Genomic DNA, 55,411 nt, shown 5'->3' with positions numbered 1-55,411 from the left:
CAGCTGAGCGCAGTCACCCGCATGCTGGAGGAAGGGCGCGACTGCAAGGACGTTGTCACCCAGCTGGCCGCCGTTTCCAAAGCCCTGGACCGGGCCGGTTTCCTGATCATCGCCACCGGCCTGCAGCAGTGCCTCACCCAGGAAGACAACGTCATGGACAAGAAGGAACTGGAGCAGCTCTTCCTGTCCCTGGCATAAGCGGGCGAGGGGAATCCGGGCACAGAAACGACACCCCCAAGACACAAAAGAGGATGCCGGCACGAGGCCGGCATCCTCTGGTTCCTACAGGGACCAGTTATGTTCGGGACCAGTTATTAGGGGGCCAATCACGGCCGCGTGGCACGTATCGCGTCACTCATCGTTGCCCCCGGATGCTTCGAGCGGTATTCCTTCACACGCCGCGGGTCCGCGTTTCCGGCTCCGTGCGTAAAGCCGCCGGGCCGGCCAACTGTGGGCGGTGCAACTGCCCACAGGACCAGAGCAACGGCTGTCAGGCCAAGACCCGGCAGCAGATGGTCAGTCAGCAGCCAGACGGCCATGCCCGCAACCGCACAGGCGACAATCAAAAGCGGCAGGACATACTTCATGAAGATCTCCTCCCGGGGAAAACAAGCTGATTTCCAATCCCCCATGGTTGCGGGCGTCAGCGGCAGTGTCAAACAGCACACCCCTGAGTGAGATCGGACGGCCCCCGCGGGCTAGCGCTCCCGTCCCCCTGCGGTTCGCATGGGCTGGAACACCTGGACCACGGACGGCCGCGGGGCGCGGACGTGCCCGGCCGGCGGCGTGCCGCCGTCGGGCACGTAGTCCGGAAAGAAGGAAGTGTGCGCGCCGTAGCCGCCGTCCTCCCCCGGATGCTGCACGGCCACGAACACCATGGACTCCCCGTCATGGATGACCGGCCCGCAGGTTTCTGCGTCCCGGGGCACCGACAGGAACTGCTCCACCCTGCCCCGTTCCCGTCCGGTCAGCGCTACCTTGAACAGTCCGTCGTTGTAGCCAATGCCGGACGGGGCTCCGTCCGTGGAGATCCAAAGGTTGCCCGCTGAGTCGAAGGCGAGGTTGTCCGGGCAGGAAATGGGGCTGACCTTATCCTGCGGGTAGCCGCTGAAGTAGGTGGCATCATCCTGGGCCGGATCACCGCAAAGCATCAGGATATTCCAGCGGAAGGCGGTGGCGGTGGCATCGTCACGGCCTTCAATGATTTCGATGATGTGGCCGTCGCGGTTTTCGCGCCGCGGGTTCGCCTCGTCGGCGGGTGTCTTGCCGTCGACGCCGCGGTTGGAGTTGTTGGTGCAGGCCACATAGACGCGCCCGGTGGCGGGATTGGGTTCCACATCCTCGCAGCGGTCCATCTTGGTGGCACCGGCCTTGTCCGCCGCGATCCGGGTGTAAACCAGCACCTCCTCCACACTCATGCCGGGCACTGCGGATTTGCCGCGCACCACCAGGGGCAGCCAGGTTCCCCGCCCATCGAATCCGCCGTCGTTCGGCACGGTTCCGGAACCGTCGATCTCTGATGCCGGAGAGTTCCCGGCGAACCGCGCCACGTACAGGTCGCCCTCGCTGAGCAGGGTCATGTTGTGGCGCTTGTCGTTTTTCCGGTATTTGTTCTTCGAGACGAACTTATAGAGGTAGTCGAAGCGCTCGTCGTCGCCGGAGTACGCCACGGCCTTGCCGTTGCGGGCGATGATGACGTTGGCGCCCTCATGCTTGAACCGGCCCAGGCTGGTGTGTTTGCGCGGCACCGACGCCGGGTCCTCGGGATCGACCTCCACGATGTACCCGAACCGGTTCGGTTCATTCCGGGTTTCCGGGCTGCGGGCGTCAAAGCGCGGGTCTTCCCGCTCCCAGCCCATGGCCGTGGCGCCGCTGCCCAGCCCGTACCGCTTATCCTCGGCACTGGTGCCGTCGGTGCGGAAGAAACCGTTGAAATTCTCCTCTCCCGACAGCACGGTTCCCCACGGGGTGCTGCCGCCGGCGCAGTTGCCCAGGGTGCCGGACACGTACCGGCCCTGCGGGTCTGCGGCAGTCTTCAGCAGGTCGGAACCAGCCGCGGGACCGGTGAGCTCAAAAACCGTGTCCAGAGTGATGCGCCGGTTCAACCTGGCGCCGCGGATGTAGGACCACGGCCGGCCACGGGAGCCGCGCTTGAGTTCAACCACCGACATTCCCACTGCGTTGCGGAAGATGGCGCGGCGTTCGGCTTCCTCAGCGGCAGAAGCCGGTGCGGCCGGGAACATGATCTCCGGGTTGACGTACTCGTGGTTGCAGACAAGCAGGCCCTTTTTTCCATTGGGCTGGCGGAGAATTTCCAGATAGTCGTTGTTGTAGCCGAACTGGCGGGCCTGGGCTGAGGCGTTCTGGGCGCCGAAGTTGAACTCAGGGGAATCCGCGAACAGCGGGTCCCCCCACCGCAGCAGCGGTTCCCAGTCATAGCCGGCGGGAACATCGAAGCTGTCAACCGCGGCATCCACGGGGGCGATGGCCGTAAAAGCCAGGCGCCCTGGTTTGGGTCCTCGGCCACCAGGTGCAGCTGCCGCCGTTGAAGCCGGTCCGCTCACCGCCAGCACCGCCGCTCCCAATACCCCGGCCGCTCCGGCGCCGAGCGCAGTCCGCCGGGAGAACTCCGCGGACACAATGTCCCGGAAGTAACTGTTGGCGGAGGTGTTGCACACCGCTTTGCTGCAGGCGTTGTCGCACTTCAGCGCACAGGTGACGGCGCTGCGCTTGCCTCTGGTGTGCCCCAGCATGGGCAGCAGCCGTTTCTTCACAGCTGGTCCGGCAGCGGCAGAGTCGGGGTTCAGCAGATCGGTCAAGGTTAGGCCTTTCATCCGGCAAACGTGTCGCAGCCCACGCTGGCAGGGACAGGCGACGGGCTGGAGACCGGAGGCTTAACTCCGGGTGAACAGATCGTGTTGTGGACTCATCCCGCACCGCGGGTGCTGGCGGATACCCTTGAGCTGCGCCGGGGCGAAGCTGTCCTGCGCGGTGGAACGAACTGCCAGGCCATTGCCGATGCACCCCGGGCGGCACGCCGTTCCGTGCAGAAGTACTCCAAACGCGTTGACCCTCGATCCTCAAGCCCAGGAGCCATGGATGAACAAGTTCACCCGCTACGCGACAACCAGTCACGCACTCTCGCTGACGGCGATCGAGGAAGCCTCGCGGCGGGGTTTTCGGGAAGCCGACCTTGAGGACATGTTCCTGGCACTGGTCCTCAATGACCAGCCCGCTGGCCACGTCCTCCGCAACACCGGCATCAGCATTCATTCAGCCCGGGCGGCCGTCGAGGCATACCGGAAGGATCACATGGCATCCCTGGGCATCACCGCCGACTCCCCGCCGCCGGGAGACATCGTCTTCCACGAAACCGGCGGGTATGCCTGGTCCAAGCGGGCTTCCAGTCTCCTCGGCCGGGCAGGCCGGAATGGAAGTACGGGAGACGCAGCCGCAGTACTGCGCGAACTCCTGAACGAGCCCACCGGGCTAATCATCGACTTACTGCAGCGGCTAGGGACGTCACCGGCGAAAGTTCTGGCAGAGCTCGAACGCACCGAATCGTCCCTTGCGTCGCCGAATAAACCGGCAGCAGGCAGACGGGGTGAGGTCACCGGTTCGGTCGAGGCCTTTGTCCCGGCCCCGTCGAGGATGTGTGGGCGCTGCTGTCAGATCCGGCCCGGATCCCGGATTGGGAACCCGGGATCGGCTCAATTGAGGGCCCCGGCGGTCCCGTCCTGCCTGGTCGAACGTGGAGCGGACATGCCACCCTGATCCGCCCGGACGGCAAACCCCTGAAGGTCAACAGGAAATTCCGGCGCAGGGAGATGGAACTTCTGCAAGCGCTGCCCCCGGCCCGCGTCGCGTGGCGCTTCAGCTTTCCGGATACGCACGCCGGCAGACCCACCGTCGCCGGTTTCGAACTGGCCCCGGCTACCGGCGGAACCCGGCTCAGCATCACCTTGACCTGGTTCCGGCATCAGGGCTGGCGGGCGCTGCCCGGCATGCTTTTGACCCCTCTGCAGCGTTTCCTCGTCTGGATCAAGCTCTCCCGGATCAGCAGCTCCATCAGCCGTGCCTTCCGGCAGCCGTAATCTGCCGGCGGGAGCTATGGGTTGGGCAGAGTCATCGCTTTGCGGGGGAGCTGCGGTAGAGACGGCGCAGGTACCGCGTGTGGATCAGGTCCCGCTTCACCCATTCCCAGTAAGAGAGTCCGGGCTCCAGGCCGAGGTTCTGCCACAGCCTGCCCCCGTAAAGGGCCGATCCCCCGAATACGGCGGCTAAAAAGAGAAGGGCTTCGACCAGGGAAAGATCCCAGATAACCCAAAGTCCCACGTAGCTCCAGCATGTCAGGACAGCGGCGGCCAGCCAGGGAATCCACTTCATCTCGGGGATCCGCGCCGGGCTGCTCGCAACGCCCAGGCTCAGCCCGATAAGAACGATGACACTTAGCTGCAACACCTGCATGGCTTTACTCCCCGTGATCGGCCGCGGACCCGCTCTCGTAGGTGCGAGGCTACCAAACCCATGACTGGAGGAGCCGGAATCCTCCGTTTTGGAACGGAAACCGCAGGCGGCTCCGGCTGCTAGCCGTCCGCGGTCCCCGGAGCCGTCGAAACACCCGGAAGCCGGGCGTAGACCCGTTCCAGCCGGTCCAGCCACCACTGCCGGCGCTCGGGCGCCGCAGCGTGGCGCTCCAGCAGTTCCTCGGAAACCGGCACGCTCCGCACCGCCAGCGCACCGCCGTCGGGCACCATTGATTCCTTGGTGACGTCCCCGGCCATCAGCGAGAGCGTGCCGAGTCCGCAGGCGTACGGCAGCTCGGGCAGGGAAGCGGCCAGTGCCACGCCGGCCCGGATTCCCACCGAGGTGTCCAGGGCGGAGCTGACGACGGCGGGAAGCCCGGCCGCGGCCACAATCTCCAGGGCGCGGCGCACCCCGCCCAGCGGAGCCACCTTCACCACGATCAGGTCCGCGGCGTCTTCCCGGGCGACCCGCAGCGGATCGGTTTCCTTCCGGACGCTTTCATCGGCGGCAATCAGCACGGGGATGCCGCGCCGTGCCAGTTCCTGCCGCACCGCGCGCAGCCCGGCGATGTCCGGGACCGGCTGCTCGGCGTATTCCAGCCCTGCTTCCGCCAGCGATTCCAGGGCTGCGACGGCGGTGGGTACGTCCCAGCCGCCGTTGGCGTCCACCCGAATCCCGGCGTCCGGCAGCAGCCGACGGACCTCGGCCACCCGGGCCAGGTCCTGAGCCACCGTCTGGCCGCGTTCGGCCACTTTGACCTTGACCGCCGGCACGGCACCGAACCGGGACAGCACCGTTTCCACCTGTTCGACGCCGACGGCGGGAACAGTCCCGTTCACCGGAACGGAGTCCCGCACGGACTCCGGGTAGCCCTCCCCCGCCGCCTCCAGGGCGGCCGCGAGCCACGGAGCCGCCTCGGCGTCGTCGTACTCCGGAAACGGCGAGAATTCGCCCCACCCGGCCGGGCCGGGAAGGAGCAGGGCCTCACGGCGCAGGATCCCGCGGAAACGGACGCGCATGGGAAGCGAGACAACGCGGGCGCCGGCGAGCAGGAGGGACAGGTCCGGCCGGGACCCGGAAACAGAGGAAAAGTCAGGGGTAGCCACCCAGCCAGCCTAGCCCGGGATTGGTTCGGCACGGCATGGCACCGATCAGAGCCGCCATTCAGACAAGTGCCAAGATCCAGTGGCAGACTAGGAAACAATGAATACCCGCGACCTCCTGAACCGCCGCACTCCGATTCGGCGCCCGCCCGCCTCCAACGCAGCCCTGTTCCTGTTCGGGGCACTGCTGTGTGCGGCCGCGGTGGCACTGACGTACTGGGGTTTTGTCCGCACCACCACCGGCCAGCTGGCGGATGAATCCGCCTGGCGCGAGGCCGAGGTGGCAATGCCCGGCACAAAGCTGCAGGTGCTGGAGTTCCTTGACAGCCTGCCGCTGCTGTCCGTCTTCATCGCAGGGGCCGTGGTGCTGGTGATGACCATACGACGACGGCGGCTGGCGCCGGCGGTGATCGCACTGGCGACTTTCGCTGCGGCGAACATCAGCAGCCAGCTGCTCAAACGGCTCTTCTTTGACCGCCCCGACCGCGGCGTCATCACGCTGGACTTCAACTCGCTGCCGTCTGGACACACAACCCTGGCCGCTTCCGCAGCCGCCGTCGTCTTCCTTCTGGCCTCACCCCGCTGGCGCCCGGCGGTTGCCTTGGCGGGCGGGAGCTATGCGGTGCTTGCCGGAGCGTCCACCTTCGTCAACCTGTGGCACCGGCCGGCCGACGTCGTGGCTGCCTTCCTGGTGGTGGGCACGTGGACATTGATCGGCGGGCTGGTCATGCTGCGCACCACGCCCGAGTGGAATTACTGGCCCCCCGGGGGCCAGGGCCGCAGCTCAGTGCCGGTGTTTGCCGCGTTGTGCTGGATCCCCGGACTGCTGTCGCTGCTGATCAGCGTAGGCACCTACCTCTACGCCGCCAGCGGCAGCACGGTGCTGGGCAGCAGCGAGTCACTGCTGTTGTACTTCTGGTCCGGCCTGGGCCTGATCGTAGGCCTGGGCTACATCATGAGCGCACTGGCGTGCTGGGTCTTCTCTATGCAGGCGGGAGATCCGGCCCGCTGACCGGCCCGGCTGCCCCGGCGTCCGGCCGCCCGTAGCCGGGACGGCCTTTGGGCACCCATTTCCACAGCGCCGCCGCTCCCAGCAGGCCCAGGACGGCGGTGGCCCCGATCCCTGCCGACAGCGACACCAGCGCCGTCACGGCGGAGAGCAGCGCCGGCCCGGCCATGGTGCCGCTGTCCGCCAGCAGCCGCCAGATACCGAGGAACTGCGGACGGCCCGGCGAGGGCGAGAAGTCCGCTCCGAGGGTCATCACGATGCCGGAGCCGATTCCGTTGCCGAAGCCCAGGATCAGGGACACCAGCAGCAGGCCGGTCCGGTCGCTGGTCAGCGGCATCAGTGCCAGCCCCGCAGCCATGGTCAGCATGCACGGCACCGCTACCCAGCGCCGCCCCCACAGGTCCATGACTTTGCCCGCGGGATAAAAAATCAGCATGTCGATGGCGCCGGACAGACCGTAAATGAGGGCGGTTTGGGTAGGGTCCAGCCCAATGTGCTGGGCCCAGAGCGGAATGACCGCCTGCCGGGAGGCCCGCACCGCTGCGATCAGCAGGACGCCGAGGCCCAGGGTGCGGAACACCCTGCCGTGGCTGCCAAGAACGGAGCGCACGGTAGGAGCAGGAGCCAACGGGTCTGCCGTATTGCGGTGTCCTCTCCCGCCCGATGGTCCCCCTGAACCTGACGGCCCCTGGCCCACGGGAACGGGCGCGCGCAGTTCAGGGACCCGCAGGCTGATGATTCCCGCAAGCAGCGCGGCGGCGGCTCCCACCCAGTAGGCTCCGGAGGTTCCCGCGAAATGGATGACCCCGGCGGCGGCGAAGGGGCCGGCGAAAACACCGATCCGGTTCACGCCGCCCAGGGTGGACAGTGCCCGGGCACGGTAGCCCAGCGGCACGGCTTCGGTCAGGTAGCTCTGCCGGGCCAGGCCAAAGACCGAACCCGCCATCCCCACCATGAACACGGCCAGGGCAAAAATCCACAGCACCGGTGCCAGAGCCGCCGTAGCCATCGCCGCTGAACACCACAGGGCAGCGATCACCAGCGCCCATTTTTCACCGAACCGGGTAGTGAGCACGGTGGCCGGCACGTTGGTGAGCAGAGAGCCGATGCCCGTCAGGGTGATCATCAGAGCCGCCAGAGCTACCGTGGCGCCAAGATCCCGGGCTGTCAGCGCGATGACCGGCAGGATGGCTCCGGTCGCCAGACCATACAGGAGCGTGGGCCCGAACGCCGGAACGGCTATGGATTTGAGACTGAAGGATTCTGCGGGCACCGGTTCAGGGTACGCCTTTATTGCTCAGGTCAATTCAAGATTACTTCTGTTCCGGATTACTTCAGCCACTTCCAGCGGGCCAGGGTCCGCAGCCGCATCAGCAGGGCCCGGGACTGCTCCGGCCCGTACGGCAGGATGGGGATGGCCTTGGTCATGTCAGTGGAGGCCTGGTCCATGGCGCTGCGGGTAACGGCGACGGCGGTGCGCATCTTATTCATCTGCGTAGTCACAAAGTCCACGGTCACCGGTTTGCCGTGTCCCGGCACGAAAACCGAATAGAGGTCCTCCAGTGCCGTCATCTTGCCGAGCGTGCGGATCCATTCCTTGGGAAAGGAATCTTCGAAGGACGGATCGGCGCCCTCCTCCACCAGGTCTGCGGTGAACAGGACGTCACCGGCGCCCACGAGCAGGTCATGGTCGGTGTGGCCGCGTCCCAGGTGGAAGAGCGTTACCGAAATACCGCCCAGGTCCAGGTCCACCGGGGAGCCCTCCACCAGCCTGGTGGGTGCAAGGATCTCCGTGTCCGCACCCTCCCCCGCAGCCATCTCCGGTTCCACGCCGGCGACGGCGGCACGCTGGGAACCGCCGTGCTCACGGATAACCTCGGCGCAGCGGCTGGTGGCCCAGATGTCCCGGACACCGTTCGCCGCCAGCACGGCGTTGCCGAAGAAGTGATCAAAGTGCGCATGGGTATTCACGGCGATCAGCGGCAAATCGGTCCGTTCCCGCACGGCCGACAGGATGGCGCTGGCCTGCCGGGGACCGGCACCGGTGTCGATGATCAGCGCCTGTTCATCCCCGATGACCAGGCCGGTGTTCATGCCGAAGCCGGGATTGCGCAGCACCAGCACCCGCGGCGCCACCTCCAGCCACTGCTCGGTTTCCTGGCCGGTTGCGTGCGACATGGGTCCGTCCTTTGTGGGTCCGTAAACTGCCCGGAGCCTCGGGTGCACCGGTGATAAGTCTCTTATTCCAATTGCTGGTTCCAAGGTATCGCGGCCGCGGCGGCCGGACCACGACTGTCCGCAAATGTTGCGGCGCGGGTCCGGCCGGGTTCGAGGTCTCCCCCGCGCGTCAGAGGTCCGCGAGGACGCTGCCCGGGTTTTCGATGGCATCAGCCACGTAGCGCAGGAACCCGCCGGCAGTGCCGCCGTCGCAGATCCGGTGGTCGAAGACCAGCGTCAGCTCGGTCAGCTTCCGTACCGCCAGGGCACCGTCCACAACCCACGGCTTATCGATAATCCGGCCGATTCCCAGGATGGCAGACTCCGGATAGTTGATGATGGCAGCGCTGCCGTCCACACCGAACACCCCGTAGTTGTTCAGGGTGAAGGTCCCCGAGGTCAGCTCCGAGGGGGTGGCTTTGCCGTCCCGGGCGGACGCCGTGAGCCGGCGGATCTCGGCGTCCAGGGCCCTGGCGTTCATGGTGTCTGCACGCCGGATTGACGGAACAACCAGACCGCGGTCCGTCTGTGCTGCGAAGCCAAGGTTGATGCCCTCGTACGCCGTGATGCTTGCGCCGCCGTTCCCGGTGCTGTCGGAGGCTGGATCGAAGCGGGCGTTGAGTTCAGGGAACTTCGCCAGCCCGGCCAGCACAAAGCGCGCGAGGAAAGCCATCAGGCCCGGGGTGTTGTCCGGGTGCCGGCGTTTGAGGTCCGCGCGCAGTTCCAGCAGAGCGGTGGCGTCAACATCGACCCATACCGTGGCTTCCGGGATGCTGGCCCGGCTGGCGGTAAGGTTCGCGGCGACCGTTTTGCGCAGGCCCAAGACCCGTGTCCGTGACGCGACGGCCAGGCCGGTGCGCGGATCACTGGCGGCCGGTGTTGCCGGGGTTGCAGGGGCGGCCGGGGATCCGGGATCTGCGGCAGGTTCCATCGTTTCGGCTGCCCGGAGTCCGGACAGAGCTGCATCAACGTCGCCGCGCAGGATGAGTCCGTTGGCTCCGGAGCCCGTCACATCAGCCAGGCGGACACCGTTGTCGCGGGCGAGCTTGCGAACCAGCGGAGAAATGCACCGCAGCGCCTCCGCCGGCCGGGCCGAAACCTCTGCCGGAACGGGAGCCGGAGCCGGAGCTTCAGTTACCGCCGCAACCGCTGCCGGGACTGACACCGTTTGAGCCGCTGCGGTCCGCGGGCGCCTGGTGCGGCGCGCCGCGGTGTGCCCGCCGGGAGTGCCGTAGCCGATGAGCACGTTGCCCGAACCGGCCTTTTCTTCCTGCCGGTACGCCTCTCCGTCGGGGTCGCTGTGCCCCGGTGCCGGAGAGGACCCGGGGGTGCTCACCGCGGAACCCGGCTGGACGCCGGGCGATGCCACTGAGATCAGTGGACGGCCGACGTCGAGGGTCTCCCCGGCTTCCCCGTGCAGCTGTGCCACGGTGCCCGCAAACGGGGAGGGAACCTCAACCAGCGATTTGGCGGTTTCCACCTCGGCCACCGGCTGGTCAACACGGATCTCATCGCCCACGGCCACCAGCCAGGTCACCAGCTCGGCTTCGGTCAGGCCTTCGCCAAGGTCAGGGAGCAGGAAGGTGCGCGTGCTCATCGGTCCTCCCACTGCAGCTCGTCAACGGTGTCCAGGATCCGGTCCACGCTGGGCAGGAACCAGTGTTCAAGCTTGGGTGCCGGGTAGGGGATGTCGAATCCGGTGACGCGCAGCACCGGCGCGGCCAGGGAGTGGAAGCAGCGTTCCTGCACGCGGGCCACGATTTCCGAAGCTACCGACGCGAATCCGGGTGCTTCGGAGATGACCACGGCGCGGCCGGTGCGGCGGACCGAAGCGGTGACGGTTTCGTCGTCAAACGGGACGATGGAGCGCAGGTCGATCACTTCCAGGGACCGGCCTTCCTCCGCTGCGGCTTCAGCGGCAGCCATGGCCGTGGCCACCGAGGGTCCGTAGGCAATCAGGGTGGCGTCGGTGCCGGGGCGGGCCACGGCGGCGGTGCCTATTCCGCCCGGCAGCCGGGTACCGTCGTCGGACACTCCGCCGGCGTCGAAGCGGCTGCGCAGCGCAGCCAGGTCCACGTCTTCTTTGGTCCAGTAGAGCTTCTTGGGTTCCAGGAACACCACGGGATCATTGAGACGGATGGCTTCGCGGAGCAGCGTGTAGGCATCGGCGACGGTGGCGGGTGCCACGACGGTCAGCCCCGGGGTGTGGGCGTAGTAGGACTCGGAGGAGTCGCAGTGGTGCTCCACCCCGCCGATGCCGCCGGCGTAAGGAATGCGGATTACCAGTGGCAGCCGGACCCTCCCGCGGGTGCGGTTGGCGGTTTTAGCCACATGGCTGACCACCTGTTCGAAGGCCGGGTAGGCGAAGGCGTCGAACTGCATTTCCACTACGGGACGCATGCCGTTCATGGCCATGCCCACCGCCATGCCCATAATGCCGGATTCGGCCAGCGGGGTGTCGAAGCAGCGCTCTGCACCGAACCGGGCGGTCAGCCCGTCGGTGATGCGGAAGACGCCGCCCAGCGGGCCCACGTCCTCGCCGAACATGATGACGGCGGAGTTGGCCGCCATTTCATCGGCCAAAGCGGTGTTCAGCGCTTTGGCAAAGGTAAGGGACTCGGGGGCGGCGGCGCTTGGCGCGGCCGGCGCTTCGAGGGTGTCTGTAACGGTCATTGCGGGGCTGCCTTTCAGGCCTGGCGCGAGAGTTCGTCGCGCAGCAGGTTTGCCTGCTCAGTGAGCTGCGGCGTGCGTTCGGTGTAGATGTGGGTGAACAGTTCCTGCGGATCCGGTTCCACCTCGGTGTTCAAGCCGTCCCGCATGGCGGCGGCAATGTCCTCGGCATCGGCTGCGAAGCCGGCTTCGGCGTCGTCATCCAGCAGGTTGAGTCCGCGCAGGTAGGTGCGCATCCGGGCAATCGGGTCCCGCGGCACCCACTTTTCGACGTCCTCCTCCGTGCGGTAACGGGTGGCGTCGTCGGCATTGGTGTGCGCCTGCATCCGGTAGGTGTGCGCCTCAACCAGGGACGGCCCGTGACCCTCACGCGCGCGGTCCACGGCCGCACCGAGGACGGAGAGCAGCGCCGCCAGATCATTGCCGTCCACCCGTTCGCCGGGCATCCCGTAGCCGATGGCCTTATGCGCCAGGGACGGCGCCACCGACTGGCTCGCCAGCGGCACCGAAATGGCGTATTCGTTGTTCTGCACGAAGAACACCACCGGCACGTGGAACACGGCGGCAAAGTTCAGGGCCTCATGGAAGTCACCCTCGCTGGTGGCGCCGTCTCCGCACATGGCCAGCACCACGGTGTCTTCGCCCTTGAGCTTGGCTGCGTGGGCCACGCCCACTGCATGCAGCAGCTGCGTCGCCAGCGGCGTGGCCTGCGGAGCCGTGTTGTGCTCGTAGGGGTCGTAGCCCGAATGCCAGTCCCCGCGCAGCAGCGTCAGGACCTGCAGCGGTTCCACCCCGCGGGAGATCACGGCCACTGTGTCGCGGTAGGTGGGAAAGAGCCAGTCGCTGTCCCCGAGCACGACGGCGGCAGCCACCTGGCAGGCTTCCTGGCCGTGGGAGGAGGGATACACGGCCAGCCGGCCCTGCCTGACGAGCGCGTTGGCCTGGTCATTGATGCGCCGGCCCGCGATGAGCCTGGCGTAGGCGCTGCGGAGGGAACCGCCGTCGGGCAGCGGATAGCGGTCATCGTGGCGGTGGACGCCGTCCGGATCCACCAGCTGCACGGGAGAATCCGAGGGCAGCAGGTCCGAGCTGCCGGCCGTGCCGAAACTGCGTGCGTCCCGGCGGGGATCTTCCATGGCCCCGGGGGGCGGATTGCCCGTTGAGATAGTCATTTTGCCTCCGTCAGCTGCCCTTCCACCGCCTCTTCGCCGTGGATGTTCTGTTACCCAAGTATGCTGACGAACCTCTATTCGTATCCATACGGCGGCAAAAATGTGGATGAATGAGGCTCTAAGGGGCTACGCTAATGGACGAAATGTAAATTGTGAGCTGGATTACCCCGGGAGGCGTGGACACTATGGCACGGGACATCACCGAACAACCGGCCCCCCGGCTGGACGACATTGACCGCGCCATCCTGGCCGAGCTCACGGGCAACGGGCGGGCATCCGTCACCGCCGTGGCTGAGGCAGTGCATATTTCCCGCGCCCACGCCTACTCCCGGATTGCCAGACTGACGGAAACCGGCGTGCTTAGCCGGTTCACCGCCGTCGTGGACCCGGTGAAAGCAGGGCTCCGCTCGTCCGCCTACGTGACGCTCAAGGTGCGCCAGCACGCCTGGCGGGAACTGCGTGAGCAGCTGCGCGCCATTCCAGAAATCCACCACATTGCACTGGTGGGCGGCTCCTTCGACGTGATCCTGCTGGTGCGCGCCGAAGACAACGTGCATCTGCGCGAGGTCATCTTCGACCAGCTGCAATCGATGCCGGGCATCCTGGATACGCAGACGTTCCTGGTGTTTGAGGATCTGGACGCCCGGTAAGAGCCCGGCAGCCGGGGCCGGGAACCGCGCAGGCTCCCGGAACCTGCAGCACTCCGAGACAGCAAACGGCCCGCACCCGGGAATTCCGGGTGCGGGCCGTTGGCGTGCGGGACCTAGTCTTCGTCGTGCCCCTGGTCCATGCTCATCTGATCTTCAGCGGGAGGGGTTTCGCCCGGAGGAACGCCTCCGCCCGGCTCCAGCCCGGTGACGTTTCCTGCCGCCGGGTCGGGGTTGGCGTGCTTGCCCTTTTCCGTGCTGGTGGCGGCATTGCCGCCGCCCTCCCGGGCATCGTCCTGCAGATTATTGCCGGCGTCCTTGGGCTTGTCGGGATTGGCCGGGTCATTATTCGGATCGTAGCTCTCCGCCATCTGTGCCTCCGTCACTCCTTGACCGGTGTACATCCGGGTTTCCCCGAACTATTGATCAGCATACTGATCATCACGTTCCAACCTAGTCTCCGGTGCAGCAGTGGGACAACCCCGCCCTTCGAGGCGGACGCTCAGCCGAAGAGCACCTCACCCACAAAACCGCCTTCCCGGGCGCCCGGCGGAACGGCGAACACGGCCGAACCAATCGGCGTCGTCCATTCGTTGAGCAAGTCCAGTTTGTCCAGGCGTTCCTGAATCGGGAGGAACTGAGCGCGAACGTCCGCCTGGAAGGAGACAAAAATCTGACCCGCATTGGAGGCCGGCCCGCCGGGCTCCGGGGCGTCGTCGTAGTTGTACGAGCGCCGCAGGATCCGTTGCCGGGGATTGTCCGGCCGGGCCCGGCGCATATGCGAGTAATCGGGAATCACCGGGAAACCGAGCGCGGTGACCGCTTCAAAATCTGGGTCGTCGTGCTCGGCGGAACCGGTGAGCGGCGCGCCGGTGGCCAGGGTGCGGCCTACGGATTCCTCGCGGCCGTGCCGGTCCAGTTCATCCCAGGTGTCCAGGTTCATGGCGATCCGCCGGACAACCATGGAGGTGCCGCCGTCGAGCCACGCCGGGATTTCAGCATCCCCCCACACCACCCGGTCAAACTCTGCCGTGCCGGGAACCGGGTTGGCCGAGCCGTCCACCTGGCCGAACAGGTTCCGCATGGTGGTGCCGCTTTGCTCGCTGCCGTAGGAACGGCGGAATCCGGACTGGATCCACCGCACGGCGGCGAACGCCCGGCTGTCCTTCAGCAGCATCCGCTGGGCATGGGCCACGGTCAGCGGATCATCGGCGCAGATCTGCAGCAGCAGGTCTCCCCCGTTCCAGCGCTCCTGCAGGGCGTCGATGCCGAAGCCGGGCAGCGGAGCCAGCCATGGCGGCGCCAACTGCGGCGCAACAGCTTGGACAAGGCCCGGGCCAAATCCAAACGTCACGCTCAGCCGGGCGGGACGAACCGCCAGCTCCGCTTCCGTATCCGCCAGGGCGGGCCGGCCCTGGGTCAGCGCCGCGGCGTCGTCGCTGAGCAGGCGGAGCCAGGAGCGGATCCGGTCACGGTCTGCCTCGGGCCGGAGGTTCAGGGCAACGAACACCGCATGTGTCTGCGGCTCGGTGGCGATCCCCGCCTGGTGCCGGCCGTAGAAAGGGACCGTCCGGGATCCGTTGGCACCGCTTTCGTCCAACCCGGTGCGGGCCAGGTCCGGCTCGGAGCCTGAGCTGTTTCCCACCCATTGTGCGCCGGCTGCCGCAACAGCCCCCAGACCGGCGGCTGCTCCCCCGAACAGCAGACGACGGCGGCCAACGCCCTGGGGTTTTTCCTGATTCATCAGTGATCCGTGGAAGATTCTTCGCTGCCGTGACCGGTGTCTGCATCATGGGAAGCATCCGGCCCGTAGTTTTCGTTGGCGCCGGCAAAGTCCTTGGCCATGGCTTCCATCTCCAGGGTGCTGCCGTCGCCGAGTTCCAGTGTGATGGCCAGCGTTTCGCCTGCCGGCAGGTCAGCTTTCAGGCCCATGAGCATGAAGTGGCTTGCACCGGGTTCAAGGACATATTCCCCGCCTGCAGGAACCATGAAGCCGCCTTCAATTTCCTGCATGGCCATGGCACCGTCGGGGCCCGCTGCCGTCTCGTGGAGCTCCACCGTTGCGGCGGCGGGTGACTCTGCGGCCACCACAGTGATGTCTTCGTCGCCGGAGTTTTCCAGCGCGCCAAAAGCTCCGGTCATGCCCCCGGCGCCGGCGGCCTTGGCCCACGCTCCGCTGACGGTGAGGTGCTGGGCCTGTTCGGCAGCAGTGTCAGCGGAAGTGGCGGGTGCGGAGGTGTCCGCGGCGCAGCCGGCGAGCCCGGCGGCGGAGAGAGCCAGGACTGCGGCTGCGAAGGTGAGTTTCTTCATTTTTGGGTACTCCAAAAGGTTCAGTGCGCGGGCGCGCTCAGGGGCCCGCGTGGAAAGGGTCGCTAAAGGTGCGCAAAACCTGCGGCTGCGCTAAACGGACCGGGGTGCCTTCGTCCCGGCACCCCGGTCCGGCGAAGCGGCTAGGAGCCTGCTCCGCGGCGGCGCTTCTTCATCTGCGCTGCCGCAGCCCAAACCGCAAGGGCAACGATGGCCCCTACGGCCGCGCCGCCAAGGGCCCAGGGCACATGTGTTGCCGCGGACTCCTCCGTTGCTGCGGGCTCGGAACCTTCAGCTTTAGCATCGTAGCGCCGGCAGCGCCTGAACCAGGGTTTCGCGGTTGAGCACGGGTTCGGACTCGGCCAGGTTGGTTCCGGCTGCATCGGCAACGATCACTTTGTTGCCGATGTCCATGAGTGCGGAGCTGAAGACCAGTTCGAGTTCCGCCGGAGCTTCTGCCAGGACGGCGCCGTCCGCCGGAGTGGAGGAAACGAGTTCATCATGGGCCAGTGCTGCCGGTGCGGCTGTCAGTGCTGCGCCGGACCCTGCGAGCAGGAGCGCACCCAGCAGGAACGCACGGAAAGCAAACAGGCGGCGGGACACAGCACTGCGGGAGCCTGGGGCCGAATTGAGCCGGGACGAGAAGGGTGTTGAGGAGAGCGGGGGCATGACTGCTTTCTGCGCCGGTTTCGTTACCGGCGGCTGCTGGGAGTAAGGCTCGGCGCGGAGGTGCGCGGGCCTAGAAGGACACAGCAGCGGCCGGCGGACCCCGGTGCCTCATCACCAGCAGTGGAACACCGAGGTTCCGCAGCGGCTCAGCAGGGATCAGGGTGGAAAGCTTGGGAATCCGCGGTCCCAGCGGGAGCGGGAGGATCAGCGGCAGCATGTCCGCGATGGACAGGCGCATGGTTGCCTTGAGCCGCAGCAGCGCTGCTTCCCCTTTGCGGATGAGCAGTACAGTTGCCGCGGCGGCGATCAGGTGGCCGAGCCACATCACAGCCGAAGAATGACCCGACGCGCTTACGGAGGCAGCCGTTCCGGGGTCCGCAAGCTGCGCGGCCAATGCTGCCGGTTCCAGATGCCCGGCGTGCCCTGCATGGCCAACCGCGCTCGCACCGGCAGCGGAATTACTGGAGGCACCGGAATCGGTGCCCGCGCCGCCGACGGAAAAAAGCAGATGGAAGATACCTTGGCTGGCCAGCACCGCGGCGGAGGTTCGCGGCAGTGACAGGGCGCGTCCGGCGAGGGCACAAGACACCATGGCGGACAGAGCCAAGGCAAACAGCACAATGAACGGATTCGGAATGAGGCCGCCGGCAAGGACGTGGGAGGCTGCAGCGACGGCCGTGGCCGACAAAGCTGCGGCCCAGCCGCGCACCAGGCGTGCGGTGCGCGTGCTCATATTCCCTCCCGGAGTCTCGTCGGGCCGGGTGAGCGGATACTCGGCCCGGCTGCTGACATTCTCCCCGGATTTCTACGGGTTGTCGAATACGTTTCCCGGGGTGCCGGCCCGATGCACAGTCCGGTCCGATCCTTCGTGCACATACCGGGCCCAAACTCGCGGTTGGAACCCTCTTGGGCCCGGTATCTGCGCGAGAGATTCCGCGTAATCCCCTTATCTGCACGAAGGACAGAACAACTGGCCCAGCGCCGTGCCTACCCCTCGAAAACGGGCTTGCGCTTGTCGATGAACGCGGAGAATCCCTCGGCATAGTCCCTGGTCCGGCAGAGCTCACCCTGGGCGGTGTTCTCGGCCTCCATGGCAGTCCACAGTCCCACCCGGGAGTCCCGGATCTGCGCCACCAGCTCCTTGGAGGCCCGGAACGCTCCCGTTGCGCCGCTCGCTACACGCTCCACAATGGTCCGGGTGGAGTCGAGGAGTTCATCGGCAGGGAAGGCACGGCTGAACAAACCGGCGGCCACAGCCTCGGCACCGCTCATCAGGTCCGCCGTGTAGATGAGGTCCAGCGTCCGATGGGCACCAAGCCGCTCGGTGAACAGCCAGTGCCCGCCGGAATCCAGGGTGGCTCCCAGATTGGCGAACGGCGAGCCGATCTTGGCATTGTCGGCCACATACACAACGTCGGTGGCCACGAGCAGGCCGAGTCCGACACCCAGGCAGGCACCCTGCGCAGCGGCGAACGTCGGAGCAGGGAAGGCAGCCATCTTCTTCAGCAGCGGAGTCACCAGCTCCCCCAGATAGGCGTAGGCGTCATCGCTGGCGGGGTCGACGGCGGAAATGTCACGTCCGGCGCAGAAGGCCCGGCCCTCCCCGCGCAGCAGCAGTGCCCGCACCCCGGCGGCTTCGGCGTCGTCGTATGCCTTGGAGAGCTCGGCCAGCGCCGCCTCGTCCAGGGAGTTGAGTTTCTTCGGTGCGTTGAGGACTATTTCGGCAATGCCGTTGTCGACGCTCAGCTCAATCAAGGGGTACTCCGTTCCTTCAGGACTAGGCGTCGTAGTCGACGGTGACGTCGGCGCTCGTGGGCCGCGACTGGCAGGTGAGGATGTAGCCCTTTTCCAGCTCGTCCGGTTCCAGGGCGTAGTTTTCTTCCATTTCCACCGTGCCGGTGACCAGCTTGGCCCGGCAGGTGCCGCAGACGCCGCCGGCGCAGGCGAACGGAACATCCGGACGGACGCGCAGCGCGGCGTTGAGGATGGTTTCGCGGGCATGGGTGGGGCTGGCCACCTTGCCCTGCAGCCCGTCCAGCCGGAACGTGATGTCGTACGTTTCGCCGCCGGTCTCGGCGACGACCGGCCGGCCTGCCTGCCCCTCCGGACGGTTGGGCTGGCCGGTGGTGAAGAGCTCGAAGCGGATTTTCTCGGCCTCGACCCCGCGGTCCGCGAGTGTGTCGCGGCACATCTGCACCAGGTCGAAGGGGCCGCAGAGGAACCACTCGTCCACGTTGCGGGTGGGCAGCACGGAGTCGATGAGGGCAGACAGTTTCTCGGCGTCGATCCGGCCGGTGAGCAGCGGTGAGATGCGCTGTTCACGGGAGAGCACGTGGTGCAGGGCGAACCGGGCCGGGTACCGGTCCTTCAGGTCCGCCAGCTCTTCCAGGAACATGACGTCCATGGCGGCCCTGTTCGCGTAGACCAGGTCAAACCGCACGGTCTCCGAGGCTGCCAGCACGGTCCGGGCGATGGAGATTACCGGAGTAATGCCGGAGCCGGCGGCCACCGCCACGAAGACGTCCTCGCTGCTGAGGTCAATGTCCTCGGGGTGGTTCAGCCCGTTCATCGGATGCTTGGAGATGAAGCCGCCGGAGGGGCTCATGACGTCCAGCACATCGCCGGCTTTCAGGAATTCGTTGGCCCAGCTGGAGAACAGCCCGCCCAGGTCACGCTTGATCGCAACCCGAATCTCACCGGGCCGCGGCTCGGCACAGATGGAGTAGCTGCGGCGGATCTCCTGGCCCTCCAGCGTGGTGCGCAGGGCAACGTACTGGCCGGGCAGATAGTCAAAGGAGCCTTCCAGAGCCTCGGGCACCGCGAAGGTGACCTCAATGGCGTCTTCGGTCAGGCGCCGGACTTCAGCGACGGTCAGGGGGTGGAACGAGGTGCGGCGGGTCGGCACGGCCGACGATGACGCGGCAGCAGACGCTGCGCCCGGCTCGAGGGCCGTCTCGGCGGGAACGGATGTAGTCATGGGTTAGAGCACCTTGAAGTAGTCGAAGGGTTCGCGGCAGTCCTGGCAGACATAGAGCGCCTTGCAGGAGGTGGAGCCGAAGCGGGTCATTTCGCGGGTGTTGAGGGAGGAGCACTGCGGGCACTTCACGCTCAGGCCGAGCCGAACCGGCCCGGCCGAGGCTTTGCCCGTGGGCGGGGCGATGCCGTAGGCGTTGAGCTTGGCTTTGCCTGCCTCACTCATCCAGTCAGTGGTCCAGGCCGGGGCGAGCACCAGGTCCACCCGGACCTGCTCGTAACCGGCAGCATTCAAAGCCGCCGTCACGTCCTGGCGGATGGCATCCATGGCCGGGCAGCCGGAGTAGGTGGGCGTGATGGTGACTGCCACCGCGCCTTCTCCGGTTGGTTCAACCGCCCGCAGCACACCGAGGTCCTCGATGGTGAGCACGGGAATCTCCGGGTCGCAGACCGTGGCGGCGATATCCCAGGCACGGGCGGCCGCCGGATCGGCAGGACGGAGCGTTTCGGCGCCGGCTGCAGCGGCATCCTCGGTCTCGGTCATGACCGCTTACCAGCTGGCGCCGGGATGCTCGCGGGCCAGGACCTGCATCTCGGCCAGCAGATACCCCAGGTGCTCGCTGTGCCTGCCGCGCCGTCCGCCGCCGGGAGCGGCCGGAACCTGCGGAACCTCAAGCTCAGCTTCACTCAGAACGGCGCCGACGCCGGCGTCGAACCTCTCCCGCAGGGAGGACGGCAGCACTGCCGCTCCCGCTGCAGCCAGGGAAACGGCCAGCTCGTCATCCTCAAACAGCTCGCCGGCATAAGGCCAGGTCAGTTCCAGCGCACGTGTGATGCGGCGCCGGGATTCCTCGGTGCCGCCGGCCAGGCGCAGCACCCACTGGGCGCTGTGGTCCCGGTGGTAATCCACTTCCTTGACGGCTTTGGCGGCAATCGCGGCCAGCGTGGAATCAGTGGAGGACATCAGCGCGGTGTACAGCTCGTACTGATAGAAGGACACCACCAGCTGGCGGGCGATCGTCCGGCCAAAGTCGCCGTTGGGCTGTTCAAACAGGTGCGCGGACCGGAATTCGCCTTCACGCCGCCAGTACGCCAGGTCATCTTCGGTCCGGCTGGACGCGGAACCGGCGTAGCTGAGGAAGGAGCGGGCGTGCCCCAGCAGGTCCAGGGCGATGTTGCCCAGGGCCACGTCCTCCTCCAGTTCCGGCGCGCGGGAAATCCACCAGCCCAGCCGCTGGGCCAGGATCAGCGAGTCGTCGCCGAGGCGCAGGGCGTACTCGGCGACGTCGGCGGGAGCCTTGTTGCCCGCGGCGACAATATCCTCCGGGCGCAGGGCGTTGCCGGGCGTGATGCGGGTGGCGCTGTCCGAGCTCACAGGTGCTTCACCCCTTCGGACTTGGTGTAATACGTGGCGTGCCGGTAGTCCTTGCCCTGCGGGGATTCGAAGAACTGCCCCTTGGCGTCAGGGTCGGAGGCAACAATGGCCGACGCCGGCACTACCCAGAGCGAGACACCCTCGTTGCGGCGGGTGTAGAGGTCGCGGGCATTGCGGACCGCCATCTGGGCGTCGGGTGCGTGCAGCGACCCGGCGTGGACGTGGGACAGGCCGCGGGAGGAACGCACAAAAACTTCCCAGAGCGGCCAGGCCGACCCCAGTGCCGCGGCACCGGCCGCGGTCTCCGGCTCGGCGGAAGTCTGCGTGCCCGCCGGCTTGGAGCCGTCGTCGCCCGTTGTTGAACCGGAAACCATGATCTAAGCCACCTCTGTCTTCTGAGCCGCTGCCTGCTTTGCTGCATACGCGGCTGCTGCTTCGCGCACCCAGGCGCCGTCTTCGTGTGCCTCGCGGCGGCGGGCCAGGCGCTGCGCATTGCAGGGCCCGCGTCCGGCGAGGACTTCCTTGAACTCGTTCCAGTCCAGGGGACCGTGCTCCCACTGCTGCTTGTCCTCGTTGAAGCGGATCGAGTCATCCGGCAGGGTCAGTCCCAGGACCTTGACCTGCTCGACGATCATCCCCACAAAACGGGAGCGCAGTTCGTCGTTGGAGAAGCGCTTGATATTCCAGGCCATGGACTGCTTGGAGTTGGGCGAATCGTCATCCGGCGGGCCGAACATCATCAGCGACGGGGCGTACCAGCGGTTGATGGCATCCTGCGCCATCCCGCGCTGCGCCCCGGTGCCGTTCGCCAGCTCCAACAGGATCTCGAATCCCTGCCGCTGGTGGAAGGACTCTTCCTTGCAGACGCGCACCATCGCACGCCCATAGGGCCCGTAGGACGCGCGGCAGAGGGGAACCTGGTTGCAGATGGCGGCGCCGTCCACCAGCCAGCCGATGGCGCCCATGTCCGCCCAGCTGAGGGTGGGGTAGTTGAAGATGCTGGAGTACCGGGCTTTGCCGGCAATCAGGTCCTCGGTCATTTTCTCGCGCGGCGTGCCCAGCGTCTCAGCGGCGGAGTAGAGGTAGAGTCCGTGACCGGCCTCATCCTGGACCTTGGCCATGAGGATGGACTTGCGCTTGAGTGAGGGCGCCCGGGTGATCCAGTTTGCCTCGGGCTGCATGCCGATGATCTCGGAATGGGCATGCTGCGAAATCTGGCGGACCAGCGTCTTGCGGTAAGCCTCCGGCATCCAGTCGCGCGGTTCAATCCGCGAATCTTCTGCCAGGAGCTGCTCAAAGTGAGCCTGTGCCCCATCGGGGACACTCTCTGCTTCGGCCGGAACGGCCTGCAGTCCGGGGGAAGCGTCGGTATGCAACGACATAACTGTCACCTCACTGTGCGATAAAGGAGCCGGCTGCAAAGCGCAAAGGTATTTACCGACCGTTCGGTCAGGATATATGCGTGATTCACTTCACGTCAAGATTGCTCACTAGATAGACAGCCAAACTAGTCCATGAGAGTATCTAGCCGTGCAAAACATTTCCTGGCCCAGCGACTGGATGCGGGCAACGCTCAGCCTGTGCGTGCTGAAGGCGCTCGACGGCGGTGCCACGTACGGCTACGCCATCGCCTCCGATTTGGAGGAGCAGGGCTTCGGCACGGTCAAGGGGGGCACCCTGTACCCCCTGCTCACCCGGTTTGAGGCCGCAGGCTGGGTGACCGCTTCATGGCAGGCCGGGGACGGCGGTCCGGGGAGAAAATACTTTTCCCTTACCCCTGCCGGGCAGCGGGAACTTCAGGATCAGCGTCAACTGTGGGCGCGCTTCAGCAGCACGGTCGGCCAATTCCTCGACCTTCAAGGACGCAGCACCGAGACCCCCGACAGGAGCACCCGTGGAAACCCGTGACAGCCGGAACATCCCCAGACCAAACCGCACCGACAGGGCCGCTAAGCGCTGGTTTGACGACTTTGTGCTCGAACTGCGGTTGCAGGACGTTCCCGGGGACGTCATCGGGGACGCCGTTGCCTCCGCCCGCGAGTTCCTTGCGGACTCCGGCGGCACCCCCGGCGAAGTGTTCGGCCCCGCACGGGCCTACGCGGAAAGCCTGGATCTGCCGCGCTCCCCGCAGACCCGCACAGGCATAGCCGCCCTGCTGGTGCCTACCTGCCTCGGATTGCTGGGATTCTCCGCCGTGGCCGCAGCAGTGAGTTCCACGGACGGCAGCGTCCAGGTAACCCTCCCCGGCCTGCTCATCGCATTGACCGGGCTGGCCCTCGCGGCCTGCGCACCCCTGCTTCTGGGCTTCTTTGTCCGGGGACCCATGTGGCGGGGCGCCGGCTCCATGATGATAATTTTCACTCTTCAGGTCCTGATCGGCGTGCTTGCCCGGGACCTGGTGCTCTTCACGCTTCCCGCACTGCCCACCGCCCTGACCGGCGGCCTGATCCTGCTCTCCACCTCACTCTGGGGCCAGTTCCGCAAGGGCGTCACCGATGACCCGATAGTGGAGCCGATGAAGACGGCCCCGCACCCGTCTTTCGGCATGACCGTACTGGAGGTGCTGGGCAACTGGATGCTGTTCCTCGCAGCCGCCGCAATGGGAGCCTGGTTCCTGCTGCGCTGAGCCGGCTTCGGGGCCGGTAAGCCCCGAGCATAAACGCCGCTGAGGTTCTTCGCCCGTCCGGACGGTGTCGATATATTCGGGACATGACTACTTCTGCCACTCCTCCCGTTGCCCCAAAGGTTCCCACCGAACGCAGCCACCACGGAGATACCTTCGTTGACGACTACGAGTGGATGCGGGAAAAGGAAAACCCCGACGTTGTGGCACACCTGAAGGCCGAGAACGCCTATATGGAAGAGGTCACGGCGGACCAGGAAAAACTGCGGCAGGAGATCTTTGACGAGATCAAAAACCGCACCGAGGAAACTGATCTGTCCGTACCTGCCCGCAAGAAGGGCTGGTGGTATTACTCCCGGACCGAAGAGGGCAAGCAGTACTCCATCCACTGCCGCACCGCCGCCCAGGACACCGGTGACCTGGACTCGGACTGGACTCCGCCCGTCGTCGAACCCGGCGTTCCGGTTCCGGGTGAGCAGATCCTCATCGACGGCAACGCCGAGGCCCAAGGCAAGCCGTTCTTCGCCCTGGGCGGACTGGCCGTCACCGAGGACGGCAACCTGCTGGCCTACTCGCAGGACAATGCCGGCGACGAGCGCTTCACCCTGCGGATCAAGGACCTGCGCACCGGCGAACTGCTGCCGGACGAAGTCACCAACGTCTTTTACTCGCTCGCCTTCTCCCCCGACGGCAGCCGGGTGTTCTACACAGTGGTGGATGACTCCTGGCGCCCGTACCAGATCAAGGCGCACACCCTCGGCACTGCCGTGGAGGACGACGTCGTCATCTACCAGGAGGATGACGTGGCCATGTGGACCGGCTTCGACCTCTCCGCGGACCGGAAGCAGCTGCTGATCGGCATCAGCAACTCTGAATACTCCGAGTACCGGGTGCTGGACTTCGAGGATCCCTCAGGCGAGGTGCGCACGCTGATTCCGCGCAGCGAGCGCATCCTCTACGAGGCCGAACCCGTCACCATCGCCGGCGAGCGCCACTACCTGATCACCCACAACAAGGACGCGCTGAACTCCATGCTCTCGCTCGTGGCGGAGACGGAGTTTGCGCTGCCGCTGGCCGAGCAGCACTGGAACACCGTGGTGGCGCACGACGACGCCGTGCGCGTCAACGGCGCGGCCGTCACCAAAACCCACATCATTGTTTCCGTCCGCAAGGACACCACCGAACGGGTACAGATCCTTCCGCTGGAGGGACTGGGGACCGAAGTCCAGGGCGACCCCGTGGAGCCCGCCTTTGACGAGGAGCTCTACACGGCCAACCTGGCCAATGCAGAGTATGACTCCCCGATTATCCGGCTCAGCTACACCTCCTACCTGACCCCGCCGCGTGTTTACGACTACGTGCTGGCCACCGGCGAACTGGAGCTGCGCAGGGAAACCCCCGTCAAGGGCGGTTACAACCCGTCCGAGTACGTGGCGGAGCGGGCCTGGGCAACCGCGGCGGACGGCACGCGGATTCCACTGTCCGTGCTGCGCCGGGCAGAGGTCCAGCAGGACGGCACCAACCCCGCCCTGGTTTACGCCTACGGAAGCTATGAAATCAGTATGGATCCCGGCTTCAGCGTTGCCCGGCTGTCCCTGCTGGACCGCGGCGTCATCTTCGTCGTCGCGCATATCCGCGGCGGCGGCGAAATGGGACGCGCCTGGTATGACCAGGGAAAGAAGCTGAACAAGAAGAACACCTTCACCGACTTCGTCGACGCCACCGAGTACCTGGCGTCTTCCGGGTGGGTGGATCCGTCACGGATTGCTGCCATGGGCGGCTCGGCCGGCGGGCTCCTGATGGGCGCCGTGGCCAACCTGGCGCCCGAGAAATACCGGGCAATCGTGGCACAGGTTCCCTTCGTGGACGCGCTGACCACCATCCTCGATCCGGAGCTGCCGCTTTCGGCCCTGGAGTGGGAGGAATGGGGCAACCCGATCACCGACCCCGAGGTCTACCGGTACATGAAGGAATACTCCCCGTACGAGAACATCCGGGCCGTGGACTATCCCCGCATTGCCGCGGTGACCAGCTTCAATGACACCCGGGTGCTGTACGTGGAGCCGGCCAAATGGGTGGCCAAGCTGCGCGAAGTGACCACCGGCTCCGAGCCCATCGTGATGAAGATCGAGATGGACGGCGGGCACGGAGGCGCCTCGGGCCGCTACGAGGCCTGGAAGGACCGGGCCTGGGATTACGCGTTTGTGCTGGATGCCCTGGGAGCCACGGAACTGCTTCCGGTACCGCAGGCAAATAGCGGAGATAAGTAGCGGCCTCCGGTGCCGGAGCCGGGCGTTCAGTCGCCAGGCTCCGGCACCGGCCGGTTTAACGGCTGCCCGGGCGTCCGCCTGCCCGCTTGATTCTGCCTCAGCAGCGTGAGCAGAATGGTCGTCACGGTCAGCAGGACAACGCTAACCACAATCAGGTCCAGATGGTCGCGGATAAAGGGGAACCGGTCCCCCAGCACGTAACCCAGCAGCGTCAGCCCCACCCCCCAGAGCAGGGCGCCGGCGGAGCCGAAAGCCATGTAGGCGGGGTAACGCATCCTGCCCACCCCGGCCACTACCGGAGTGAAGGTCCGGACGATGCCCACGAAACGGGCCAGGGTGATGGCCTTACCGCCGTGCCGGGCAAAGAACGCCTCGGCACGGTCCACGTTGTCACGGTGGAAGATCCGCGACTCGGGCCGGGAAAACACTGCAGGCCCGGCACGCCGGCCGATCCAATACCCCAGCTGGTCCCCCAGGAACGCCGACAGGGCAATCAGCACCCCCAGCAGCCAGACATTGATGTGCACGGTTCCGGTAGCCACCAGCAGGCCGGCGGTAAACAGGAGTGTGTCACCGGGGAGGAAGAACCCCACGAGCAGTCCGGTTTCGGCGAAGACAATGCCGCAGATGAGCAGTACCACCCACGGTCCCAGCGCCGGATCCGCCAGAAAGACCTGCGGATCCAGCCAGTCAGGAAGCACCGGCTGATGCAGCCCCGCAGGCCGCACCCCCGGCCGCGCCCGCGGCATCGAAAGCTATCACCTCCTCAACTTACGGCACGGCACGGTGCCGTGTCCCTGCCCCCGGCAAATGCCGAAGCATTACGCCGTCAGGCTTGACAGTGACCTCGCCCACAGGATTACCTAATGAACATTCGGTAAATAAAGCGAGAGGGTCTCATGGCTGACATCGACGTAGCCGCTCAGGTGCAGGAACGCGGACTGGACCATCCGATCCTGGAACACGACGCCGCCGGGCGCTGGCTTGGATTCACGGTGGAGCATCTGGCCCCCGGAGAGGCGACCATCCAGATGGTGCTGCGCCCCGAAATGCTGAACGGCTTCCATATAGCCCACGGCGGAATGGTCTTCTCCCTGGCGGATACCGCCTTTGCCCTCGCCTGCAATCCGGCCGGCACCAGCGTCTCGGACATGGAACTGATCACCGTCGCGTCCGGCGCTGACATCACCTTCATTTCCTCCGCACTGCCTGGTGAGACCCTGCGGGCCGTGGCCAGCCACCGGGCTTCCGCGGGACGAAGCGGCGTTTACGACGTCGAGATCACCGCTTCCGGCCCCGGCGGCGGCAGCCGGGTGATCGCGGAGTTCCGCGGCCGGTCGCGGGCAGTGCCCAATCCGGCTTTCCACTCCCGCGGCTAACCGCCCCTCCAGGGCCGCGGCTCTTTCCACGACGATGACGTTCCAACCCAAAGGGCTTTCCATGACTTACTCCCCCGCACTGCTCAAATCCACTGCCGCAGATGCCGCATCACTTGATCCCGAAGAGCGGATGAGCCGCGATGAGATTGAGGCCCTGCAGCTGACCCGCCTCCAGCACACGGTCAAGTACGCCTACGAGCGCGTGCCGCTGTACACGCAGAAGTTTGACGAGGCGGGCGTCCGCCCCGAGGACCTTCGGGAGCTCTCGGACCTGGCCAAGTTCCCGTACACCACCAAGGAAGATCTCCGCCGGACCTATCCGTTCGGGATGTTTGCCGTGCCCCAGGACCAGGTGGCAAGAATCCATGCCTCCTCCGGCACCACCGGCCGGCCCACCGTCGTCGGCTACACCGCGGGCGATCTGGACCGCTGGAGCACGCTGGTGGCGCGGTCCCTGCGGGCCTCCGGGGTGAAACCCGGCTACAAGGTCCACAACGCCTACGGATACGGCCTCTTTACCGGGGGCCTGGGTGCCCACGCCGGCGCAGAGAAGCTCGGCTGCACGGTTATTCCGATGTCCGGCGGGCAGACCGAGCGGCAGATCCAGCTGATCACGGACTTCGAGCCGGACACCATCCTGTGCACCCCTACCTATCTGCTCACCATCGCCGACGCGATGCGGGCCGCTGGCATCGATCCGCGCTCCACATCCCTGAAGAACGCCGTTCTGGGAGCAGAGCCCTGGACTGAGGAAATGCGCCATGAACTGGAAGTGTCCATGGGCCTGGATGCCTGTGACATCTACGGGCTGTCCGAAGTGATGGGGCCTGGCGTTGCCGGGGAATGCGTGGAGTCCAAGGACGGCACTCACATTTGGGAGGACCACTTCCGCCCCGAAATCATCGACCCCTTCGATGACACCCGGGTGCTGGACGACGGCGAACCCGGTGAGCTGGTCTTCACCTCCCTCACCAAGGAAGCTCTGCCGATCATCCGTTACCGGACGCATGACCTCACCCGGCTGCTGCCCGGAACCGCACGCCCGGGCATGCGCCGCATGGGACGGATCACCGGACGCAGCGATGACATGATCATCCTGCGCGGCGTGAACCTGTTCCCCAGCCAGATTGAGGAGATTGCCCTGCGCATCCCCGCACTGAGCCCGCACTTCCAGCTGGAAATCACCCGGCCGGACCGCATGGATGAACTCACGGTCAAAATTGAACGGCGCGAAGGCTCGTCCTCGGACGAGTGCCTGAATGCCGCCATGGAGCTGCGTGCGCAAATCAAGATCCATGTGGGGTCCTCCTGCACTGTCCAGGTGGCGGAGCCCGGCACCCTGGCACGCTCCAGCGGCAAACTGCGCCGGATTTATGACCTGCGGGCCAAGGAAGCGGGCCTGGTCCAGGGCTGACCGGACGCCTGCCCCGGGGCAGCCTGCCCTGCCCGAACGTTCATGAGAAAATAGGACCCATGCCTTCAACGCCTTCCTCCGCAGCCGGCCCTGCCTCGATTGCCAACCGCCGGGGCCGCCCCGGATATGATCAGCAGTCGGTCCTGGCTATTGCCGTGGATGTCTTCAACAAGCACGGCTATGAAGCAACCTCGATGGGGATCCTGGCGGACAACCTGGGCATCACCAAATCAGCGATCTACCACCATGTGCCGTCCAAGGGTGATCTGCTGCGCCTTGCGCTTGAAAACGCCCTCGGCGGGCTCGAGGCAGTACTGGACGATGCCCGTGCCTCCACCGGCCCGGCGGATGAGCAGCTTGAGTTTGTACTGCGCGGCACCATCAAGGTCCTCACCGAACGCCTGCCGTTCGTGACGCTGCTGCTGCGCCTGCGCGGCAACACCGAGATTGAGCGCGACGCGCTGTCCCGGCGCCGCGAGTTCGACCACCGGGTGGCCAGGCTGGTGGACGCAGCACGGACCGAGGGAACGCTGCGCAGCGACATCGATCCGCGTACCACCACGCGCCTGCTTTTCGGCACGATCAACTCGATTGTGGATTGGTACAAGCCCGGCGGGCCCATTTCCCCGGACAAGCTGGCAGATGACGTCATCTCCATGATGTTTGACGGCTTGCACTCGCGGTCCTGAACAACCCCGCGCACGCCAAAGGGCCGGCGGACCTCTTCGGTCCGCCGGCCCTTTGGCGGCCGGATCAGCCGGCCCTTTGGCGGCCGGATCAGCCGGCGCTGCGGTTCTTCTCCACCAGGGTCAGGACATCGTAGGTGGCCACGACGTCGTCGTTCTGGTTGGTCAGCAGCGCGTCCCAGGCAACTTCGCCGTACTCGTCGGTTTCCCGCGGCGTGATCTTCTTGGCCGTGAGGGTGACGCGGATGGAATCACCGGCAGCCACCGGCGTGATGAACCGCAGGTTTTCCAGGCCGTAGTTGGCAAGCACCGGCCCCGGCGCCGGCTCCACGAACAGCCCGGCCGCCCAGGAAAGCAGCAGGTAGCCGTGCGCCACGATGCCCGGGAAGAAGGGGTTGGCCTCGGCGGCCGCCTGATTGGTGTGTGCGTAGAAGGTGTCCCCGGTGCTGTTGGCGAACGCCGTGATGTCCTGAAGCGTCACTTCGCGCAGGTCGGAGCGGACGGCATCGCCGATGTTCAGCTCCGACAGGTCCTTCCGGAAGGGATGGACGCCGTCGAAGTTCCGGTCCGCGCCCGTGTGCCAGACGCCGGTGAGGGCGGTGAGCATGTTCGGGGAACCCTGGACGGCGGTGCGCTGCATGTGGTGCAGCACCGCGCGCATGCCGCCGAGCTCTTCGCCGCCGCCGGCGCGTCCGGGGCCGCCGTGGACCAGGTGCGGCACGGGCGAGCCGTGGCCCGTGGAGCTGCGGGCATCCTCGCGGTTGAGCAGGAGCACCCGGCCGTGGTGGCCGGCGATACCCAGGGCCAGTTCGCGGGCGGTGCCCGGATCATTGGTGCACACGGTGGCCACCAGTGACCCGCCCCCGCGCGCGGCCAGGCGGACGGCCTCGTCGAGGTCCGCATAACCAATGACGGAGGCCACCGGGCCAAACGCTTCCACCGAGTGCAGCGCCTCGGCCCCGGCATCTGCCCAGGTCAGCAGGACCGGAGCAAGGAAGGCTCCGCCCTCGGCGACACCGCGGCTTCCGTCGCCGCGGAGGACCTCCGGCGCATCCAGGGAGCCGTAGGCCAGCGCGGCTCCGGCCTCGAGCAGGGCTTGGACGGAGGAGCGCACTCCCTCGAGCTGTTCGGTGGATGCGAGGGCGCCCATGGTGACACCCTCGGCGCGGGGATCACCCAGCACCACGCGCTCTTCAATGCGCCGGCCTGCGGCGGCAACGACGTCGTCCACCAGCTCAGCGGGCACAATGGCACGGCGGATGCTGGTGCATTTCTGGCCTGCCTTGACCGTAATTTCGGTAACCAGTGACTTCACGAACGCATCGAACTCCGGGGTGCCGGGAACGGCGTCGGGTCCGAGAATGGCGGCGTTCAGCGAATCGGTCTCACAGGTGAAGCGGACCCCGCCCTCAGCAACATTCGGGTGTGCCTTCAGCAGCTTGGCCGTGGAGGCGGAACCGGTGAAGGACACGTAGTCGCGGTAGTCCAGGTGATCGAGCAGGTCCCGGGCTGAGCCGGAGATCAGCTGCAGGGAACCGGCCGGCAGGATGCCGGAATCGATGATCAGCTTCACGGCGTCCGCGGTCAGGTAACCGGTGGGAGTGGCCGGCTTGACGATGCTGGGCAGGCCCGCAATGAAGGCCGGCGCGAGCTTTTCCAGCATGCCCCAGACCGGGAAGTTGAAGGCGTTGATCTGCACGGCGATTCCCGGCAGAGACGTAAAGATGTGTTCGCCAAGGAAGGACCCGTCACGGGACAGTGACTCCGCGGCGCCGTCCACCAGGACGGTGGAATTGGGCAGCTCACGCCGGCCCTTGGACCCGAAGGTGAACAGCACGCCGATGCCGCCGTCAATATCCACCAGGGAGTCGCCGCGTGTGGCGCCGCTGCGGGCCGAGACCTCATAGAGTTCGTCCCGGTGGGCGTTGAGGTAGGCGGCCAGCTCCTTGAGCTTGAGGGCACGCTGGTGGAAGGTCAGCTTTTGCAGCTCCCTGCGGCCAACAGCTCGGGCGTGCTCGACGGCGGCAGCCAGGTCCAGTCCCGCTGTACTGACCAGCGCGAGAATTTTCCCCGTGCTGGCGTCGCGGACTTCCGCCGGGTCCGCGGCGGTCAGTTCGGAGCGGTCCGGCGTCCACCAGGAATCCTGAACGTAGCTGGGGACTACCCGGACGTCTATGGCTGTGGAGGTCATCGTTGACTGGCCCTTTCGAGAAAAGATGATCGGGACCGGCGGTCCGGTCCTGTCCGTGCCGGGTCCGGCGGTCGGTCGACAGACCCCACCACCGGATAACTGACCGGACGTTCAGTAATAGGATTTAGCCTACAGCAGGATGTGGCGCAGCACACCCTGCAGGTCGGACTGCCGGAAATCTACCCGTCTTGCGTCCGCAGCAGCTGCCCACGGTATTGTGCGGAGAATGCGCAGGACTACGTTGGAGCGCATATCCGCATCCTCCGAAGGAGCACCATGCACGAGTTCCGAACTCCGGCACCATCTTCAGTTCCCTCCTCCCCCGCCGGCTCCGGGAAATCCGGGCCGGCCGTCCGGCTGCGGCGCACCGGCCTGATCGGCGCCCTGCTGCTGGGACTGACCGGCGCCCTCGCCGGCGCGGTGACCGCCGCACCCGCGTCCGCTGCGGAAACAGTGTCAGGCTCCGGCTCCGATGCCCGCGCAGACGGCAGCCACCGGGCCGGCCCCGGGAAAAGCGGCGTCCACCGGGGCGGATACGGAAAAGGACACGGGAAGGGTCACGGCGGCGGTCACGGCCGGGATAAGACTGTTGACTACGTAGCCTTCGGAGATTCGTATGCCTCGGGTTACGGCGGCGGACCGCTGCTGGACGCCTGCGGCCGCACGGCCCAAGGCTATCCGGCACTGCTGGATGCCCTGCCGCGCGTGGAGCTGGACAGCGACCAGTCCTGCGCCGGAGCCACGGCCCTGACCACCGCCCCGGCACCGCCTGCGGGTCCGGTGGACCTCCCGGAACAGATCTCCACCGCCGTGTCCGCAAACCTGTTAAACCGGGACACCGATCTGGTCACCGTCACCATCAGCGGCAACGACATCCAGTTCGGCTCCGTCGTGGCAGCCTGCGCCGGAACTGCGCTGCCGGAGACCTGCGCCCCCGCGCTGGCTGCAGCACAGGCTTATGCGGAGAACACCGTTGTTCCCCAGCTGCAGGCCAGCTTTGCGCAGATCCGCGAAACCGCGCCGCGTGCCGAACTCGTGGTGGCCGGCTACCCGTACCTGTTCGAAGCGGGAACACCCGGGATTCTCAGCACAGAGGCGCAGAACCTGTTCAACGCCGGAACCGACGCGCTCAACGACGTCGTCGCCGGGCAGGTGGGCGACGGCACCTTCGTGGACGTCACCGACGCCTTTGCCGGCCACGGCATCGGCTCAGCGGATCCCTGGATTCTGAACGTCACCGATCCCTACGCCCTGCATCCCACCGCCACCGGGTACAGCGAAGGCTACTTTGCGGCCATAACCGCAGCGGTGGACGTGGAACGGCTGGGCCAGGGAGGCAAGGGGCACTGCCGCGGGCGGAGCTGAAACTAGCCTCCGGCCGGTGCCGACAGGACTTCCGCCAGATCAAACTTCACCGGCTCCTCCAACTGGCTGTAGGTGCATGAGTCCGGGGAGCGGTCCGGCCGCCAGCGCAGGAACTGCGCGGTGTGCCGGAACCGTTCCCCCTCCATGTGGTCGTATTTGACCTCCACCACCCGCTCAGGCCGCAGCGGCACAAAGGACAGGTCCCTGCCGCCGCTCCAGCGGCTCCCCTCCGAATTGCGGGGTGTGCGCGTCCCGGTGTCCTGTTTGTCCGCCGTCCACGGGTGGTCCGCCGAATCCGACACCAGCGGCTGCAGTTCAGCGAACAGTTCACGCCGCCGTGCCATGCTGAACGCTCCGGCCACGCCCACGTTGGTGAGCTCGCCGTCGTCGTTGTAAAGACCCAGCAGAAGCGAGCCCACCGCATCGGGACCGGATTTGTGCACCCGGTAGCCGGCCAGCACGCAGTCCGCGGTCCGCTCGTGCTTGTACTTGGCCATGGTGCGTTTGCCCTGCTGGTAGGAGTCCGCCAGTGGCTTGGCCACGATGCCGTCCAGCCCGGCCCCCTCGAATTCACTGAACCAGCGCTGCGCGGTGCCTGGTTCGGTGGTGCGGGCGGTCAGGTAAACGGGTGCGGCGGCGTCGGCAAGCGCGGTTTCAAGTGCGCTTCGGCGCTCCGCGTACGGCCGGTCCAGGAAACCGGTGTCATCCAGCGCCAGCAGGTCAAAGGCCACAAAAGCCGCCGGTGTTTGTTCGGCCAGGAGTTTTACCCGGCTGGCCGCCGGATGGATGCGCTGCTGCAGGACTTCAAACTCCAGCCGCTTCCCGGAATCGCTGATCAGGATGATCTCGCCGTCCACCACACAGCGCTCCGGCAGGTTTGCCTTGAGGGCCTCCACCAGTTCCGGGAAGTACCTGGTCATCGGCTTTTCATTCCGGCTGCCGATCTCCAGTTCATCCCCGTCGCGGAAAATGATCGAGCGGAACCCGTCCCATTTGGGCTCATAGGAGTATTCCCCCTCGGGCAGCGCAGTCACGGCTTTGGCCAGCATCGGGGCCACGGGCGGCATTACCGGAAGTTTCATGGGGCCATTCTTACCTGACTTTCAACCGAGGGGAATGGAAACACCCAGTCCCGCCGCAAAGGCGGTCAGCAGATCCCGGCCCTGCTGCCAGTTCCCGATCCCGCTTTCGTCGTTGATGTGGGTGAGCGGTCCGGCGTCGATCACGGGGACACCCCAGGCCTTTGCCAGCAGCCGTGCCCCCGGCAGGGTGCAGTAGGGATCGTTTTCGCTGGCAATCAGCAGGCCGGGCACCGGGAGCGGCTGCAGCCGCGGGTCCCGGAATGATCCGGCGGTATCAGGGAAGGCGGGCTCGGCCGGATCCGGCGGCGCCACCAGCAGCACGCCCCGGGCGCCTCCCGGGTTACGCAGCAGCCACTCGGCGGAGGCCAGGCACCCCAGGCTGTGGGCCACGAGGATGGTGTCACCGCCCCGTGAGCCGGCGGCGGCGTCCAGCGCGTCCATCCAGTTCTCCAGGTTCGGGTCATCCCACGACGACGGCGAAATCCGGGACACGCCAGCGGTGCCGTCCTGCCACCGGCTCTGCCAGTGCTCATCATTGGAACCGCCGATCCCGGGGACCATGGTCAGGTGCATGCTGTTCGCCTCTCTTCCAGTGGTGCCGGAGTGCCGGCAGCCGGGAATATCTGCTCGGAAACCGATGCTGTGAATGAACATGAAGAAGATCGGCTTCCTTTCCTTTGGACACTACCGCGATGTGCCGGGCTCCTTTGTGCGCACAGCCCGTGATGCCCTCCTGCAGACCGTCGAAACGGCAGTGGCGGCAGAGGAAGCGGGCGTTGACGGAGCCTACCTTCGGGTCCACCATTTTGCCCCGCAGTTCGCTGCTCCCTTCCCCCTGCTGTCCGCCATGGCCGCCCGGACCAGCAGGCTGGAACTGGGAACGGCAGTGATCGACATGCGCTATGAAAATCCCCTGTACATGGCCGAGGAAGCAGCGGCCACGGACCTGATCAGCGGCGGCAGGCTTCAGCTCGGCCTGAGCCGCGGTTCACCCGAGCCCGCACTGCGCGGCTACGAGGCCTTTGGTTATGTTCCCACCGGGGACAGCACCGACGCTGATGAGGCCCGCAAGCACACGCTGGTGTTCCGGGCAGCGATTGCCGGTGCAGGCCTGGCGAACGCGGATCCCGTGATGACCGGCAGTTCCGACCCGCTGGCTGTCGATCCGCAGTCCCCCGGACTCTCAGACCGGATCTGGTGGGGTTCCGGGACCCGGGCTACGGCCAAGTGGACCGGAGAGCAGGGCATGAACCTGATGAGCTCCACCCTGTTGACAGAGGACACCGGCGTTCCCTTCGACGAACTCCAGGCAGAGCAGATTGCGGTGTTCCGCAAGGCCTGGACTGATGCCGGGCACGGGGGAACTCCGCGCGTCTCCGTCAGCCGCAGCGTCATTCCGCTGGTGACAGACACTGACCGCCGGTACTTCGGGCTGCGAGCCCAGGCCGAGGGACGCGACCAGGTGGGACGGCTCGACGGCGGCCTGGCCCGGTTCGGGAAGAGCTATATCGGCGAACCGGATGTCATTGCCGCCCAGCTTGCCGCCGACGCCGCGGTTCAGGCTGCGGACACGGTGCTCGTCACCGTACCCAACCAGCTTGGCGTGGATTACAACGTGCAGCTGCTGGAAAACATCGTGAAGCATGTTGCACCGGCGGCCGGCTGGCGCTGATGCCTCCCGTCCGGCGGCAGTTCCCGGCTGTCACCGGCATGCGCTATGGTGGTGTCAGCTTCACGAGAGGCGGCCAACGCACCCGGAGAAATCCGGGTCCGTAAAAGCTCCGACTGGCCTCACACCAACCCCATGTTCGGCGGGTGGTTCGGATGACGAAGCGGCCTGACGCCGACCGGCGCAGGCAAGGACAACCTGTAGAGGAAAACACTGTGAGCTCTTCCAGTGACACCCGGTGCGTCAGCTTCCGGCCCGGCCACCGCATTCACCAAATCCATGCCAAGCAGCTTGTGGGCTTCGACGACTGGGTGGACGCCCAGGCCTACGTGGACCTGGACCTGGGCATCGTCCAGCTGGTGGTGGACGGCAGGCAGCAACTGATGTGGTTCCATGACCTGCCGGCGCTTGCCCTGGCTCTCGCCGGTTCCGGCGGATCAGCCCAATGGTGCGCCCGGTACTCTTCGCTCCTGGTCCCCGGCGGTTTCGACGGCCCGGCCCGGCGCTCTTTTTTCTACTTAGCGACGGCGGAAGGACTCAGGCCATGTAGCGGGTTCAGCTCAGCATCCGGCGCCGAACCCGCTGAATCGCAGCAGGGCTGACCCCGGCACTGCGCAGGTACTGCTCCGCGTCCAGCCCCTCCAACGCGCGGAGCAGCTCCCGCCGTCCGTCCTCCGCCCTTGCGTCCTCCTGCTCCGCGGTCAGCGGCTTCTCCCTCGGCTGCGCCTGGGTGGCATGGAAGGCGTTAATACCGCGGACGGCCTGCTCATAATCGTCGGCAATGGCTTCCGGTGATGCGCCGGCCAGCCGGAGCAGCAGCATGACAATGAGTCCGGTGCGGTCCCGGCCGGCGGAGCAGTGAACCACCACTGCTCCGTCACCGGCGTCCGCAATGGATGAAACGACGGCGGCGATCTTTTCCGGCCATCGGCGCAGGTTTTCCCGGTAATACCGCGGGGAGTCCATGTAGGGTCCGGTCAGCGCCGTGAACTCGGGATCCTTGGCGTCCTGGGTGGGCCGGGTCAGGAACGTCATATCCCGGGCGGCGCCGGGGCTCACCTCCGGATCCGTGTCCCGGCGGCCCTGCTCCACATCGTTGCGCAGGTCGACGACGGTGCGGACGCCGTCGTCGTACGCCTGCCGCCAGCCGTTCTCCGTCAGCCATTCCGAGCGGCCCATCCGGAAGATCCGGCCTGGTGCCACCACGCCGCCGGCAACGGGGATGCCGCCGAGGTCACGGGCATTCGCCGCGCCTTCCCAGTCCACATCCCGGTTGCCCATCATGCGCCCTTCTAGGACCAGTCGAAGAAACCCTTGCCGGATTTCCGGCCGAGCTCGCCGCGGGCCACCTTGTCGCGGAGGATCTGCGGCGGAGCAAACCGCGGGCCGAGGGTCTGGGCAAGATACTCCGCAATACCCAGCCGCACGTCCAGTCCCACAATATCGGTGGTCCGCAGCGGACCCGTGGGGTGCTTGTAACCCAGGACCATGGCGGCATCGATGTCTTCAGCCGTGGCCACGCCCTCCTCCACCATGCGCATGGCTTCCAGCGCGATGGCCACTCCCAGCCGGGAACTGGCAAAGCCCGGGGCATCATTCACGACGACGGGCGTCTTGCCGAGGTCCCGTGCCCAGGCCGCAGCAGCTTCGGCCAGCTCTTCGGAGGTTTGCTTCCCCAGCACCACTTCAATCAGTGTGGAGGCGGGAACCGGGTTGAAGAAATGCAGGCCGCAGAACCGCTCCGGACGCTCCAGCTTTTCCGCCAGACCGGAAACGGACAGTGAGGACGTGTTCGACGCCAGCCAGGCTTCGGATCCCAGCTGCTCTTCGACGGCCACCAGGGCTGCCGCTTTCAGCCCGAAATCCTCCGGCACCGCTTCCACCACCAGCCCGGCCGCGGAGAACGCCGCATAGTCGGTGGAGACGGACAGGCGCCCGGTCAGGTCCGCCAGGCTCTCGGTAACGGTGCCGCGATCGACACTCTTGGCCAGCGCGGCGGCAACGCGGTCATAAGCGGCTGAGGCGGCGTCGTCGTCGCGCTCCACCACCACTACGGTTGCTCCGGCCGTGCAGAAGGCGTGGGCAATGCCCGCACCCATCCGGCCGCCGCCCAGCACTCCAACCATGGAGGGAACTGCCATTACTTTTTCTTCCTCTCAAGGAACGCTGACATACGGTCAAACTTGGCCTGTGACTCAAACAGAATCCCCTGCGCCAAATTGTCAATGGCGGGGTGGGCGTCAGCCGGGGCGGCAAACACCGTTTTGGTGAGCCTGACGGCAAGCGGGTCCTGGCGGGCAATGCGGTCGGCCAGGGCATGTGCGGCGTCCAGGAGCTGCCCGGGTTCGGTGAGTTCCGTGACCAGGCGGCACTCCAGCGCTTCCTGTCCCGTCAGCACGCGTCCGGCCAGCAGGATTTCCTTGGCGAGCGGTTCACCCACGAGTTCTTTCAGGCGCCAGGCGGCACCCGCGGCAGCAAGAATGCCCAGCGAGGTCTCCGGGTTCCCGATTTTCAGGCGACCGGTGCCAATCCGGAAGTCCGCCGCGAAGGCCAGCTCCGCTCCCCCGCCCAGGGCGTAACCGTCCAGTGCTGCGATGACGGGCATGGGCAGTTTGGCGATCCGGGCAAAGACTGTGGAGTTGATGCCGCGCAGGGCGTCGTCTCGGCGGCGTTCACGCAGCTGGGCAATGTCCGCACCGGAGGCGAAAATCCCGCCGCTTCCGGCGAGGATGAGGATCCGGGGGTTCTCTTCCAGGTCGGCGCACAGCGCGTGCAGCTCTTCAACCATGGCTGCATCGATGGCGTTGCGGACCTCGGGCCGGTTCAGGACAGCGGCGACCCGTCCGTTCCCCTCGGTGACCTGCAGGGTGGTGAAGGAGCTGTAATCGGCGCCCATTTAGACGGCCTCAATGAGCATGGCGGTACCCTGTCCCACGCCCACGCACATGGTGGCGATGCCGCGGGCGGCTCCCTCGCGTTCCATCCGGTTCAGCAGCGTAATGGCGATCCGGGAGCCGGAGGACCCCAGGGGATGCCCCAGGGCGATGGCGCCGCCGTCGTTGTTCACGATGTCTTCGTTCACGCCGAGCCGGCGGATGCAGGCCAGGGACTGGGTGGCGAAGGCTTCGTTCAGTTCAAAGGCGCCGACGTCGGCAAGTTTCACGCCGCTGCGGGCGAGGACCTTCTGCGTGGCCGGGACAGGGCCGATGCCCATGATTTCCGGCGGCACTCCGGCGGAGGCCCCGTCCACAATGCGTGCCCGCGCGGTGAGTCCGTATTCACGGATGGCCCGCTCGGACGCCACGATGATGGCGGAGGCCCCGTCGTTCAGCGTGCTGGAGTTTCCGGCGGTGACGATGCCGCCGGACCGGACCACGGGACGCAGCTTGGCCAGCACCTCGGCGGTGGTGCCCTCGCGGGGCCCCTCGTCGGTGTCCACCACGGTGTCGCCCTTCCGGTCCTTGACCGTAACGGGAACAATCTCATCCTTGAAACGCCCGGCGGCGATGGCTGCCAGCGCATTCTCGTGGGACCGGACGGCAAAAGCGTCCGCGTCCGCACGGGAGATGCCGTCCACGGCGGCGAGTTCCTCCGCGGTTTCCGGCATGGAGTACGTCATCTTGCCGTCGCGGGAAAGATCTCCCGAGGCGAAACGTTCGTTCACGAAGCGCCAGCCGATGGAGGTATCGAAGGTCTCCCCGGGTTTGGCGAAGGCCTTGGCAGGCTTTTCGGTGACCCAGGGAGCGCGGCTCATGGACTCGGTGCCGCCCGCAATCACAATGTCCGCCGCCCCGGCTTTGATCATGTGCGAGGCCATAATGATGGCGGACAGGCCGGAGGCGCAGAGGCGGTTCACGGTAATGCCGGGAACGTCGCTGGGGAACCCCGCAAGCAGAGCGGCGAGGCGCGCTACGTTGCGGTTCTCTTCGCCGGCACCGTTGGCGTTGCCCAGGATGACTTCGTCCACGACGGCGGGATCCAGGCCCTCGCGCGCCACCAGTTCCTGCAGCGTCAGTGCCGCCAGGTCATCGGGCCGGACGCCGGAGAGCGCACCGCCGTATCTGCCTACCGGGGTCCGCACTCCGCCCACGAGAAACGCTTCAGTCATGTCTGCTCCCACCGTCTGTGTGCCGCCGGCCGACGCTGGCCGGGCAGCATTTACTGACCATTCGTTCTGTAAAGAATTGCACGGTGTCCGAACGCGGTCAATGTGGGCGCCCCGGCGTGACGAAAGGCGTCAGCGGTCAAAAAGTGTCTGTGGGGCCGTCCCGCGGCCCGGGGCAGCGGGGCTAATCTTCCCGGCATGAGCTTGGACATCCAGATCTGCGTTGATTGCGAAAACGCCCACCGTTATTGCAGGAGCTCGGCGGGAACGGCGTAGGTCAGCAGGACGGCCAGCAGGTTCTTCGCGGCATGCACGGCGTAGGACAGGATGAAGTTTTTGCCCGCCCACACATAGATGCCCACCAGCACCGCACCCATAGCCAGATACGGCACCAGGACCGGCAGCGTCAGCGCTTCCTTCCCGGCCAGGTGGATGCCTGCGAACAGCAGCACGGAGATGAGGCAGCATACCCAAAGGTTCAGGTGCCTGCTGAGCTTGCCGATGAGCAGATGGCGGAAGATGTACTCCTCCACGAAGGGCGCGATGATGACCAGCAGCGGGATGATCAGCAGCGGCGGCAGGGACACCACCAGGCCCTGGACGGCTTCCTGGTTCACCGCTGTTTCGGGCGGACCGGTGAAGGCCACGGCGACGGCGGTGAGCAGCAGCATGGCGAACACCCCGCCCGGAATGATCGCCAGCGTCAGCCAGGGCCGGGTCGCCAGGATGCGGGTTTCCCGCACCGCATACCGCCAGGACGCCCAGGCAGCCAGCGCACCGGCGGAAAGATAGAACGCCAGATTCACCACGTAGCCCGCCAGCAGCGGATCGGGGATCAGTTCGGTCAGGCCCGGGATGCCCAGCCCCGGGGCGTAACTAAAGATCAGCAGGAACAGCAGATAAAAACCGGCGGCAATTCCGTCCCGCCCGCTGAAGGCATAGGACACGAAATCCGGCCGGCGGAGATTTGCCACGCTAGACGGTCAGTTCCGCCATGACGCGGGGCATCGCGTCCAGCAGTTCTCCGGCCAGGAAACTGAGGGGTCCCTGGGCCGCGGCCAGCCGGTCTCCGGCGGTGGAGTGCAGGTAGGTTCCCCAGCAGGAAGCCTGTTCGGGGGTGGCTTTGCGGGCCAGGAATCCGGCGATGGCGCCGGCGAGAACGTCTCCGCTGCCGGATGTGCCCAAACCGGAGTTGCCCGCGGGAACTTCCCAGCGCCGGCCGTCCGGCGCCGTGATGAAGCCCTGGGCCGCCACCACGGCCTGGTATTTGGCAGCAATGTCCAGCGCTGCCTGCTCCACGTCAAGGTCCGCCCCGGGGTCAAGGTCCAGCAGGCGTGCGGCTTCCTTCTTGTTGGGAGTCAGCACCAGGCGGCCGGCCCAGCGTTCATAGACCTCCGGCACCCCGGGGAGCACACCCAGTGCATAGGCATCCAGGACCACCGACGCGTCAGCCTTCATCAGCGGAGCAATGCTCCGGAGCAGGTCTGCGGTGGATTCGGCGTCATCCAATCCGGGGCCAACCACCACGACGTCGGACGTTCCCAGGTCAGCTTTCACTGCCCCGCCAGCTCCGGAACCTAAGATCCCGCCGTTCTCTTCGGGCAGCGCAGCGCACCCGGATTCCGGCACCGCCACGGCAACATCCACGGCCACTGATTCGGCCACGGCCAGCGTCAGGCGGCCGGCTCCTACGCGCAGGGCGGCGCGGCCGGTGAGCATGGCAGCACCGGGCGAACGCCGTGCGCCTCCCACCACCAGCACGTTGCCGCGGTCGGATTTGTCGGAGGCCTCACGATTGACCTGCCAGCCCTTCAGCAGTGCCGGGGTTACGGGTTCAGCGGGGGTGGACATGGTTGTCATCTCCTGCGTGTTCGGTCACCGGGGCACCGCCGGTTTCCAGATGGTCAACGGCATTAAAACTCTCCATAATCCAGCGGCCCCTGCCTTCCGGCCGCGTCAGACGGGTGATGGAAGCATTGCGGACGCTCGTGTTCGCGGCAATATCAAGGAGTTCGGCCTCGCTGAGCTGCTCGCAGATGTACCGGATCAGCATGATCACTGCATCGTGGCAGACGACGGCGACGCGCTTGCCGTCATTCTCGTCGTCGATATCCCTCAGGACCGAACGCAGCCGCAGGGCAACATCGGCCCAGGATTCTCCGCCCGGCGGCCGGTAGGAGAACTTGCCCAGCCAATTGCGGCGCTGGGCTTCTTCGGGGAAACGGGCGTCCACTCCCGCAGAGGTCAGCAGGTCCAGGATCCCCAGCTCCCGGTCGCGGAGACGTTCGTCCAGACGGATGTCCTGCAGGCCGGCCAGCTCCGCTGTCTGCCGGGCCCGCAGATACGGCGAGCACCAGACGGCCTCGGGGCGTTCATCGCCGGGCAGCCCGGTGAACCAGCGGCCCAGCGCTTCACCCTGCTGCACGCCGGCGTCGCTCAGCGGAACATCAGCGTCCCGCAGCCCGATATCGATGATTTCCGCGCCGGAACGGTGCGCTGCTGTGGCAGCTACGTTTCCCGCGCTCTCGCCGTGCCGGATGAGGACCAGTTCGATTGCACCCATCCTCTGACTCTACTCCTGCCCCAAAATCGATCCGGGATGAAGGCAGAAGACATTCGGGATTCATTATCCAAAAGCCTTGATCCGGGCACAGCTGATGTGGTTAGGGTCGACAATGGAAAATACGCTTCGGAACGAATCACCGCACATTTCCAGGATCTCCACCAGGAATGGGACGAGGGTTTTGCTGGCATGCTCAGCGCTAATTGTCCTGGCATCCTGCTCTGCGGATCAGGCGGCCAGCACCGATTCAGAAGGCACCGGCGCCAACAACCCGGCACCCTCTGCCTCCTCCCCTTCATCCGCGCCCGCTCCCTCATCTGCAGCAGCATCGGCTGCAGGCACACCTTTAGCGGAACCGCTCTCGCCGGAATCAAAACTCCAGCCTTATCCTGCGGAAGAACTTGTCCTCTCTGAGCAGGGAACAAGTGCCGGAACCTACGCTGTCGAGGGCGGATTGAAGGAGGGTGATTCCATCACGATTGCCGTGACGTGCAGCCCGGGCGGAACCCTGGAGGTCAAAACCGACCCCATCCTCCCCGCGATCGAAGATCATGACTGTGCCAACGGGCCGATTGACGTGAACATCAGCGATCCTGCTGCCGCAGGGAAAATCCCGGATCTATCGGTCACTGTGGAGACGTCCAACGGCGGATCTTTCTGGTTACAGGCCCGGGTCCACAATGACGCCTAGCATTCACGAAAATGCCCTCTTTATGTTCGTCGCCGTAATTTAACTCGCCCCATTGTGTTTAGGGATCACTAATGGAGACGTTTTTGAAGGAAAGTACATCGGCCACCGTCAACGGCGCCGCCGGCCTGAAACAGCGCCGCGGCAGATCCGGCCCCTGGATTGCCGGCGGCGCCCCGGCCGCACTGTTTGTTGCTGCCCTCTGGCGGATGTTCTGCGGACGCGCAGTAACAGCTTCGGTTCGGGTCAGGCGCTCGGGTGTTCTCAGGTGGAGCGGGTGCGCTGATCCGTCCTGCCGCCGTTGCGGACCGTGAAAGTCAGCAGGAAGGCGACGGCGGCAAAGGCCGCCAGCAGCATCAGGCCCACGAAGTAGCTGCGGCTGGCAGGATCATAGGTTGCTCCCATCACCAGCGGCGGAAAGTAGCCGCCCAGTCCCCCGGCGGCGGCGATGATTCCGCCCACCGTGCCTACGTCCTGCGCCGGTGCTGCCCTGCCGACCCAGGCGAACACGCCGCCGGTGCCCAGGCCCAGGAACAGGGCCATCAGGATAAACGCCGTGCCGTACACGCGTTCCTCCTCTGGCCGCAGCGCAACGACGACGGCCAGGACAACGGTGCCGGCCAGCGACGTCAGTGTCACCAGTTTCGGCCCCACCTTGTCCGCTATGGTTCCGCCGATGGGCCGGGCGATCACAGCGGCCACGGCGAACCCCGCGGTACGGGTTCCGGCAGCGGTGGCATCGTAGTCGTACACGTTGCCCAGATAGGTGGGCAGGTAATTCGAGAACGCCACGAACGCACCGAACACCACGCCGTAGAGGAAACACAGCTGCCAGGTCACGCGCAGGGTGAAGGCGTGGGTGATCTTCGGCAGCACCGGCTCGGTGGGCGCAGACCAGGCCGGTGACTCACGCAGGATCAGCCAGCTCAGCACCGCCATGGCAGCCACGACGACGGCGATGGTGATGTGGGTGCCCATGTAGCCGACGGCGGTGACCAGCCGCGGGGTGAAGAAGGCCGAGACGGCCGTGCCCACCATGCCGGCTCCGAAAACGCCGGTGGCGAAGCCCTTACGGTTGCGTTCGTACCACGCTGAGCAGAACGGGATGCCGATCGCGAAGACCGTCCCGGCGATGCCCAGGAAGAACGCGATCACCACCAGGAACGGGAAGTTTCCCATTTGTCCCACTATCCCGGTGAGCAGCACCAGGGGCGCGGTGATCCCCAGGATGACGGTGAACATGATCCGCCCGCCGTACCGGTCGGTCAGGGCACCCACGGGGATGCGTGCCACGGATCCCACCAGGATGGGCATGGCCACGAGGATGGAGGTCTGCCCGGCACCCAGGTCCATGTCCGCTGCGTAGCGGCTGGACAGCGGTCCAATGATGGTCCAGGCCCAGAACCCCACAGTGGACGCCACCGTGGCGACGATGAGGTTCTTCAACTGCCCGGATCTCAGGTCCGTGGACGAAGCCGGCGATTGCGCTGACGCTGACATGGGGTTTCCTCTCGTGCTGGGCTGGTGCCTGCCATCAGTCGCGGGTTATTCCCCGGCGGTTACGGTCCGGGGTCCCCACCGGAGCCCAGCCCCGCCGCGGGGCAGCAGCTCCGGGAACCGGGCGCCGCCCGCGGGAGCGGTACACGATGTACGGGCGGAACAGGTACTGCAGCGGAGCGGTGAATGCGTGCACCAGGCGGGTGAACGGCCAGAGGGCAAACAGGGCCAGGCCCCACAGGGTATGGATCTTGAAGGAGAGGGAAGCGGCGGTCATCGCGGCGATATCCGGCTGAAAGATGAAGATGGAGCGGAACCAGGGGGACACGGTGTCCCGGTAGTTCACGATCCCGGCGTCGAAGACGGAAAAAACGGTCGTGGCCAAGCCGGCAAGGATGGCGGCGAGCAGGAAGATGTACATGACCTTGTCATTGCGGGTGGTTGCCATGAAAACCGGCCCCGTGGTCCGCCGCCGGTAGATCAGCAGCACAATTCCCACGAGCGTGGCGAAGCCGGCAATGGAGCCAACGCTCAGGGCAAAGAAGTGGTACCGGTCTTCATTGATCGCGATGGCGTCCATCCAGGTTTTTGGAATGACCAGCCCCACGAAGTGGCCCACGATAACCGCCAGGATGCCGAAGTGGAACAGCGGTGAGGCGATGCGCAGGAGGCGGGACTCGTACAGCTGCGAGGACCGCGTGGTCCATCCGAACTGGTCATACCGGTAGCGCCAAATTGATCCGAGGATCAGTACCGCCAGCACCACGTAAGGCAGCACGCCCCAAAGCATCACATCCGCCAGACCCACCTGCACGTCGGCCGGCGGGGGTACGTCCGTACGTATCATGGCGCGTTCCTTTCATGCACCGGCAACAGCCGCGAACTGTACGGTTCCAGGCCCACCGTTTCCGTGGGCGGCCCGTAGCCGGCGGTCTGCATGACCGTTTGGCGGTCCTCGGGAGACACCCCGGGCAGCGTTGAACACACCAAAGCGAGGGCGCCGGAGTATGGAAGGTTGTCATCCCGCAGCGCCAGCCGGAGCAGTTCCAGCGAGGGGCGGTAGCGCTGCAGCAGCTCGTAGCCGTCCGCCGGGGACACCTTGGCTGCGAATTCCAGCACCAGCGGAAGGTAGTCCGGCAGTTCGGTGCCCTCAGGCAGGGCGCCGTGTGCCCGGTAGACCTCCTTGAAGGCAGCCAGGGCCTCACCGCGGCGGCGGGTGTCTCCGTCAGTCCAGTAGGTCAGGTGCAGGCTGTGCCGCTTGGACAGATCGAATTCCTGGACATAGTCTGCCTGCACCTCGGGCAGGCGTTCGGTGGTGAGCCGGGAAAACAGTTCTTCCAGGGGTTCGGCATCCGCGCCGGCCTCCGCGAGCGCCGCCCGCATGGAGGGCACCAGATCCACCAGTTCCTGGTCCGGATACTCCAGCAGCAGGCCGCAGACCTGCCGGACAACGGCGCTTCGGCTGGGGTTGGCGTCCTTGTACGGTTCCGGCTCAACGGTGCCCCTGCCGGGTTTGCCGAGCAGCTTCTCCAGCAGGCTCACCGGTCACCTCCCTGCCGGTCCGGACCGTCGCCTTCGGCCTGGTCATAGCCTGCTCCCAGGCCGGACCCGCTGTCCCCGGGCTGCGTGCCGCCCGTGGTCCCGGGCTCACCGCGGTTGCCGTCAGCCGGAAACAGCCCCTTGGGTGATCCGCGTCCGTCCCAGTTCAACAGGTTCACGCGGCCGCCCAGGTCACCGTTGCCTGTCGGGTCATCCCCGCGCTGGCGGGCCTGCAGCGCGGCGAAGTTCTCCACTGCCACCGGCATCGGCTTGCCTGAGGCTTCACCGAAGACACCGGTCTGCCCCATACCGGGGCCGCCCTCGACATCCAGCGAACAACCGATTTCCTCCAGGTTGTGGGCGTCCTCGAGATGGGCGCTGGGAATGACGTAGCGCTCCTCATACTTGGCGATGGCCATCAGCCGGTACATGGCCGTTATCTGTTCGCCGGTCATTCCCACGTCTGCTGCAACCTGCTCATCAGGGGCATCACCAAGGGTGATATTCCGCATGTAGGCGCGCATCGCTGCGAGCTTGCGCAGGACGCCCGTGACCAGATCCGTGTCACCCGCGGTGAACAGCTCGGCCAGATACTCCACCGGGATCCGCAGCGCGTCGATGGCGCCGAAGAGATTGTCCGCGCTCTCGCCGTCGTGCCCCTGCTCATTCAGCACATCCACGATCGGGGACAGCGGCGGCACATACCAGACCATGGGCATGGTGCGGTACTCCGGATGCAGCGGCAGGGCCACCCGGAAGGTCTTGGCCAGCGCGTACACCGGTGAGCGCCGGGCGGCCTCCAGCCAGTCCTCCGGGATGCCTTCAGCCCGCGCCGCGGCAATCACCTCCGGATCATTGGGATCCATCATCAAATCCAGCTGGGCCTCGTAGAGGTCCTTTTCATCCGGCACGGATGCGGCGGCGGTTACCCGGTCGGCGTCGTACAGGAAAATGCCGATGTACCGCAGCCGGCCCACGCAGGTCTCGGCGCACACGGTGGGCAGGCCCACCTCGATGCGGGGATAGCAGAAGGTGCATTTCTCGGCCTTGCCGGAGCGGTGGTTGAAGTACATCTTCTTGTACGGGCAACCGGTCACGCACTGCCGCCAGCCGCGGCAGCGGTCCTGGTCCACCAGCACAATGCCGTCCTCTTCCCGCTTATAAATGGCTCCGGACGGACAGGACGCCATGCAGGACGGATTGAGGCAGTGCTCGCAGATCCGGGGCAGATAGAACATGAAGGTGGAATCAAATTCCAGCTTCACCTTCTCCTCGGCCTCGCGGCGCATCTTCTCCAGCACCGGATCACTGAGCTCCGTGCGGGCCGAACCGCCGAGATCGTCATCCCAGTTGGCCGACCACTGGATTTTCATGTCCTGTCCGGTGATCAGCGACTTGGGCTTCGCCACGGGGAAATCATTGCCTGCCGGGGCGTTGATGAGGTTCTCGTAGTCGTAGGTCCACGGCTCGTAGTAGTCGTCAAGCTCGGGCTGGACAGGGCTGGCGAAGATGCCAAAGAGCTTGGCCAGCCGGCCGCCCGCTTTCAGCTTGAGCTTGCCGCGGCTGTTCAGCTCCCAGCCGCCCTTCCACTTCTCCTGGTCCTCATACCGGCGCGGATACCCCTGCCCGGGGCGGGTTTCCACGTTGTTGAACCAGACGTATTCGGTCCCCGCCCGGTTGGTCCAGGCCTGTTTGCAGGTCACGGAACAGGTGTGGCAGCCGATGCACTTGTCCAGCGCCATCACCATTGCTGTTTGGGCCATGATGCGCATCAGTACGCCACCTCCTGGGAACGTTTGCGGACAACGGAGACAATGTCGCGCTGGTTGCCGGTGGGGCCCAGATAGTTGAAGGCCCAGGACAGCTGCGCGTAGCCGCCGATCATATGGGTGGGTTTGACCAGGATGCGGGTCACCGAATTGTGGATGCCGCCGCGCCTGCCGGTCGCCTCCGACTTGGGCACGTCGATGATGCGCTCCTGCGCGTGGTGGACGTAAATGACCCCGGCCGGCATTCGGCTGGACACAATGGCCCGGCCCACCAGGACCCCGTTGTTGGAGATGCACTCCACCCAGTCGTTGTCATTGACCTCTATCAGCGCGGCGTCCTGCGTACTCATCCAGACGGCGGTGCCTCCCCGGGAGAGGGAGAGCATCAGCAGGTTGTCCTGGTACTCGGAGTGGATGGACCATTTGTTGTGCGGGGTCAGGTACCGCACTGCCACGGACAGATCCCCGCGGGTACCCAGCTGCGGTTCCCCGAACAACCGGTGCATATCCAGCGGAGGCCGGTAGATCGGCAGCGCCTCCCCCATGTCCTGCATCCAGTCATGGTCAAGGAAGAAGTGCATCCGTCCGGTCAGTGTGTGGAAAGGCTTAAGCCGTTCGATGTTGATGGTGAACGGGGCGTAGCGCCGGCCACCGGTTTCCGAGCCGGACCATTCCGGCGAGGTGATCACCGGCGTCGGCCGGTCCTGGGTATCGCGGAAGGTGATCTTCTTGTCTTCCGCACCCTCGGCCAGATCAGCCAGCCGGGTGCCCGTCCGCTTCTCCAGCGTCTTGAAACCCTGCACCGCCAGTTCCCCGTTGGTGGTACCGGAGAGCAGGAGGATGGCCTCTGCCATCCGTGCGTCGGTGTCCACGGCAGGGCGTCCCGCCGCCGCCCCGCGGTCAAAGACTCCGTGCTTCCGGGCGAGTTCCTCCAGCGGCTTGGTCACGTCGTATTTCACGAACTTGGTGGTGAGGCCCAGTTTGTCCGCGAGCGGCCCGACGGCAACGAATTTCTCGCCGACAGCCGTGTAGTCCCGCTCCACCACGGCCAGGGAAGGCAGGTTCTTACCCGGAATTGCCGGGATATCCGTGCCTTTCCAGTCCGGGGCGTGCCCGCCCGGCTGGGCAATTTCACCGGGGGTGTCATGGGTTAGCGCCGTGGCCACCATGTCCTTGCGCACTCCCAGATGGACCGTTGCCTGCCGCGAGAACTCCTCGGAGAGCAGCCGGAACAGGTCATAGTCCGTCTTGGCTTCCCACGGCGGTGCAATAGCGGGGGTGAAGGCGTGCACGTACGGGTGCATGTCGGTGGAGGAGAGGTCATATTTCTCGTACCAGGTGGCGGCCGGGAAGACGACGTCGGAGAGCAGCGTGGAGCTGGTCATCCGGAAATCTGCGGAGACCAGGAGGTCCAGCTTCCCCTGCGGTGCGTTTTCATGCCAGACGACGTCGGCGGGCCGGGACTCGCCGTGATCGGCCCCCATGACGTTGTTCAGGGTGCCCAGGAGGTGTTTCTGGAAGTACTCCTCGCCCTTGGCCGAGGAGCCCAGCAGGTTGGAACGCCACAGGACCAGGGTCCGCGGCCAGTTTTCCGGGGCATCGACGTCTTCGACGGCGAACCGCAGCCTGCCGTCCTTGAGCCGGCCGGCCACCCAGGACGCTTCGTCCCTGGCTTCGCCGCGGGCAACCCCCGCCGCCGCCTCGTCGGCCACATCGAGGGAGTTCTTCTTGTCGAACTGGGGGAAGAACGGCATCCAGCCCATGCGGGTGGACTTGGCGATCACATCTGCGGTGTGCAGGCCGCGCAGATGCCCCTGCGCCAGCGGCGACTGCATGGAGTCGGAGGAGTACCCGTCGGAGCGGAACTGGTCGGTGTGCATGTACCAAAAAGCGGTGCCGATCATAAACCGCGGCGGCCGGTTCCAGTCACCGGCCGAGGCCATTGCCGCCCATCCCGTGATCGGCCGGCATTTCTCCTGGCCCACGTAGTGGGCCCAGCCGCCGCCGTTGCGTCCCTCGCAGCCGGTGAGCATGAGCATCGCCAGGATGGCCCGGTATGTGACGTCACCGTGATACCACTGGCAGATTCCGGCCCCGAGGATGATCATGGAGCGGCCCTTGGACTTCTCGGCGTTGGCGGCGAACTCCCGGGCGGTGCGGATCACGGCGTCAGGTGAAACGTTGGTAACTTCCTGCTGCCAGGCAGGAGTGTAGGGGGTTTCGGCGTCGTCATATCCGGCGGCCCATTCCCCGGGCAGACCGTCCCGGCCCACACCGTACTGGGCGAGCATCAGGTCAAACACGGTGGTCACCGTGCGGCCGGCCACCGTCATGACGGGGACGCCTCGGCGCAGGACGGAGCCGATACCGCTCGGATCGGTGAACGCCGGCAGGTCCACCCGGCTGGTTTCGCCCTGCCATGCCGGCGCATCGGCGATGGACAGCGCCGGAACCACGCCCTGCAGGTCCAGGTTCCATTTGCCGGCGTCGGCGTCGTTGTAGCGGAACCCCACTGAGCCGTTGGGCACTACCGGGGTACCGGCGTCACGGTCCAGCAGCACCGTCTTGAAGGCCGCGTCCGCAGCACCGGCTTCCGCGGGACCGAGGTCGGCTGCGGTGAGAAACTTGCCGGGCACCACGGAACCGTCGGTGCGGGTATTGATGCTGACAAGGAAGGGAAGATCCGTGAACTGGCGGACATAGTCCTCAAAGAACGGAACCCTACGGTCCACGAAATTCTCCTTGAGAATGACGTGGCCCATTGCCATGGCGAGCGCGCCGTCGGACCCGGCCTGCGCGGGCAGCCATTCGTCGGCAAATTTGGTGTTGTCCGCATAGTCAGGGCTGACCGAGACCACTTTGGTGCCGCGGTACCGCCCTTCCACCATCCAGTGCGCGTCGGGAGTACGGGTCACGGGGATATTGGACCCCCACATCATGAGGTAGGTGGCATCCCACCAGTCCCCCGATTCGGGAACGTCCGTCTGGTCACCGAAAACCTGCGGGCTGGCCACCGGCAGGTCCGCGTACCAGTCGTAGAAACTGTTCATCACCCCGCCGATGAGGTTGATGAAGCGCGCACCGGCGGCGTGGGAGACCATGGACATGGCGGGAATGGGTGAAAACCCCGTGCAGCGGTCCGGACCGTAGTTCTTGACCGTGGAGACGTGGGCGGCGGCGGTCATTTCCAGGGCCTCAGCCCAGGTGGACCGGGCCAGCCCGCCCTTGCCGCGGGCCTGCTGATAGGTGCGCCGGCGTTCAGGGTCATTGACGATCTGCTCCCAGGCGAGCACCGGGTCTCCGGTGTTCCTCTTCGCCTCCCGGTACATTTCCAGGAGCACCCCGCGGATGTACGGATAGCGGACCCGGGTGGGCGAATAGGTGTACCAGGAGAACGCGGCGCCCCGCGGGCAGCCGCGGGGTTCGTATTCCGGGCGGTCCGGGCCCACCGTGGGATAGTCCGTTTCCTGGGCCTCCCAGGTGATGATCCCGTCTTTGACGTAGACCTTCCAGGAGCAGGATCCGGTGCAGTTAACTCCGTGGGTGGAGCGCACCACCTTGTCGTGGCTCCAGCGGTTCCGATAGAAGGAATCGCCCTTGCGGCCGCCCTCCCGGAACACGGCACGGCCGTCGTCGGTCTCATCCCAGCGGGTAAAAAACCTGCCGAGCTTGAGCATTGCTTCTGTTGCCGGGCCATCGATCCCCGGAGCGGAGCCAGCCATGAACCCAACGCTAGGACAGTGCGGATGTGCTGGACAGGCCCGCTGCCCCAAATACCCGCCTTACCCGGCAGACTGGACGGCCCGGCGCACCCCGGTGCGGGCCCGCGCCGGGTTGCGCACAGCGGGTTTGTGATGGAGCGATAAACTCGGAACTGTGAGCACAGATCTTCCTGAACAGGTGTCCGATATTTTCGACCCGCAGCAGTGGCGTCTTGTCTCCGGGTTTGAGGACCTGCAGGACATGACCTACCACCGCCACGTGGAGCGCTCTGCCGACGGCGGGATTGTGCGTGACCTGCCCACCGTGCGCATTGCGTTCAACCGTCCGGAGGTCCGCAACGCGTTCCGCCCCGGCACCGTGGACGAGCTTTACCGTGCCATGGACCATGCCCGGATGACCCCCGACGTTGCCACCGTGCTGCTCACCGGCAACGGGCCCTCCCCCAAGGACGGCGGGCACTCCTTCTGCTCCGGCGGAGACCAGCGGATCCGCGGCCGGGACGGCTACCGGTATGCCGAGGGTGAGACCCGGGAAACCATCGATCCTGCCCGCGCCGGCCGGCTCCACATCCTGGAAGTGCAGCGCCTGATACGCACCATGCCCAAGGTGGTCATCAGTGTCGTCAACGGCTGGGCGGCCGGCGGCGGGCACAGCCTGCACGTGGTCTCCGACCTCACCATCGCCTCCCGCCAGCACGGCAAATTCAAGCAGACGGACGCCACCGTGGGCAGTTTCGACGCCGGCTACGGTTCGGCGCTGCTGGCCCGGCAGATTGGCCAGAAAAAGGCCCGCGAGATCTTCTTCCTCGCCCGGGAATACTCCGCCGAGGACATGGTTGCCATGGGAGCGGTAAACGAGGCGGTGGATCACGGGAATCTGGAGAAGGTGGCGCTGGAATACGCCGCAGACATTGCCCGGCAGTCACCGCAGGCCATCCGGATGCTCAAGTTCGCGTTTAACCTGGCTGATGACGGTCTGGCCGGCCAGCAGGTCTTCGCCGGCGAAGCGACACGGCTGGCCTACATGACGGATGAGGCGGTGGAGGGCAAGGAAGCCTTCCTGGAAAAACGGGACCCCGACTGGTCCTCCTTCCCCTACTACTTCTAGGCTGCCGCCATGGAATTGCTGACCGTCCATACTCCCGCCGGGTTCAATGCCGAGGCGCTGCTGGCACCGCTGGCGGACGCCCTCGCCGGCGAAGGTCCGGCGGTCGCTCCGCACGCGGACCCGAACCAGACGTTCTCCGGGGAACTGCCCAACGATGACATCGCACTGGTGATCAGCACCTCCGGGTCCACCGGAACCCCCAAGCAGACGATGCTCAGCACCGATGCCCTGGCTGCCTCTTCCATGGCGACCGCCATGGCGCTGCGGGCGGACGGCCAGTGGCTGATGGCTCTGCCGGCGCACTACATCGCCGGTGTCCAGGTTTTGATCCGGTCCCTGTATGCAGGGACCCATCCGGTGTTCATGGACACCTCCGGATCTTTCAGCGCTGCCCGCTTCACGCAGGCTGCCGAACAAATGACTGACCGCAACCGGTTCACTTCCCTGGTGCCCACCCAGCTGCACCGGCTGCTGACCAACCCGGAGCCGGAGACCCTGCGCGTCCTGCGCCGGTTCAACGCCATCCTGCTTGGCGGGGCACCGGCCGGCGCCGCGTTGCTCGCCGACGCCGCTGCCCAGGGCCTGAACGTCGTGACCACCTACGGCATGAGCGAAACCTGCGGCGGCTGTGTGTACGACGGCGTTCCGCTGCCCGGCGTCGATGTCGCAGTGGAATCCGGTGCGCTCTGGATTGCCGGCGACGTCCTGGCCGACGGGTACATGGGACAGCCGGAACTGACCGCGGAACGCTTCCGGTTCAACTCCGGCAAGCGCTGGTACCGCACCGATGACACGGGCGACGTGCGGGACGGCCGGGTCGCCGTCTCCGGAAGACTGGATGACGTCATCGTCAGCGGCGGGATCAAAATTTCCGCCGCGGCTGTCGGTGCCGCCATCGAACAGCTCCCCGAGGTGTCCGAGGCCGTGGTGCTGGGCTTGGACAGCCCTGAGTGGGGCAGCGTGGTGGGCGCCGCCGTCGTCGGCTCCGTGGACCCGGAGAAGGTCCGCGGTGCGGTCCGCTCGGCGCTGGGGAAACCCGCTGTGCCCAAGGTGGTTCTTCTGCTGGAGGCCCTGCCGCTGCTGGCCAACGGCAAGACTGACCGGTTGGGGATTCGCCGGCTGCTGGCGGCCGCCGGGCACACGCACCCCTGAAGGTGCCGCCGGCGCCGTCCCGGCGGAGGTCCGGGCGAACGGCACAACAGAACCGCGCGGCACAATAGAACGTTGAGAACCATCACTAGAACAAGAGGATGTTGATTGTGGCTACAGCCGCGCAGTGGTTAGAAGGAGCCCGCCCCCGGACCCTGCCGATGGCGGTTGCGCCGGTCATTATCGGAACGGCCGCAGCCTATGACCTGGAGTCGTTCAAACCGCTGAACGCCGTGCTCGCCGCTCTGGTGGCCATTCTGCTGCAGATGGGCGTGAATTACGCCAATGATTACTCCGACGGCATCCGGGGAACCGATGACAACCGTGTGGGTCCGCTGCGGTTGACCGGATCCGGCGCCGCACCGGCCAAGCAGGTCAAGTACGCGGCCTTCGCCTGTTTTGGCGCCGCCATGGTTGCCGGGCTGGCGCTGGTGGTCCTGTCCTCTGCCTGGTTCCTGATCCTGGTGGGGGTAGGCTGCGTGGCGGCCGCCTGGGGTTACACCGGAGGCCGAAACCCCTACGGTTACAGGGGTCTGGGCGATCTGTTCGTGTTTGTCTTCTTTGGCCTGGTGGCAACCCTTGGCACCACCTATACACAGGCGGGACAGGTCAGCCTGCCCGCGCTCATCGGTGCAGTTGGCACCGGGTTGATCGCGATGGCGCTGCTGATGGCCAACAATGTCCGGGACATCCCCACCGACCGCGAGGTCGGAAAGCGGACCCTGGCTGTACGGCTCGGAGATGAGGCCGCCCGCATCAGCTACGTCATGATGCTGGCAGTGGCCATCCTGCTGCCGTTGTTCCTCGCCGCCGACTACCCCTGGGTGCTGCTGGTGCTGCTGCTGATTCCGGCCTGCCTGATGCCCAGCTGGCTGATGCTCAAGGGCAGGAAGCGCAGGAGCCTGATCCCGGTCCTGCAGCAGACCGGGCTGATCAACCTCGGCTTCGCCCTGCTGTACAGCCTCGGCCTGGTCCTCACCAGGATGCTGGCTTAGGGGCCTTCCCCGGGACGCTGCCGGGAATTACCGGGAATGCTGCTCAGGACTCGCTGCGCGGACGGCGGTCGGAGTTAATCTGCACGTCCGGGTGCTTGTCCAGCAGGCTGTCCTCGGCGCCGGCGTCGTCGCGTTCAACCCGGTTGGTGGTCCGGGGGTTGTTGCCATGGAAACGCTGCTGCACGGTGCGTGCGGCGGCGTCGCGCATGTCGCGGAAGAACAGGTACGTCACGCACCACGCGAGGATGGCACCGACGATCGCTGAGAGCACCAGGCCCAGCCCGAGCCAGACACATGCTGCAAAGAAGAGGGCCACCAAACCAAGGCGGAGAGCGGTAAATTTCCAGAAAGCCACACAGCCATTCTAGTGGCTGTTCCTCCCCGTGGCTTCTTCGCAGCCGGTTCGACGGCCGCGGCGACCCGCCCGGCACGGAACTCACAGCTGAAGGTCAGGAAGGCTCCCCTACAATTGATTCATGCCTCGCCTCGTGCTTTTCGGTGTCATCATTGTCGCCGCCGTCATTATTTACGCCATCATCGACTGCATCATGTCGCGGGCGCAGGATGTGCGCAGCATCTCCAAGACTGCATGGATCTTCACGATCGTGCTGCTGCCGGTGCTTGGCGCGCTCCTGTGGTTCCTGTTTGGCCGCCCGATGAGCGGTCCGGAGCCGAAGAACCGGAAGCCTCGCCGTCCCACCGCTCCCGACGACGATCCGGAGTTCCTGCGCAACCTGGCCATCCGCCGTCGGCAGCAGGAGAAGGAAGCAGAACTCAAGCGCCGTGAGGCTGAACTCCGCGAGCGTGAAAAGCAGGCCGGGAACAAGAAGAACGACGACGAAAAGCCCAGCGCCTAGAAATTTTCGGCCAGAAACCGCATAGCCCGCTCCCCGCATCAGGGGGCGGGCTTTTTGCTGGCCGGCGGCGC

Annotated in this window: 56 protein-coding genes and 1 riboswitch (1 of these 57 cut by a window edge); of the genes, 19 read left to right on the top strand and 37 right to left on the bottom strand. The window is 66.1% G+C overall.

From position 1 onward, the window contains the following. Positions 1–198, top strand: the 3' portion of a protein-coding gene (locus tag QMA10_RS08175; RefSeq protein WP_290167395.1) for a metal-sensitive transcriptional regulator. It extends 60 nt beyond the left edge of the window; only the last 198 of its 258 coding nucleotides appear in the window; its start codon lies off the left edge, out of view; its stop codon occupies positions 196–198. A 128-nt stretch (positions 199–326) separates the two neighbouring features. On the opposite strand, the gene QMA10_RS08170 is transcribed toward QMA10_RS08175, so the two are convergent. Continuing rightward, positions 327–587: a hypothetical protein gene (locus tag QMA10_RS08170; RefSeq protein ID WP_290167394.1), complete on the bottom strand. Its 261-nt coding sequence runs from the start codon at positions 585–587 to the stop codon at positions 327–329. A gap of 111 nt (positions 588–698) precedes the next feature. Then, entirely contained in the window at positions 699–2,753 is a 2,055-nt protein-coding gene (locus QMA10_RS08165; RefSeq protein WP_290167450.1) for a PhoX family phosphatase, read from the bottom strand. Between the two features lie 346 nt (positions 2,754–3,099). Here QMA10_RS08165 and QMA10_RS08160 point away from each other — a divergent pair, with 346 nt between their 5' ends. Both QMA10_RS08160 and QMA10_RS08155 read left to right on the top strand, forming a co-directional pair. After that, positions 3,100–3,774 carry a Clp protease N-terminal domain-containing protein gene (locus QMA10_RS08160; RefSeq protein ID WP_290167392.1) on the top strand — a complete coding sequence of 225 codons (675 nt, stop codon included), beginning with the start codon at positions 3,100–3,102 and terminating at the stop codon, positions 3,772–3,774. Then, positions 3,663–4,094, top strand: coding sequence for a hypothetical protein (locus QMA10_RS08155; protein ID WP_290167449.1), 432 nt, complete (start codon positions 3,663–3,665; stop codon positions 4,092–4,094). Before QMA10_RS08160 ends, QMA10_RS08155 begins: the two co-directional genes overlap by 112 nt. Before the next feature lie 31 nt (positions 4,095–4,125). On the opposite strand, the gene QMA10_RS08150 is transcribed toward QMA10_RS08155, so the two are convergent. Next, positions 4,126–4,467 (bottom strand): hypothetical protein, encoded by a 342-nt coding sequence (locus QMA10_RS08150; protein ID WP_290167390.1) that lies wholly within the window; start codon positions 4,465–4,467, stop codon positions 4,126–4,128. 119 nt (positions 4,468–4,586) lie between these two features. Continuing rightward, on the bottom strand, positions 4,587–5,633 hold the full coding sequence (locus QMA10_RS08145; protein WP_290167389.1) for an o-succinylbenzoate synthase: 1,047 nt from the start codon (positions 5,631–5,633) through the stop codon (positions 4,587–4,589). Between the two features lie 97 nt (positions 5,634–5,730). Between QMA10_RS08145 and QMA10_RS08140 the strand changes: the two genes are divergently transcribed. Next, positions 5,731–6,642: a phosphatase PAP2 family protein gene (locus QMA10_RS08140; RefSeq protein WP_290167388.1), complete on the top strand. Its 912-nt coding sequence runs from the start codon at positions 5,731–5,733 to the stop codon at positions 6,640–6,642. Here QMA10_RS08140 and QMA10_RS08135 read toward each other — a convergent pair. The 5 genes from QMA10_RS08135 to pdhA form a co-directional block, all read right to left on the bottom strand. After that, entirely contained in the window at positions 6,614–7,912 is a 1,299-nt protein-coding gene (locus QMA10_RS08135) for an MFS transporter (protein ID WP_290167387.1), read from the bottom strand. The genes QMA10_RS08140 and QMA10_RS08135 overlap by 29 nt on opposite strands. 56 nt (positions 7,913–7,968) lie before the next feature. Then, complete coding sequence (locus QMA10_RS08130) at positions 7,969–8,817, bottom strand: MBL fold metallo-hydrolase (RefSeq protein ID WP_290167386.1); 849 nt, start codon at positions 8,815–8,817, stop codon at positions 7,969–7,971. 169 nt (positions 8,818–8,986) lie between these two features. Next, positions 8,987–10,453 (bottom strand): dihydrolipoamide acetyltransferase family protein, encoded by a 1,467-nt coding sequence (locus QMA10_RS08125; protein ID WP_290167385.1) that lies wholly within the window; start codon positions 10,451–10,453, stop codon positions 8,987–8,989. Next, positions 10,450–11,529 (bottom strand): alpha-ketoacid dehydrogenase subunit beta, encoded by a 1,080-nt coding sequence (locus QMA10_RS08120; protein WP_290167384.1) that lies wholly within the window; start codon positions 11,527–11,529, stop codon positions 10,450–10,452. The genes QMA10_RS08125 and QMA10_RS08120 overlap by 4 nt, the downstream gene beginning before the upstream one ends. Positions 11,530–11,543: 14 nt before the next feature. Then, the gene (pdhA, locus tag QMA10_RS08115; protein ID WP_290167448.1) at positions 11,544–12,662 is read right to left on the bottom strand and encodes a pyruvate dehydrogenase (acetyl-transferring) E1 component subunit alpha; all 1,119 of its coding nucleotides are present in this window, start codon (positions 12,660–12,662) and stop codon (positions 11,544–11,546) included. 221 nt (positions 12,663–12,883) lie between these two features. Between pdhA and QMA10_RS08110 the strand changes: the two genes are divergently transcribed. After that, positions 12,884–13,348 (top strand): Lrp/AsnC family transcriptional regulator, encoded by a 465-nt coding sequence (locus tag QMA10_RS08110; RefSeq protein WP_290167446.1) that lies wholly within the window; start codon positions 12,884–12,886, stop codon positions 13,346–13,348. Positions 13,349–13,461: 113 nt separating this feature from the next. Here QMA10_RS08110 and QMA10_RS08105 read toward each other — a convergent pair whose 3' ends face one another. The 11 genes from QMA10_RS08105 to paaA all read right to left on the bottom strand — a co-directional run bounded on the left by QMA10_RS08105 (position 13,462) and on the right by paaA (position 22,051). Continuing rightward, on the bottom strand, positions 13,462–13,749 hold the full coding sequence (locus QMA10_RS08105) for a DUF6480 family protein (protein WP_290167383.1): 288 nt from the start codon (positions 13,747–13,749) through the stop codon (positions 13,462–13,464). Positions 13,750–13,847: 98 nt separating this feature from the next. Next, positions 13,848–15,089 (bottom strand): Dyp-type peroxidase, encoded by a 1,242-nt coding sequence (locus tag QMA10_RS08100; protein ID WP_290167382.1) that lies wholly within the window; start codon positions 15,087–15,089, stop codon positions 13,848–13,850. After that, positions 15,089–15,655 (bottom strand): copper chaperone PCu(A)C, encoded by a 567-nt coding sequence (locus QMA10_RS08095; protein WP_290167381.1) that lies wholly within the window; start codon positions 15,653–15,655, stop codon positions 15,089–15,091. The genes QMA10_RS08100 and QMA10_RS08095 overlap by 1 nt, the downstream gene beginning before the upstream one ends. A gap of 294 nt (positions 15,656–15,949) precedes the next feature. Beyond that, positions 15,950–16,321, bottom strand: a complete 372-nt coding sequence (locus QMA10_RS08090; RefSeq protein WP_290167380.1) for a copper resistance CopC family protein — start codon at positions 16,319–16,321, stop codon at positions 15,950–15,952. A 70-nt stretch (positions 16,322–16,391) separates the two neighbouring features. Further along, complete coding sequence (locus QMA10_RS08085; RefSeq protein ID WP_290167379.1) at positions 16,392–17,054, bottom strand: hypothetical protein; 663 nt, start codon at positions 17,052–17,054, stop codon at positions 16,392–16,394. Between the two features lie 254 nt (positions 17,055–17,308). After that, a complete protein-coding gene (locus QMA10_RS08080; protein WP_290167378.1) occupies positions 17,309–18,076 on the bottom strand; it encodes an enoyl-CoA hydratase/isomerase family protein in 768 nt (255 codons plus the stop codon). Positions 18,077–18,098: 22 nt separating this feature from the next. Next, positions 18,099–19,298, bottom strand: a complete 1,200-nt coding sequence (paaE, locus tag QMA10_RS08075; protein ID WP_290167377.1) for a 1,2-phenylacetyl-CoA epoxidase subunit PaaE — start codon at positions 19,296–19,298, stop codon at positions 18,099–18,101. Positions 19,299–19,301: 3 nt separating this feature from the next. Continuing rightward, entirely contained in the window at positions 19,302–19,838 is a 537-nt protein-coding gene (gene paaD / locus QMA10_RS08070) for a 1,2-phenylacetyl-CoA epoxidase subunit PaaD (RefSeq protein ID WP_290167376.1), read from the bottom strand. A gap of 6 nt (positions 19,839–19,844) precedes the next feature. Beyond that, the gene (paaC, locus tag QMA10_RS08065; RefSeq protein ID WP_290167375.1) at positions 19,845–20,669 is read right to left on the bottom strand and encodes a 1,2-phenylacetyl-CoA epoxidase subunit PaaC; all 825 of its coding nucleotides are present in this window, start codon (positions 20,667–20,669) and stop codon (positions 19,845–19,847) included. Beyond that, positions 20,666–21,043 (bottom strand): 1,2-phenylacetyl-CoA epoxidase subunit PaaB, encoded by a 378-nt coding sequence (gene paaB / locus QMA10_RS08060; protein ID WP_290167373.1) that lies wholly within the window; start codon positions 21,041–21,043, stop codon positions 20,666–20,668. The genes paaC and paaB overlap by 4 nt, the downstream gene beginning before the upstream one ends. A 3-nt stretch (positions 21,044–21,046) precedes the next feature. Continuing rightward, entirely contained in the window at positions 21,047–22,051 is a 1,005-nt protein-coding gene (gene paaA / locus QMA10_RS08055; RefSeq protein ID WP_290167372.1) for a 1,2-phenylacetyl-CoA epoxidase subunit PaaA, read from the bottom strand. Between the two features lie 178 nt (positions 22,052–22,229). On the opposite strand from paaA, the gene QMA10_RS08050 reads away from it, so the two are divergent. From QMA10_RS08050 to QMA10_RS08040, 3 genes are all read left to right on the top strand, one after another. Next, positions 22,230–22,577: a PadR family transcriptional regulator gene (locus QMA10_RS08050; protein ID WP_290167445.1), complete on the top strand. Its 348-nt coding sequence runs from the start codon at positions 22,230–22,232 to the stop codon at positions 22,575–22,577. Then, positions 22,564–23,295 carry a hypothetical protein gene (locus tag QMA10_RS08045; protein WP_290167371.1) on the top strand — a complete coding sequence of 244 codons (732 nt, stop codon included), beginning with the start codon at positions 22,564–22,566 and terminating at the stop codon, positions 23,293–23,295. Before QMA10_RS08050 ends, QMA10_RS08045 begins: the two co-directional genes overlap by 14 nt. 83 nt (positions 23,296–23,378) lie before the next feature. Further along, complete coding sequence (locus QMA10_RS08040) at positions 23,379–25,562, top strand: S9 family peptidase (RefSeq protein ID WP_290167370.1); 2,184 nt, start codon at positions 23,379–23,381, stop codon at positions 25,560–25,562. Positions 25,563–25,588: 26 nt separating this feature from the next. On the opposite strand, the gene QMA10_RS08035 is transcribed toward QMA10_RS08040, so the two are convergent. Beyond that, positions 25,589–26,263 (bottom strand): VTT domain-containing protein, encoded by a 675-nt coding sequence (locus QMA10_RS08035; RefSeq protein ID WP_290167369.1) that lies wholly within the window; start codon positions 26,261–26,263, stop codon positions 25,589–25,591. Positions 26,264–26,461: 198 nt separating this feature from the next. Between QMA10_RS08035 and QMA10_RS08030 the strand changes: the two genes are divergently transcribed. From QMA10_RS08030 to QMA10_RS08020, 3 genes are all read left to right on the top strand, one after another. Beyond that, on the top strand, positions 26,462–26,941 hold the full coding sequence (locus tag QMA10_RS08030; RefSeq protein WP_290167368.1) for a hotdog fold thioesterase: 480 nt from the start codon (positions 26,462–26,464) through the stop codon (positions 26,939–26,941). A 61-nt stretch (positions 26,942–27,002) separates the two neighbouring features. Continuing rightward, positions 27,003–28,355: a phenylacetate--CoA ligase PaaK gene (gene paaK / locus QMA10_RS08025; protein WP_290167367.1), complete on the top strand. Its 1,353-nt coding sequence runs from the start codon at positions 27,003–27,005 to the stop codon at positions 28,353–28,355. 59 nt (positions 28,356–28,414) lie between these two features. Beyond that, on the top strand, positions 28,415–29,044 hold the full coding sequence (locus QMA10_RS08020) for a TetR/AcrR family transcriptional regulator (RefSeq protein WP_290167366.1): 630 nt from the start codon (positions 28,415–28,417) through the stop codon (positions 29,042–29,044). An 88-nt stretch (positions 29,045–29,132) separates the two neighbouring features. Here the strand turns inward: QMA10_RS08020 and paaZ are convergent, their stop codons facing one another. Beyond that, entirely contained in the window at positions 29,133–31,232 is a 2,100-nt protein-coding gene (gene paaZ / locus QMA10_RS08015) for a phenylacetic acid degradation bifunctional protein PaaZ (RefSeq protein WP_290167364.1), read from the bottom strand. Between the two features lie 276 nt (positions 31,233–31,508). Here paaZ and QMA10_RS08010 point away from each other — a divergent pair, with 276 nt between their 5' ends. Then, positions 31,509–32,597 carry an SGNH/GDSL hydrolase family protein gene (locus QMA10_RS08010; protein ID WP_290167363.1) on the top strand — a complete coding sequence of 363 codons (1,089 nt, stop codon included), beginning with the start codon at positions 31,509–31,511 and terminating at the stop codon, positions 32,595–32,597. 2 nt (positions 32,598–32,599) lie between these two features. On the opposite strand, the gene QMA10_RS08005 is transcribed toward QMA10_RS08010, so the two are convergent. Both QMA10_RS08005 and QMA10_RS08000 read right to left on the bottom strand, forming a co-directional pair. Continuing rightward, the gene (locus tag QMA10_RS08005; protein ID WP_290167361.1) at positions 32,600–33,679 is read right to left on the bottom strand and encodes an ATP-dependent DNA ligase; all 1,080 of its coding nucleotides are present in this window, start codon (positions 33,677–33,679) and stop codon (positions 32,600–32,602) included. A 21-nt stretch (positions 33,680–33,700) separates the two neighbouring features. Beyond that, positions 33,701–34,252, bottom strand: a complete 552-nt coding sequence (locus QMA10_RS08000; RefSeq protein ID WP_290167359.1) for an alpha/beta hydrolase — start codon at positions 34,250–34,252, stop codon at positions 33,701–33,703. A gap of 73 nt (positions 34,253–34,325) precedes the next feature. On the opposite strand from QMA10_RS08000, the gene QMA10_RS07995 reads away from it, so the two are divergent. Continuing rightward, the gene (locus QMA10_RS07995) at positions 34,326–35,351 is read left to right on the top strand and encodes an LLM class flavin-dependent oxidoreductase (protein WP_290167358.1); all 1,026 of its coding nucleotides are present in this window, start codon (positions 34,326–34,328) and stop codon (positions 35,349–35,351) included. Between the two features lie 58 nt (positions 35,352–35,409). Then, positions 35,410–35,548: riboswitch (SAM riboswitch) on the top strand. Positions 35,549–35,563: 15 nt separating this feature from the next. After that, positions 35,564–35,950: a hypothetical protein gene (locus QMA10_RS07990; RefSeq protein ID WP_290167357.1), complete on the top strand. Its 387-nt coding sequence runs from the start codon at positions 35,564–35,566 to the stop codon at positions 35,948–35,950. Here the strand turns inward: QMA10_RS07990 and QMA10_RS07985 are convergent. The 7 genes from QMA10_RS07985 to QMA10_RS07955 form a co-directional block, all read right to left on the bottom strand. Continuing rightward, positions 35,904–36,632, bottom strand: a complete 729-nt coding sequence (locus QMA10_RS07985) for a tyrosine-protein phosphatase (protein WP_290167356.1) — start codon at positions 36,630–36,632, stop codon at positions 35,904–35,906. The genes QMA10_RS07990 and QMA10_RS07985 overlap by 47 nt on opposite strands. An 8-nt stretch (positions 36,633–36,640) precedes the next feature. After that, complete coding sequence (locus QMA10_RS07980) at positions 36,641–37,489, bottom strand: 3-hydroxyacyl-CoA dehydrogenase family protein (protein WP_290167355.1); 849 nt, start codon at positions 37,487–37,489, stop codon at positions 36,641–36,643. Continuing rightward, positions 37,489–38,244, bottom strand: coding sequence for an enoyl-CoA hydratase/isomerase family protein (locus tag QMA10_RS07975; RefSeq protein ID WP_290167354.1), 756 nt, complete (start codon positions 38,242–38,244; stop codon positions 37,489–37,491). The genes QMA10_RS07980 and QMA10_RS07975 overlap by 1 nt, the downstream gene beginning before the upstream one ends. After that, on the bottom strand, positions 38,245–39,456 hold the full coding sequence (locus tag QMA10_RS07970) for an acetyl-CoA C-acyltransferase (protein WP_290167353.1): 1,212 nt from the start codon (positions 39,454–39,456) through the stop codon (positions 38,245–38,247). It abuts the gene before it with no gap. Positions 39,457–39,698: 242 nt separating this feature from the next. Then, positions 39,699–40,427, bottom strand: a complete 729-nt coding sequence (locus tag QMA10_RS07965; RefSeq protein WP_290167351.1) for a CPBP family intramembrane glutamic endopeptidase — start codon at positions 40,425–40,427, stop codon at positions 39,699–39,701. Position 40,428: 1 nt separating this feature from the next. Continuing rightward, positions 40,429–41,304, bottom strand: a complete 876-nt coding sequence (locus tag QMA10_RS07960; protein ID WP_290167349.1) for an NAD(P)H-hydrate dehydratase — start codon at positions 41,302–41,304, stop codon at positions 40,429–40,431. Further along, positions 41,288–42,016 (bottom strand): histidine phosphatase family protein, encoded by a 729-nt coding sequence (locus QMA10_RS07955; RefSeq protein ID WP_290167347.1) that lies wholly within the window; start codon positions 42,014–42,016, stop codon positions 41,288–41,290. Before QMA10_RS07955 ends, QMA10_RS07960 begins: the two co-directional genes overlap by 17 nt. Positions 42,017–42,470: 454 nt before the next feature. Between QMA10_RS07955 and QMA10_RS07950 the strand changes: the two genes are divergently transcribed. After that, the gene (locus tag QMA10_RS07950) at positions 42,471–42,707 is read left to right on the top strand and encodes a hypothetical protein (RefSeq protein WP_290167346.1); all 237 of its coding nucleotides are present in this window, start codon (positions 42,471–42,473) and stop codon (positions 42,705–42,707) included. A gap of 261 nt (positions 42,708–42,968) precedes the next feature. Here the strand turns inward: QMA10_RS07950 and QMA10_RS07945 are convergent, their stop codons facing one another. From QMA10_RS07945 to QMA10_RS07925, 5 genes are read right to left on the bottom strand one after another with little or no spacing between them, the layout of a single operon-like run. Further along, the gene (locus QMA10_RS07945) at positions 42,969–44,204 is read right to left on the bottom strand and encodes an MFS transporter (RefSeq protein ID WP_290167345.1); all 1,236 of its coding nucleotides are present in this window, start codon (positions 44,202–44,204) and stop codon (positions 42,969–42,971) included. A 34-nt stretch (positions 44,205–44,238) separates the two neighbouring features. Next, positions 44,239–45,048, bottom strand: coding sequence for a respiratory nitrate reductase subunit gamma (gene narI, locus QMA10_RS07940; protein WP_290167344.1), 810 nt, complete (start codon positions 45,046–45,048; stop codon positions 44,239–44,241). Beyond that, positions 45,045–45,743 carry a nitrate reductase molybdenum cofactor assembly chaperone gene (narJ, locus tag QMA10_RS07935; protein WP_290167341.1) on the bottom strand — a complete coding sequence of 233 codons (699 nt, stop codon included), beginning with the start codon at positions 45,741–45,743 and terminating at the stop codon, positions 45,045–45,047. Before narJ ends, narI begins: the two co-directional genes overlap by 4 nt. Next, positions 45,740–47,512 carry a nitrate reductase subunit beta gene (narH, locus tag QMA10_RS07930; protein ID WP_290167339.1) on the bottom strand — a complete coding sequence of 591 codons (1,773 nt, stop codon included), beginning with the start codon at positions 47,510–47,512 and terminating at the stop codon, positions 45,740–45,742. The genes narJ and narH overlap by 4 nt, the downstream gene beginning before the upstream one ends. Then, positions 47,512–51,231, bottom strand: a complete 3,720-nt coding sequence (locus tag QMA10_RS07925; RefSeq protein WP_290167337.1) for a nitrate reductase subunit alpha — start codon at positions 51,229–51,231, stop codon at positions 47,512–47,514. The genes narH and QMA10_RS07925 overlap by 1 nt, the downstream gene beginning before the upstream one ends. Positions 51,232–51,385: 154 nt before the next feature. Here QMA10_RS07925 and QMA10_RS07920 point away from each other — a divergent pair, with 154 nt between their 5' ends. The 3 genes from QMA10_RS07920 (at position 51,386) to QMA10_RS07910 (ending at position 54,483) form a co-directional block, all read left to right on the top strand. Beyond that, the gene (locus QMA10_RS07920) at positions 51,386–52,339 is read left to right on the top strand and encodes a 1,4-dihydroxy-2-naphthoyl-CoA synthase (RefSeq protein WP_290167335.1); all 954 of its coding nucleotides are present in this window, start codon (positions 51,386–51,388) and stop codon (positions 52,337–52,339) included. 9 nt (positions 52,340–52,348) lie between these two features. Further along, positions 52,349–53,491 (top strand): AMP-binding protein, encoded by a 1,143-nt coding sequence (locus QMA10_RS07915; protein WP_290167333.1) that lies wholly within the window; start codon positions 52,349–52,351, stop codon positions 53,489–53,491. Between the two features lie 107 nt (positions 53,492–53,598). Further along, positions 53,599–54,483 carry a 1,4-dihydroxy-2-naphthoate polyprenyltransferase gene (locus tag QMA10_RS07910; RefSeq protein ID WP_290167332.1) on the top strand — a complete coding sequence of 295 codons (885 nt, stop codon included), beginning with the start codon at positions 53,599–53,601 and terminating at the stop codon, positions 54,481–54,483. A gap of 43 nt (positions 54,484–54,526) precedes the next feature. On the opposite strand, the gene QMA10_RS07905 is transcribed toward QMA10_RS07910, so the two are convergent. After that, positions 54,527–54,838: a DUF4229 domain-containing protein gene (locus QMA10_RS07905; RefSeq protein ID WP_290167331.1), complete on the bottom strand. Its 312-nt coding sequence runs from the start codon at positions 54,836–54,838 to the stop codon at positions 54,527–54,529. 121 nt (positions 54,839–54,959) lie between these two features. Here QMA10_RS07905 and QMA10_RS07900 point away from each other — a divergent pair, with 121 nt between their 5' ends. Then, a complete protein-coding gene (locus tag QMA10_RS07900) occupies positions 54,960–55,340 on the top strand; it encodes a PLD nuclease N-terminal domain-containing protein (RefSeq protein WP_290167330.1) in 381 nt (126 codons plus the stop codon). The last annotated feature ends 71 nt before the right edge of the window (positions 55,341–55,411 follow it).

Origin of the sequence: Arthrobacter sp. APC 3897 (assembly GCF_030407495.1) — a bacterium.
GTDB lineage: Bacteria > Actinomycetota > Actinomycetes > Actinomycetales > Micrococcaceae > Arthrobacter_B.
The sequence above is the reverse complement of the archived record's forward strand: the minus strand, read 5'-3'. Positions and strand labels throughout refer to the sequence as shown.

Bases quoted from the DNA above. Each gene is read 5' to 3' on its own strand.
- QMA10_RS08170 (WP_290167394.1), bottom strand. From the start codon at position 587: ATGAAGTATGTCCTGCCGCTTTTGATTGTCGCCTGTGCGGTTGCGGGC.
- QMA10_RS08165 (WP_290167450.1), bottom strand. From the start codon at position 2,753: ATGCTGGGGCACACCAGAGGCAAGCGCAGCGCCGTCACCTGTGCGCTG.
- QMA10_RS08160 (WP_290167392.1), top strand. From the start codon at position 3,100: ATGAACAAGTTCACCCGCTACGCGACAACCAGTCACGCACTCTCGCTG.
- QMA10_RS08150 (WP_290167390.1), bottom strand. From the start codon at position 4,467: ATGCAGGTGTTGCAGCTAAGTGTCATCGTTCTTATCGGGCTGAGCCTG.
- QMA10_RS08140 (WP_290167388.1), top strand. From the start codon at position 5,731: ATGAATACCCGCGACCTCCTGAACCGCCGCACTCCGATTCGGCGCCCG.
- QMA10_RS08130 (WP_290167386.1), bottom strand. From the start codon at position 8,817: ATGTCGCACGCAACCGGCCAGGAAACCGAGCAGTGGCTGGAGGTGGCG.
- QMA10_RS08125 (WP_290167385.1), bottom strand. From the start codon at position 10,453: ATGAGCACGCGCACCTTCCTGCTCCCTGACCTTGGCGAAGGCCTGACC.
- QMA10_RS08120 (WP_290167384.1), bottom strand. From the start codon at position 11,529: ATGACCGTTACAGACACCCTCGAAGCGCCGGCCGCGCCAAGCGCCGCC.
- pdhA (WP_290167448.1), bottom strand. From the start codon at position 12,662: ATGGAAGATCCCCGCCGGGACGCACGCAGTTTCGGCACGGCCGGCAGC.
- QMA10_RS08110 (WP_290167446.1), top strand. From the start codon at position 12,884: ATGGCACGGGACATCACCGAACAACCGGCCCCCCGGCTGGACGACATT.
- QMA10_RS08105 (WP_290167383.1), bottom strand. From the start codon at position 13,749: ATGTACACCGGTCAAGGAGTGACGGAGGCACAGATGGCGGAGAGCTAC.
- QMA10_RS08100 (WP_290167382.1), bottom strand. From the start codon at position 15,089: ATGAATCAGGAAAAACCCCAGGGCGTTGGCCGCCGTCGTCTGCTGTTC.
- QMA10_RS08095 (WP_290167381.1), bottom strand. From the start codon at position 15,655: ATGAAGAAACTCACCTTCGCAGCCGCAGTCCTGGCTCTCTCCGCCGCC.
- QMA10_RS08090 (WP_290167380.1), bottom strand. From the start codon at position 16,321: ATGCCCCCGCTCTCCTCAACACCCTTCTCGTCCCGGCTCAATTCGGCC.
- QMA10_RS08085 (WP_290167379.1), bottom strand. From the start codon at position 17,054: ATGAGCACGCGCACCGCACGCCTGGTGCGCGGCTGGGCCGCAGCTTTG.
- paaE (WP_290167377.1), bottom strand. From the start codon at position 19,298: ATGACTACATCCGTTCCCGCCGAGACGGCCCTCGAGCCGGGCGCAGCG.
- paaD (WP_290167376.1), bottom strand. From the start codon at position 19,838: ATGACCGAGACCGAGGATGCCGCTGCAGCCGGCGCCGAAACGCTCCGT.
- paaB (WP_290167373.1), bottom strand. From the start codon at position 21,043: ATGGTTTCCGGTTCAACAACGGGCGACGACGGCTCCAAGCCGGCGGGC.
- paaA (WP_290167372.1), bottom strand. From the start codon at position 22,051: ATGTCGTTGCATACCGACGCTTCCCCCGGACTGCAGGCCGTTCCGGCC.
- QMA10_RS08050 (WP_290167445.1), top strand. From the start codon at position 22,230: ATGCGGGCAACGCTCAGCCTGTGCGTGCTGAAGGCGCTCGACGGCGGT.
- QMA10_RS08040 (WP_290167370.1), top strand. From the start codon at position 23,379: ATGACTACTTCTGCCACTCCTCCCGTTGCCCCAAAGGTTCCCACCGAA.
- QMA10_RS08030 (WP_290167368.1), top strand. From the start codon at position 26,462: ATGGCTGACATCGACGTAGCCGCTCAGGTGCAGGAACGCGGACTGGAC.
- paaK (WP_290167367.1), top strand. From the start codon at position 27,003: ATGACTTACTCCCCCGCACTGCTCAAATCCACTGCCGCAGATGCCGCA.
- QMA10_RS08020 (WP_290167366.1), top strand. From the start codon at position 28,415: ATGCCTTCAACGCCTTCCTCCGCAGCCGGCCCTGCCTCGATTGCCAAC.
- paaZ (WP_290167364.1), bottom strand. From the start codon at position 31,232: ATGACCTCCACAGCCATAGACGTCCGGGTAGTCCCCAGCTACGTTCAG.
- QMA10_RS08010 (WP_290167363.1), top strand. From the start codon at position 31,509: ATGCACGAGTTCCGAACTCCGGCACCATCTTCAGTTCCCTCCTCCCCC.
- QMA10_RS08005 (WP_290167361.1), bottom strand. From the start codon at position 33,679: ATGAAACTTCCGGTAATGCCGCCCGTGGCCCCGATGCTGGCCAAAGCC.
- QMA10_RS08000 (WP_290167359.1), bottom strand. From the start codon at position 34,252: ATGCACCTGACCATGGTCCCCGGGATCGGCGGTTCCAATGATGAGCAC.
- QMA10_RS07995 (WP_290167358.1), top strand. From the start codon at position 34,326: ATGAACATGAAGAAGATCGGCTTCCTTTCCTTTGGACACTACCGCGAT.
- QMA10_RS07985 (WP_290167356.1), bottom strand. From the start codon at position 36,632: ATGATGGGCAACCGGGATGTGGACTGGGAAGGCGCGGCGAATGCCCGT.
- QMA10_RS07980 (WP_290167355.1), bottom strand. From the start codon at position 37,489: ATGGCAGTTCCCTCCATGGTTGGAGTGCTGGGCGGCGGCCGGATGGGT.
- QMA10_RS07975 (WP_290167354.1), bottom strand. From the start codon at position 38,244: ATGGGCGCCGATTACAGCTCCTTCACCACCCTGCAGGTCACCGAGGGG.
- QMA10_RS07970 (WP_290167353.1), bottom strand. From the start codon at position 39,456: ATGACTGAAGCGTTTCTCGTGGGCGGAGTGCGGACCCCGGTAGGCAGA.
- QMA10_RS07960 (WP_290167349.1), bottom strand. From the start codon at position 41,304: ATGTCCACCCCCGCTGAACCCGTAACCCCGGCACTGCTGAAGGGCTGG.
- QMA10_RS07955 (WP_290167347.1), bottom strand. From the start codon at position 42,016: ATGGGTGCAATCGAACTGGTCCTCATCCGGCACGGCGAGAGCGCGGGA.
- QMA10_RS07945 (WP_290167345.1), bottom strand. From the start codon at position 44,204: ATGTCAGCGTCAGCGCAATCGCCGGCTTCGTCCACGGACCTGAGATCC.
- narI (WP_290167344.1), bottom strand. From the start codon at position 45,048: ATGATACGTACGGACGTACCCCCGCCGGCCGACGTGCAGGTGGGTCTG.
- narH (WP_290167339.1), bottom strand. From the start codon at position 47,512: ATGCGCATCATGGCCCAAACAGCAATGGTGATGGCGCTGGACAAGTGC.
- QMA10_RS07925 (WP_290167337.1), bottom strand. From the start codon at position 51,231: ATGGCTGGCTCCGCTCCGGGGATCGATGGCCCGGCAACAGAAGCAATG.
- QMA10_RS07915 (WP_290167333.1), top strand. From the start codon at position 52,349: ATGGAATTGCTGACCGTCCATACTCCCGCCGGGTTCAATGCCGAGGCG.
- QMA10_RS07900 (WP_290167330.1), top strand. From the start codon at position 54,960: ATGCCTCGCCTCGTGCTTTTCGGTGTCATCATTGTCGCCGCCGTCATT.